The organism is Paenibacillus sp. JJ-100 (genome assembly GCF_948329825.1).
Taxonomy (GTDB): domain Bacteria; phylum Bacillota; class Bacilli; order Paenibacillales; family Paenibacillaceae; genus Paenibacillus.
This window is the reverse complement of the sequence record NZ_CAOJCM010000002.1, coordinates 576,717-634,387: the sequence shown is the minus strand read 5'-3', so window position 1 is coordinate 634,387 and position 57,671 is coordinate 576,717. Positions and strand designations below refer to the sequence as shown.

The window sequence follows — 57,671 nt, the reverse complement described above, 5'->3', positions numbered from 1 at the left end:
GACGTCATTCGGCAAGTGTTGAAAGCTTACCCGAAATCGGATGTCATTGATTATGTCAGTGGCAGTTCGAAGCTGGGGGCCTTAACGCTCCAATATCGGGAGACGGATTGGCAATTCTTGCGCCGACTAGCATCCCGGTTCGGCGCAGCGATCATTCCCGAAATATCGGCTGATTCTCCCAAACTGTACATTGGTGTACCGGAAGGGCGATACATAGAATTGCCGGAACAGGCCTACACCCTAAGACGAGACATGAAAGCATTAAAAGAAGCTTGGTCCGTGGGAGCTACTGGGGTAAGCGAAAAAGACTTCACGAGTTACGTGCTGGATACCCATCGCTGGTTGGCGCTGGGAGATACGGTGCTCTTCCGAGAAGAAGAGCTGAAGGTCGCGGCTTGTATCAGTCAAACAGTGGGGGGCATGCTTCGGCATACCGTTACACTGAGCCCAGAAAGTGGCATTCGGCAAAGTGAAATTCGGAACGATGACATTGCCGGAGCCGCGCTGGAAGGAAAGATCATTGGGGTTACCAAAGATACAGTGAAAGTGCATCTGGATGTGGATGCTAACCAATCCGAATCGGAAGCGAGCTGGATGCCGTATTCTGCCGTATATGCCGGAGATGGTGGTGGATTTTACAGCATGCCTGAGACGGGCTCTGCTGTTCAGGTCTACTTCTCCAGTGGGCAAGAGAGTGATGCGTTTGCGATGGGTTCCGTCCGACGGGGCAGTCAGCCTTCCCCAAAGACTGCTGATCCAGCCACCAAGAGCTGGGGAACCAACTACGGTAAGGAAATGAAAATGACCGACTCGGAGATGTCCCTGATCGCGACGGAAGGTAGTCTATTCATCACACTGGATGGTGGCGGGGTCACGATTCAGAGTAATACCGGAATTGTAGCATCCGGCGGGCAGGAGATTACGCTAGAGAGCGAGAAGAAGATAGGGATCGAGGCGCAGGAGACCATCTTCCTTCAGTGCGGAGACAGCAGTATAATTCTGGACGGCATGACCGACCTAAAGGGTAGCGAAGTGCTGCTCGACGGATTAATCAAATTGCCCGTAACGGTGGAGGATCTGGAGCCGGTCCCCGAAGCCCCATTTGTATCTGAGGTGCAGGTGGAGGAGGAGCCGGAAGAAGAGAAAAAAGGATTCTGGGGTAAATTGCTGGATGTGACTCAGTCCGTACTCGATGTAGCGGGTATGATTCCGGTTATTGGAGAAGTCGCAGACTTGGCGAACGCAGCCATCTATGCTGCACGAGGCGATTATACCAACGCGGCCTTATCTGCCGCCGCTGCGATTCCGTTTGTAGGCTGGGCGGCCACTGGAGCCAAGTTCGTGACGAAGGGCTCGAAGTTGATATCCAAAGCAGGCAAGGTTATTGACAATGTGATGGGTGTAGCCAACAAGGTCATGGACAAGGCCGGGCAGGTAGCCAAGGCCATTGGAGATCTGGCAAAGAAAGCCGGAGATAGCATCTCTGGTGCACTCGGCAAGGTCATGACCAAGGCTAAGGGACTTGCGAGTAACTTCAGTCCAGCCGATCTGGCGAACAAGCTAAAAGGTAAGCTGAATGATCTATTGATGAAGTCGCCTAAGCTGGCGAATGCTCTTAACAAAGCAACTGATTTCACGCATGGCCTGATGGCTGATTTAATGTCCGATGCGATGTTCTCTGCGGCAATTGATATGCTCAGTAATTATGCAGATTCGAATATATTGATGTCTGCGATGATACTTATGGGTAATTCTGGTGGTGGGAAGAAGAAAAAGAAAAAAGAAGATGAAACTAAGAACGAAAAGGGAAAAGTTAATAATAAGAATGATGAGAAAGAAGAATTTCCATTAAAAGATAAGAAGAAATTTGATGATTATATTGAGGATATAGAAAAACAGACAAATAGGAAGATATCTCAAGAACAGAAAGATTTACTGAGAAAGGATCTTGAGAAAAATAATTATAGTAAATTAGAAAAGAAGGAGAAAGAGAAGCACAGACAAGATTTTTCTGACGTAAAGGATGAGTTAATTACAGAATGGGAGAAGAAAACGGATCAAGAATGGCCAAAACATGGGGAGCTAGTAAAAAGTAAACGCGGTAGAGTGCTAAGAAATCCTACAAGCCCTTATGATGCACATGAAATTATTCCAAATATGTCTGGTGGTCCTCTAAAATGGTATAATATACATCCTGCAAGATGGCCGAATGAACACCAAGGTGGAATTCATAGAAAAGGAGGGGTATGGAACACTTTATTTGGTAAAAAAGGTAAAAGCACTACAGGAAAACGAGGAAAAGTTTTGAGAAATCCAAAGAGCCCCAAAGATTCATGATATAACTGTTATAAAATTGAAACAAAATATAACAAAACTTAATGGAGGTTAAAGTAATGTTTGAAATTTTAAAAAAATATGTATTTGACGATCCAGAACAGGATGATGTATGGGAAAACAAACATGCTTTTTTTAGAATAGATGAAGGTGAATTAGAAGAGACTGAAGAGGCTTTAGGAAGAGATCTACCACTTGAACTTAAAACATTCTATGAAGAAGTAGGATATGGTTTTCTTTGTATTGGAGAGGGGAATAATGTTAATCGGATTATTTCAGCCATTGAAATTGCTGATTTCGTAGAAGGCATTAATGATTATGAGAATGACCCTAGAAGAGAATACTATAACGAGTCTGACAAAATGGTGTTTTTCGAAGTTTCTTCTGATGTGTTTATTGTTCTTGATTTAGAGCAGGAGAATTCTCATGGACAATGTCCTTTGTATTACTTTAACAAAAAAATTGCGAACAACATTGAAGAATTTATTATTAAAATGGATCTAGAACCTAATTACTATATCGACAGTTTGTAATACTAAGTGTAACAACATTCACAGGCTTATTCCAACTTGAACAACTAGGAGGAATAAGCCTTTTTTTTTGCATGCCTAAGAATCAAAGAGTCCTGAGAAATCCTAAAATTAGAGAAACGTGAACGGAGTAAGCTGGCCAATAAGCTGGATACACCAGATGATATTAGCCATAAGTATGATGTATCCAATGTAGAAGGGTATGAGCGAAAAATAGATAATTCAAAATATTATCATCATGATAAAGGTGACTTTGGAGAAGAAGTAGCCAAACAAATTGCTAAGGATAACAACTTAGGCAAGGATATTTCAGATTTATTCCAAGTTGGACGAAATGGTGTAGATGGAACATTTTTATCCAAAGGTCCACCACCTAAGTTAACGATGATTGAGGCCAAAACATCAGAATGGGGGAGCTTCTCATACTCTACTAATCAAAAATTAGGGGGAGAAGGCTACTTTGAAAATATGTTAAAAAGTAAAGATTCAAGATATTCTGAATTCAACGAAAAATACGATAAATTATTGAAGGAAAATCCTGGATTGGAATTTGATTATATCAGAGTAGAAACAGATATTTCGAAAACCAAAGTTGGCTTTGGAGTAGATGTTGTTAAAGTTAAAGACTGGAAAAAGCCACTGAAGTAACAATTGAGGAGGAAAAAATGATAAATTTTAAAAAAATGCAAATGGCTTATAAAAGGTATGTCAAAAATTTTGTTGAGGGCATTACAATGGATAAAACTCTGATGAAATATGAAGAGGCTAGAAATGAAAATACTGCTATTGTAGAAGGCAATGAAATTGAAAAGGATCATATATTATTAATAAATATGTATAGAATTTCTTCCTATTGGTTGTCTGTATGGAAAAATGATGTATTAATCAATGGTAAGAACAGCACAACGGGATTAAAACAGATACAGCAAGTTGTATTTTATCAATGTATGTGTAGGCATATTTATAAAGACCGTTATCCGAAAATGAAGTTGATAGATTACTCTTTTGAATCCAATATGATAGGCTTAATTCATTTAAATATGTTTGGGTGGTCGAAGGAGGAGGAAATATTCTTTGACTTTATCTCCAATTTTTTTGGAGAGAACATTATGGAGGCAAATGATTGGAAACAACACATATGGTTTGTACTAGAGTTATATCTGCAATATACAAACAAAACAATTTTAGGAACCAACGATCATGTTCATTTGGCTGCCAGATCCACATTAGAGGATAGGGATAAGCGTTGTGACTTGATTCCAGAGGAACTTGGTATTTATAGAGAGGTGTTGGAGCGTTGGAATACACCTGATCTGGATGAGATCACACAGTTAATCGCTAAGATGTCAGATCATCATTCTACCTTAGCTTCAGAATTGGGAGAGTCACTGGAGTTTGGTGATTTCGATTACGCTTTTTATCCATATGAAATTCTCTTCCTGCTTCATGTACGAAAAAAACAAGGGCTGCCCAATCCGGATCAATTTGATGATTTTCTCATGAACACGCCAGAAGCTAAAATGTCGATTCAAGATCCTGAACCGTATCCAGAATTAGATCCATTGCTGAGAACGATCGATGACTTCTACCGTAAAAACTATCCTGAATATATTCCTAATCGATATGGGAAACTATTCCAATAAGAGAGGAGGGCAACGATATGGAAGAGGAAGATTTGGTGCCTCTGATATTCAAAGATCAGGAGGATGTTGACCGTATCTTGAATGATCCGGACGAGTCACTGACGTATTTCAGTATGCTGAACTACGGTCTGGCGACGAAGAGGTTTTTGTTTCTGGATTATAAAGGAGAAGAGAGTCATGAAATCGTGAACTATATCTTGGACTATGAGTTCAATCATGACATTGAACTGGGAACCCCAGATGAGTTAGAAGAGTTGAGAGAGTTCGACTACAAGTATCTTCCTGAGAAAATCAGGGAGGTGAATAAGCTGATCTCTCCGAAAGGATATGGTCTATTCACCTATCCCACAATGGGTGATTTCTATGCTCTATTCATTGCTGAACTTGAGCACAAGGAAGCTTTAACGCAGGTGGATTTGTTAGGAGATGAGGACATTCCTGAAAAGGAGCGACATATTCAGTATTATATTTAATAGAGATTGAAAAGAGAGTTCAGGCAGGTTCTAGTTAGATTACGGAACCTGCCTATTTTGATTATAAGTAATAAACATACATAAATTAGAGAAAATCCAAGAAGAAAAGTTCTCCAAGAGAAGTAAAAGTGTCGTTGAGGCGGAGCGGGTGTGATCCCGATCATTGGTGAAGTTACGGATTTGACGAATGCGGGCATTTTAGCGGCTCGAGGGGATATATGGACGAGGCATTGTCCGCCGCCGCTGCGATTCCAAATGTAGGTTGGGCCACAATGATCCGAATAATCCTTATCAAGATGATGATAGTTTCGAAATATGGCATGTTGAAAACTGTGCCGAGATTCAGGCGGTCAATCTTTTTTGGTCAGGTACAAAAATGGAAAATAGACTAATAAGAACAGTTAATGGCAGAGGGAATTACAAAAGAACATGTAAAAACTGTGAAAAGACCTTTTTTGATTTTATTAATGATTTCCATGAATAGTATATTAAATATATAGGAGATTTTTTTTGTGAAGAAATTATCAGATGAAACAAGAGAAGTTCTCTTGCAAGCAGGATGGGATCCTGCTGAAAAACTGGAATTAACCGAGACAATAAGTTTTTTGAAAGAAATGGGTTATGAAGTATACGAACCAGTTATTGAGGCATTAAGCCAGTTTGGAGGGGTTGAATACAAGTACAAGAACCCAGATGGGAGTTGGGAAACTTTTCTCATTAGTCCTGAAGAAGCTGTGGGTGATTATTATGAAAAAGAAGATTTTGAGGAATTTGAGATACGGGTGAAAGAGCCGCTTGTAGTTGTTGGAGAGGCATATCGTGGAAATATAATAATGTTTATTTCGAAATCAGGAAAGGTTTTTGGGAAAAATGGTTCTTCATTATTCAAATTCGGAGATGACATTTATGAGGCACTCAACACACTTTGTTTATTTAGGATAGCTGAAGAAATAAACTAAAATTAATTTAACTATTCTGATTGGATGTCATAATTTTGAAAATTACAAAGCAGACGAAGTATCGATTGAACATGGTGTAGGAGAGAAATATTAAAAATAGATAAAAACTTGGAAGAGTTAATTAAACAGAAATAGTCTCTGAATTATTTGATAATTATGGATCTTTAAGAAGGCGATTTTAATCAAAGTGTGATAATTTTCATAGGCTTGTTCCAACTCAATCAACGAGGAGGAATGAGCTTTTTTTGCAAGCTTAAAATCATAGAATAATAAGAAATTCTTGAAAATTTAATGACATGATATTTATAAGTTTCCCCTACTCATTGCTGAAGTAGTTGGCGCCTGGTGCACTGGGCAAGGTCATGACCAAGACGAAGGGACTTGCGAGCAACTTCAGTCCGGCGGATCTGGCGAACAAGCTAAAAGGTAAGTTGAACGATCTGCTGATGAAGTCGCCGAAGCTGGCGAATGGACTCAAGACGGCGGGCGGCATGGCTACCGGATTCATGCAGAGCCTGCTGATTGATGAAGCGATGGATTATGGCTTGGAGCAATTAAGTCAATATGTAGACTCGGATACAATTACCAAAGCTATGATTCTCATGAATATGTTAAGTGGTAATTCCAAGAAGAATAAAAATCAGGGGATCACCGAAAACAATAAAAGCTCTGGGGATAAGGATAAGAGTAAGAAAGACAAGGATTCGGGTAACAAAGACAAGGAAAAACCGAAAGACAAAGATAAGACGAAAGAAAAAGAAAAAACCAAAACCAAGGATGATCCAAACAAACCTAAACCGAAAGATCAGGAAGCGGATAAATCTAAAGGGAAAACTGGGGACGATTCGAAGGATTCGTCAACATCAGACTCCAAGAAGGATAAGGACGGTACTGGGGGGACGGGTAAAACTGAGCAAGATTATAGAAAGCTTATTGACGAGGCCGAGACTCGTGGAGATTCGAAAGCTGCTAATGATTTAAGATACGAGCGGTACTGTGTAAGAAAAGAAGCTAGTGGTGATGTACCGAGAAGTCGCGAAGATTGGGACATTGCAAATGAGAGATTAAAAAATAATTCAAGTCGTGGAAGTGAAGAAGAGAAGCAAGGGAGAGAGTCTTTGGCGAACCATTTGGGACGTGAACTTGAAGATAACAATACAGATAAGATTGTAACATTTACTTCTAGCGAAGGACATGTAACCCGACCTGATAGTATTGGACGAAACGAGAATAAGGAAATAGATATTGTACATGATCATAAGCACCACACAGGTGAGGGAAATCAAGTTATTTACAACGATTCACAGATGCGCGCGGAAAAAGAAATGGCAGAGAGGGTTGAAAATGGACGTCATATAGTGACAATGTCAAGTGATAATCCCGATCTATATGGTGTTCCTCCTAAACCAAGACCAAGCGCACCATTGGCTAGTGGAAGTGAAATATATTATACTGATCCTTCTAGTCGTAAAGTAACTCATAAATGGGTAATCGATAAGGAAACCGGAGAAGGTTTCTGGGAGGATGTTTGAATCTGTTGGAGGTGTTTTTAAACAATGACTGTGCTTCCTAAATTTTTCGGTATTTCCATGTTTCCAAGTGTTGATTTAGTGAATGTAGATGTAATAAACAGTGTATTGAATATTTTTGGATCAAGTGAATATTTCGAGCCAACTTTATGGGGAAACAGTGAAACAGTAAAAGTTGACTATGACCGTGATGAGATTATAGAAAGGATACTTTTACAACAACCAAGGTTTTCAGAGTTATATCTACAAAGAAAAGATTCAATAGAGTATTCGGGGAAATTGGATTTGATTTCAAACTTTAGAACTTACTTTGGTTTTGATTTTAAAAACCCTCCTAAAAAACTGTGGCCTGAAATTTTTAAACTATCAGATGAAATTGCGAACGTTATTAAACCGCGGTATGGTATCACTCATGGCTTTTGGCCAGTTCCTACACCGTGGCAGTCTGAACGTGATCGTTTGCAAAAATGGATGAACTTTTGCTCGCAACCGGCTCCGGTTACCTTTGGACCGTGTGGTCCACTGGGAATGGGAACTCGAACTTACTTTAGTGGAGATATATTGAATTTATTTAATAAAGAGATTTTTGAAAATATCCCTGCCGAGGTGACAGAAATGGACTGGGGGGGGATTCGAATTGATCTTGTGGCAAAGCCTTGGGAGGCAGATGCTAATGAATTACTTGATCGTTGGATTATTGTAATGGACTACATGGAACAATACGATGTTTTTGCTATACCTAGTTTTAGTAAAAGTAAAAGATCAGTTTCGTTTAATCCAAATAAAGCATGGGAAAGATATTTAAAACAATTACAATTATTGAGACAAAGGGGTGAAGGAGTGAATGGATAATCAAAGAGAAGAAATAGATGAAATTATTTCCAAAATTTCATTTTCCATAGAGGAAAAAAATATAGTCGAAGCAATAGATATTTCTGGTTTAGACCTTACATTTTCAGATTTTTCTGCATTAATGGCTAATCGAATGACAGCTATCGGAACTAAATTAAGAGCATCTTCCATTATTAATGCCTCCTTTCGTGATTCTGACTTTAGTTCAGCTGACATCAGGAAGTGTAATTTGGAAAATACCGATTTTGCAGACTGTTTTTTTAAAGATGCAGACTTCAATGAATCAACTATGAAATTTGCTAAAATTAAAATTAGTTTTTGCGAGAAAGCATGTTTTGATCAGGTTGATTTATCCAACGGAGATTTATATGATACCATTTTTAATGGAAGTACATTTAGAAATGCAATTTTAACAGATGTAAAGGCAAAGTACGCTTCTTTTAAGGATGTCGATCTAAGTGGTGCAAATCTTACTAATGGAGATTTTGAGGGAGCGAACTTCATCAGTTCTAAATTGGATGGTGTGATTTGGACAGGTGCAAATATAATGGGGGCAAGGTTTGATGAAGGAGTGCTGGAAAAAATTAGAGGTGAATTGTGATAAATGATTTAAGTGAATATAGTATATATTTCAGTACCAAATCTGGCGCTTAAATTTGAATACGTTCTAAAGCTCATTCCCACAATCAAAAGTGTGTAGGAATGAGTTTTTTCTATTAGAGAGAGCTAGCGGCGGGGGTAAGAAGGACTCTCCGAGCCCAGAGAAGAAAAAGAAAGCTAAAAAGAAAAAGAAACTAAGAGAACAATACTTAGACAGAACATTTTTTGCATGTATCGGATTGTACATATGAAGTAAGATACCAAATTTCAAGGCTTGAACCGTAACTTGGAATGAGTTTTTGGCATGTAAACAATCATTAAAAGCCGAGGATAGCATCTCTGGTGCACTCGGCAAGGTCATGACCAAGGCGAAGGGACTGGCTAGTAACTTCAGTCCAGCGAATCTGGCGAATGCTCTTGACAAAGCCACCGATTTCACTCATGGCCTGATGGCTGATTTAATGTCCGATGCGATGTTCTCTGCGGCAATTGATATGCTCAGTAATTATGCAGATTCGAATATATTGATGTCTGCGATGATACTTATGGGTAATTCTGGTGGCGGGAAGAAAAAGAAACCAAAAGGGAAAACTCAGAAACAAATCAAAAAAGAAGTTGAAGATTTAGATAGAGAAATTAAAAAGAGAAAAAAAGAAGGCGCAAGCAAAGAAGACATAAGAAAATTAGAGCGTGAACGAAACAAGCTGGCGAATAAGTTGGATACACCAGATGATATAAGCCATAAGTATGATATATCAAATGCAGAAAGGTATGAGCGGAAAATCGATAATAAAAAGCATTTCGACCATGATAAAGGTGATTTTGGAGAAGAAGTAGCTAAACAAATAGCTAAGGATAACAAATTAGGAAAGGACATTTCCGATTTGTTCCAAGTTGGAAGGAATGGTATAGATGGTACTTTCTTATCCAAAGGACCACCACCTAAGTTGACCATAATTGAATCTAAGGCATCAATGTGGGGAAGTTTTCCTATTCTAAGGCGCAAAAATCAGGCGGTAAAAATTATTTCGAACAGATGCTTGAGAGTACAGATCCTAGATATGCTAAGTTCAAAGAAGAAATAAAAAAGCTTAAAAAACAAAATCCTGGATTGCAATATGACTATATTAGGGTTGAAACTGACGTAAAGATAACTAAAACTGGTTTTGGTGTAGATGTTTTGAAAGTGAAAGATTGGAACAATGAAATAGATTGATATCAAAGGAGGCCGATTATGATAAATCAAAAAAAGTTGGAAATGGCTTTTAAAAGATATTGCAGAAACTTTATTGATGGAATTAAGCTTGAAGACGTGCAAAAAGAATATAATGAAAACCTTAATGAAAGTATTGATATTGTTGAGTCAAATGAAACTGATATGGATCATGTTTTATTAATAAATTTAGATACAATATCATCTTACTATCTCTCAAGATGGAAAAATGATGTACTAATTAATAAAGGAGATAGTGTCGAAAATCTTAAAACTATACAAAAAGTTGTTTTTTATAAATGTATGGGACAAGATTTGTATAAGGAACGTTATCCTGACATGATACTGGAATATTCATTCAAAAAAGTTGTTATAGCATTGATTCACTTCACTATGTTTGGTTGGGAGAAAGAAGAGAAAATTCTATTCAATTTTCTATTGACGAAACTCGGAACTAAATTTATGGATGCGAACGATTGGAATAAACATTTGTGGTTTTTACTTGAGCTATATTTACAGTTTAGAGATGAGACTATATCAGGAACGAATCAAGAATTATCAAGAAACTTAAAGAAAAATTTGAATGAATTAGGGATGAAGAACGGTTTAATTCCTGAAGATCTTGAAGTGTATGAAGAGGTGTTGGGAAAATGGAGAACAGTAAATGTTCAAGAAGTAATTACAATGATTTCTGAAATGTCTTTACATCACTCGAATTTAGCAGCAGAGGTTGGACAGTTAGGAGAGTTTGGGGACTATAAGTATGCATTTTACCCTTACGAGATATTGTTCTTACTTCATGTGCGAAAAAAACAAGGGCTGCCCAATCCAGACCATTATGATGATTTTCTCATGAACACGCCAGAAGCTAAAATGTCGATTCAAGATCCTGAAACATACCCAGAATGGGACCCTATGCTGAGAATGATCGATGAATTCTACCGTAAAAACTATCCTGAATATATTCCTAATCGATATGGGGAACTATTCCAATAAGAGAGGAGGGCAACGATATGGAAGAGGAAGATTTGGTGCCTCTGATATTCAAAGATCAGGAGGACGTTGACCGTATCTTGAATGATCCAGACGAGTCACTGACGTATTTCAGTATGCTGAACTACGGTCTGGCGACGAAGAGGTTTTTGTTTCTGGATTATAAAGGAGAAGAGAGTCATGAAATCGTGAACTATATCTTGGACTATGAGTTCAATCATGACATTGAACTGGGAACCCCAGATGAGCTAGAAGAGTTGGGAGAGTTCGACTACAAGTATCTTCCTGAGAAAATCAGGGAGGTGAATAAGCTGATCTCTCCGAAAGGATATGGTCTATTCACCTATCCTACAACGGGTGATTTCTATGCTCTATTCATCGCTGAACTTGAGCACAAGGAAGCTTTAACGCAGGTGGATTTGTTAGGAGATGAGGACATTCCTGAAAAGGAGCGACATATTCAGTATTATATTTAATAGGATTTAGAATAGACAGTTCAGGCAGGTTCTAGTTAGATTACGGGAGCCTGCCTATTTTGATTATAAGTAATAAACATACATAAATTAGAGAACAGCCAAGAAGAAGGGTTTTCCAAGAAGTAAAAGTGTCGTTGAGGCGGGAGCGGGTGTGATCCCGATCATTGGGGATTTTCAGATTTGGCGAACGCGGGTATCTAGGGCTCGAGGGGGTATACAGAAGCAGCCTTGTCCACCGCAGCCGCCATTCCAATTGTAGGTCGGGTTGACATGATCCGAATCATCCTTATAAAAATAGTTTCGAAATATGACATGTTGAACACTGTGTCGAGTTCAGGTGGTCAATCTACTTTTGTGGTCAGGTGCAAAAGTGGAAAATAGACTAATAAGAACAATTAATGGGCAGAGGAATTACAAAGTACCATGTAAAAACTGTGAATAGACCTGTTTGATTTAATTAATGAAGTGAGGTTTTTTTGTGAAAAAATTATCAGATGAAACAAGAAAAGTTCTCTTGCAAGCAGGATGGAATCCTGCTGAAAAACTGGAATTAACCGAGACAATAAATTTTTTGAAAGAAATGGGTTATGAAGTATACGAACCAATTATTGAGGCATTGAGCCAGTTTGGAAGGTTTGAATACAAGTACAAGCACCCAGATGGGAGTTGGGAAACTTTTCTCTTTAGTCCTGAAGAAGCTGTGGGTGATTATTATGAAAAAAAAGATTTTGAGGAATTTGAGATACGGGTGAAAGAGCCGCTTGTAGTTGTTGGAGAGGCATATCGTGGAAACATAATATTGTTTATTTCGAAATCAGGAAAGGTTTTTGGGGAAAATGGTTCTTCATTATTCAAATTGGGAGATGACATCTATGAGGCACTCAACACTCTTTGTTTATTTAGAAAACCTGAGAAATTTAACTAATCCACTAATGCAGGACTTGCTTCTTAGTCAAACAACTATTAGAGACAACAAAGATAACAATATATTTGATTTCTTTTGGGAGTATAATTATTACTGATATAGAGAAGTTTGTAATAGTGGTGCTGATTTTATCGGTCACAATCAAATGAAGTTTAAAAGTGTTTTAATTATTAGATTACAAACTAAAAAAAGAGATGAGGAGTTTGGTTTTATGAAAATAGGAAGCAAATATCTTGGGGAGAATAATATAGATTCATTTTTAATATTTTTAAAGGAACACTACGGTAGTCATCTTAAGGCTTGTGATGCAAATGATATGATGCAAATAATAAAAATTGCAGGAGGCAGAAAATTACCTGAAGCGTATTTGAATTTTATGGAGCTTGCAGGTAGGGGCTACATTATGTTCAAAGGGTCAGACTATACTATACAAGATGTAGAAATTTATAAAGCATTAAAGGAGGGGGCAATAGAAGTATTGGAAGAATGTAACTTTAAAAATAGAATAGGTGACGACCAATTTGTTTTTATGGGACATCAAGGATATATGTACTGGTTTTTTGATCTAAACGAGGGTAGTAACCCTCCAGTCTATTTTTTTGAAGAAAGCTATGATGAGTCAGTTACTCAAGGTGAGTTTATAAAATTAAGTGATAGTTTTTCAGAGTTTTTGATAGAAAAATATAATGGTGAGCTTCAACATTATTAGGGGATATTCAGTCCCAAATGACCCTCTTTAAACTAATAAGGTGAAGTATTAATTGAGTATGATGTAAGAGGGACAGATGAAAAAATTGCTGAGAACTTGGCAACATTAAATAAGGAGATATAGTTTGATTTTCTTTGGGATTTTGAATACATAGATTAGATTTTTATAGGAGAAGATTTATAAATATCTTATAGTTCATAACTGAGTAGCATGAGGGCAATATTTGCACAAAAATATAATTGCTTAAGCGATCACTTCATTATGAGGAAAGTCTATTTCTATTAGGAATGGGCCTATTTTATAAAGTTGCCAAACTCATTCTGCTCGTGCTCCAGACGATATCCTACACTAATGCTGCATTTAACCAAGCGTTTCGCGTGCAGCAAGCAGAGAAAGCTGTTCAAGCGAATACCACGTTTTGATTGTAATATCAACGAAAGTTAGCAAAGAGCAAAATAAAGAAACCGGGGCTCATAAGTGTCATGAGGAGATAGAGAGGTAGAAAAATGAGTAATAACTTAATGAACAGCATTTGGTATGGCGAAAGACCGCTTTATAGTATTCCAGGTGTTAAAGAAAAAATTCTAAAAGCAGATAATGAGAAGGACATTTTATTTCATCTTATTGATCTTTTTAAATTAGGAGATTTTACACAAAAACCACTGTTGTTTCAACTAGTGAATCGTACCAAAGATAAATCTGTACTGAATCTTTGTATTAGAATTTTCTGTTCGGTATGTACTCATGATGACCTATTAGATCCAACTAATCTTCGTTTTCTCGAAGGTGCTAATGATGATGTAATACGTACCTTTGGTTCGGCGGCAGTTACTTCACTTTCAGCTGAGATCGTCCCATATTTGCTAGTACTACTCGAAGAGTGGGATGAAATAGATGAAATTTCTATCATTTTAAGAGATGCAATTGATATTTATACGAACTTTGAAGAAGAGTTAGGCGAGGATGCGAGTTTAGAAGATATTGGTCGATATTATTTGGAGTATAGAGATGAGTGCGATACACGAATGTACTATTATCATCGTAATTTAGTTTTTCCTGGTGACTTAGCTAAAGAATTAATTGAAAGAGACTTCATTGCTACTGACACTAATCAGGCACTGGAGTTGGAATTAATCCCATCGTTGTTATCTATCTGGTCTGGTGAGAAAGCACCCGGAGATTACTACACAATACTTAATGAGAATAACTACAAAAGTTTTATAACCTATGTTGAGAATCTATCGAAAAAAGAATGGAAAAGCGGAATGAAATATTTTTATGGTTATGAATGTGAATTGAATTATTAATGATTTTTGGGACTCTGAGCTTATCAAGTTAAGAGTTCTTTTTCGTAGATGAAGTTACAAAAGGTATGATTCTTATCAAAATGTTGAGAGGTAATTACACTTAAAGAAGATGAACGGATGTTGCAACAAATATCACATCTAAGTCATGTAATATCAGTTTGAAGGAGGAAATTTTAATCTCATGGGCACTTCAGCCGTTATTTTAACAAAGAAAGATCGATACTCTCCTGAGAAGCTGTTAGCTGATACAATCGTTGCGGCTTTTCATTCCGACTCTGCTCTTTATTTCTACAACAACAAAATGTACACGAATGAAGGAACATTTCTATATACAACGCTTAACATTAACCGCAAGTCAGATATAGGGAACAATGAATCCTCATTGATCTTCCATATTCATAGTATTAGTAGCCCGAGCACGGACTTTTATTATCACGAAGATTTAGGTTTATACACTAGTGAGACGTTATGCCAGATTGGGCATATAGAAGATATCTATGGTAATCAAGAGTTAATCTTTCATTTTATTTATGAATATCTGAAGCTAAATCCTGATGATTATTTCTGGATAGCAGATAATGATTGGGTATACAGCTGGGAGGACATACAAGAACTGAAATCTTTACCGTATGATCCGGATTGGTGCTATAAGAATCCTAAAGACTGGATCCCGAACGGGAATAGATGACCCTATTATTCGCTAGAAGAGTAAGTATATTGGTGATTAGATAAAATACTTTATCTTAGAGTCTCCAGAGTGCAAAACTATTTTGCTGAAGACGAGAAGAAACTTGATGTAAAAAGGATGATGGCTTTGACCTTACAATGTACCGTAGAAACTCTACATCAGTTAATCGACCGGGATTGGTCTAAATTAGATCAGGCGGAATTGAAGGCAAAGAGAGTGACCGTAGAATCTCTGTCTAATCAATTGTTATCCGAGATAGATCATACAGTCAACTTGAATCATTTAGTAGAAGCGATAAATTATGAAATCACTCATTTTTTTTCTACCGATTCATTGTGTAATAAAGATGTATCAAAGATTGATATGGTTGAATCCGACCAATCCGTCTTATTATGAATGGTTTACAGATTATCTTTTACAGTACGGTCCTGATTGGCAGGACGAGGCGAATGGGTTAACCGAGCTTTATACGAAAGAAGATTTTCAGTCTGTTTGTGATTTTGTACAGAAGATTGAGCGAGTTAAAGAGAGTAAGTGATTGTCATTACACGGGTACGAAGTTAACAGTGGTACAGATATTTGTATTTACGTAAGAAGAATGACTTAGAGATTGAAGCCTACATAGGAAGCTGATGCTATAGAGCTCTGGCGGGTTAAATTAAATATGGGGGAAGACGGCTGAGTAAGTTTAGAGATTTCGTGTATTGCTATGGACCATTAGTTAGGGGATGTAACCAAGTGAGGATTAATGCAACAAAATTAGGAAGTTAGCCGGATGAAATCCCTATTAAACTTCTGCTAACATAGTTTTATTCTAACTTAGACGAGTGGTGAAAATGGATGAGTACAATTAAAGTTACCCCTGAACAGTTACACCACGTATCGAAACAGGTGGATCAGGCGAGACAACAATTGGAGGTTATCCAACAAGATCTCACAAGACATATCATGTTCCTTCAGACCATGTGGCTGGGGGTGACGCAGGAGAACTTTTATAGACAATTTACACAAGCACTTCCAGTATTGCAAAAAGCACTGGAGAGCATGACGTATACTTCTCAGGACTTAAATGATATTGCTACCCGATTTGAGAATGCAGATGCGGAGACAGGTAGTATAGGTGGTGTTCTCGGTGCTGTAGGTGCAGCAACGATGATGAACTCGGGGACTGACGCGGGTTCGGAAGATAAAGGCTATCGGATGGCTCAAGTCAATATCTATGGTAGGTATGTATGGTTACCCGTGAATGAGAATGGTGTTACTGATCAGGCAGCCTTGCAGGCTTACAAGAAAGATCATGGACATGTGGATTTTAATCAGATGCAAGCTGAAGCTGTGAAGCCCGAAGAGCCGGAAGAAGATATATATGCCTTGCAGATTAAAGCTTTTGAAAATCGAGTCCATCCCTTCACTGGAGAGCCTGTATCGGATAAGTATGCTAAGGTGATGATAACTTCCCTGAAGTATAGTCAGCTTCTTATGGCTTTTCAAATGGTTCGCGGAAGTATGCCAGGTCGCAAAGGACCGTTTCGCTTCTCTGCTTCTGATCCGGCTGTGGCGAAGATTAAAAAGAATATAGAAGCGGCTGAAGCGAGGAAAGGAAATGGGCAAAAAAAAGAACCTGAGGGAAAAAGAGAAGTCGCTAAGACTGTAATAAGTGAAGAAGTAAGTGATACTGAGAAATTGCAAAGACCTTACGATCATTTGGTGAACGTAGATGGTTTTAAAAGAGGTAGCAGACCAGGAGTGTCAGGTGGTCATAATTTAGAAAAATTTAATGAGGTTTTACAAGAAGACGCGAATAAATATGGGCTGAGTGTTCAAAAAGATTATTATATCGGTGAGCCTAAGAAGCACAATATTGAGGGGATTTACGAAATAGAGTATCAATTACCATCCTTGAAACGAAGTGAATCAGATAAAAGTGTTTTTGAGCCGATAAGAGAAGAAAATGGAAATGTGATTGGGAAAAGAGTGAATGACCCTAAAACAGTATATGATCCTAATATAATCTCTAATGAAAGGATGTATAATTGGGGAAAAGCAGCATTGGAACCACAGATTCAGGCTGGGAATGTGAAAAATGGGATAGTTAAAGGTGAATTAAATGGACTTAAATTTGTAGGATTTGTAGATGACAAAGGGAACATAAAGAACTTTTATCCAGCATTTTAGTTAATATCGAAGGAGAGATATGATGTACAAAATACTAAAAGCAAAAGCTGAAATAGATCAATTAGTTGAATCTTATTTCTGGATTATTGATTTTCCAAGAGCTTTAACATATTTCGGAGATCATGAGAGACATGGGTATGGTTCAGGTCCATTGGAAGTACAATTCTCATCCTATCATTCTCCAGAAGAAGAAGAATACATTGGTGATCAGAAAGTATGTTTTATCGGAGAGCCTCCAGCATACGATGAAGATGTAATGGCAGTCATGGAGTATGATGAATTTTATAATTATTTGTTGATTTACAGTGAGAAGTACTTGGAGGAGCATCCAGAAGGTAAACAGGAGATATATGATTTATTAGATGTGGTGAAAAAAAGATTGGGTTTAAATTCTTAACTTACTGAATGTAAATCTAAAATCATTTGCAATGCACAGCGAATATTCGTTTTATTCTTATACGTCATAGTAACTGTAGTCTAAGTATCGGTGTGAATTTTGTTAGATGTGAAAGCACTAGAAACTTTACTGTTAGCCCCGATAGGTATTCATAAAAAACTGAGAGCTCTTCCCACTTGAGAGATTGTGAGGAATGAGCTTTATTTGCGTATAGAATGTAAATAAAGAAGGTGAGAGCTAGCAAGTAAGGGGCTATAAATATGCGGGCTATACTGATGTGATTACATCTGTCTATCCGTTGTATTAAGGAAATTGAGGATCTTAACATTAAATACATGTATGCAATTGCATGAATTTATCGTGGATTGGGTATAAATTCATCGTTAAAGAATAGTTGTCTGATTAGTAATTATTTGGCATAAGATGTATTTTTCGTGATTTCACTAAGGGGTAGTTCGATATTCTTATGAAAGGATGATGTTGGTTGTAGTTCTTGATGACTACTTTTTTTCGGATGAGAAAGGAAATGCTTAGAAAATGTAGAATATATTAAATAAAGAAGCGTTTTTTGTTGAAAGGTGATTATATGAAAACTACTCTTAGTGAATTAGAACCATTCAAAATACCTCGAAAGCCGGATAATTACGATATTCTTTTTGGGTTGCCTATCCCCCCCATAGATAGATTGCGGACATTCTCAGCAGATCAATTTGAGGACATGATTTGCGAATGGGTCGATGGATATTTGAAAAAAGAGTATTCAACTGTGTATCGCTCAGGCTCGGCTGGTGATAAGGGAAGAGACATAGTTGCATTTGTAAATGATGATTCTCCGAACCATGTCTGGGATAATTATCAATGTAAACATTATGACCATCCGCTTTATCCAAGTGATGTATGGTTAGAATTGGGGAAACTATGCTACTACACATTTATTAATGAATATACAATTCCAAGAAAATACTATTTGATTTCTTCTTGTGGTTTGGGAACTTCTTTGTCAGAATTAATCGAGTACCCGACTCGTCTAAATGATGGATTAATTTCAGCTTGGGAAGATAAATGCAAGAAAAAGATAACGAATGTAAGTGAAGTTCTTTTAACTAATGAATTGCTGGAATATATCCAAAAGTTTGACTTTTCAATAATAAGTCACTGTCCCCCTCAGAAATTGATAGAACAGTACAGCAGCACTCCTTTTTACAAATATCGTTTTGGTGGTGGACTAAATAAGCCTAGACCTCAGTCGGAGCCCCCGGGAGCCTCAATAAAACCGGAGGAAGTAAGATATGTTTCACAACTATTTGAAGCATATTCAGATCACCTTGGAAAAAAGATTGCTGGTGTTGAGGAGTTAAAGAGCTACAGCTCGCTGCATCGACATTTTAATAGACAGCGTGAAGACTATTATAAAGCGGAATCACTTAGAAGATTTGCTAGGGATGAGTTGCCTTATGACGAGCCCTTTGAAAAGTTGCAGGATGAAATTTTTAGAGGAGTAATTGACACGGCAGAGGATAATCATGCAGACGGCTTTGTATGTGTTAAGGAAACAATAAAAGAAGCAAGAAAATTGGAGATTACGAGCAATGTACTAATTAGCTACATTGATGGAAGTGATAGAAGTGGAATATGCCATCAACTAGCGAACAATGACTCTCTGAACTGGGTGAGAAAATGAACGAGGTAAAATTAAGTAGAGAAACCTACCTATTCAATACTCCACTGGAAACTGGGCTTCGATGCTTAGTGATTTTAGCAGAATTGGAAAATAAAGCTGTAGATATTCAAAGGCTTATTTATTTGGACTATCTATTAACGCATTATGGTGATGTTGAGCCAAAATTTGAGAGTCTGCATCCTTCAACCCCATCTCGATCTGGCGAAATATTGATAAAGCGAGATTTAGTAAGCCAAGGACTTCACTTAATGATTAGCAAAAAGCTTATTAAAATTGAATATGGGAAAAGTGGAATTTTGTATGGAGCAACACCTTACTCGAGAGCGTTTCTTCAACATTTCGAGTCTAACTATATGCTACGGCTTCTTGATGTGAATAAATTATTGATAGACAAATTCTCTAATTATACTGACGTGGAACTCAAAAATTTTGTAATGAAAAATATTGATCGTTGGGGTGGGGAATTTGTAAAAGAAGCTTTTGTAAGGGGGGGCAATTAATGAACGTAGAAGGTTTTTTTATTTCTGAAATTCGGCTAACAGGGGAAAATAAGAGAGATGCTAGTATCGTACTTGAAAAAGGGCTTAATGTTATTTCAGGTGCTTCTGATACTGGGAAGACTTACATATTTCAATTGATAAACTATATGTTTGGTGGTAAAGATGAACCAAAAGAAATAGATGAAAGTATTGGGTATTCAACTATTTTTCTTGAACTTGAAAAATATGATGGAGAAAGCTACACATTAAAGCGTGAAATTGGTGATTCATCAATTTTTGTCTATGAGTCAAAAATTGATGATATTTCAATTCTTCAGAATTGTGTGAAGCTAAAAGCTAAGCATGATAAGGATGACAAGGATAATATATCAACATTTCTTTTATCCTTAACAGGAATCAAAGATATGCTTTTAAGGAAAAATGCAAGAGGAACCAAAATATCTTTTTCTTTCAGAAACCTCATTGCTCTAATGATGCTAAATGAAGAAAAAATTATATCAGAGGAAGTACCTATTTATTCCGGTATACCTACAAATAAAACGACAGAACAGTCTGCATTTAAGACTATTCTAACAGGTGTAGACGATAGTCATGGAGAAGAGATAGATGATCCTAAGGTATACAGAACCCGACTTGAAGGAAAGTTAGAGTTTGTAAACGCTTTGTTGCAGAAATTAAAGTTGGAATTGAAAGAAAAAGATGCTCAAATCCAGGGCTATGATGCCCATGAATTAACTTTAGAGATTGACATATTGATGAGTACATTATCAAGTAACAGCAAAGAAGTCAACATTAGAATGGGACAAAAGAAAAAGATATGGATTCAAGAGCAAGAGATAAAATCAAGAATTCTAATGCTCGAAGAACTATTAGAAAGATTCAGATTGCTTGAAAAAAGCTATCTTTCTGATTTAGATCGACTTCAATTTCTCATTGAAGGGGATCACTATATCTCACAATTGTTTGATTCAAATTGCCCTGTTTGCAATAATCCATTCAACTCAAGAGCTACTGAGCATAATCATGATTTTTATTTAGAAGATTTACAGATTGCATGTTCTGAGGAAAGTAATAAAATTAATGCTCAACTAATTGATCTTAGAGAGACATTAACCAATCTGGAAAATGAGAATAAAGAAAACAATGAAAAAGTAAAGCTTCTAAGTCAACAAATTAAGGAAATTGAATTAACTATTCAGCGTGAGTTAAAGCCAATTGCAGTATTAACGAAAGAAAGAATGGATAGTTTGTTGAACGTGAAAAGGATTTTTCAAGAAATCGAACTTAATGAACGTCGTATTGCTGAGTATCAAACTAGCCAATTAGATATTATGAGGGAATTATCTAAAAAGAATCAAAAAATGAAATTCATTAATGAAATAACAACAGAAATTTATGATGAATTTGCTACAGAAGTGAAAAAGTTACTTGATGGATGGAACTACCCTGAATTAACAAGTGTAAGTATAGATTATGATGACCAAGAGTTAATTGTTTCGGGCAAGAAAAGAAAAAATCATGGTAAAGGTTATCGGGCAATATTAAATGCTGCTTTTGTTATTGCAATTATGAAGTATACAAGAAGTTTTGGACTCAAGCATCCTGGACTGATTATTTTAGATTCTCCATTAACTACTTACAAAGAAAGACTCAATCAAACAACACTAAGCAGTAGTAGTGAAGAGGATATATCATTAGATATGAAGCAAGCCTTTTTTAAAAATTTATCTGAACTTCGAAAAGATGTCCAGGTAATCATTTTTGAGAATATAGATCCCATTAAAGAAGTACAGGATAACATGAACTATATTCACTTTAGCAAAGTGATTGGTGTAGGCAGATATGGTTTTATCCCGGTTGACAATGTTTCTGAATCAGTGAGCAATAAGCCGATTCAATAAAAATTAAAGTTGAGGGAGGTAGTGGTAATAATGGATTTTTCGCAGAAAATACGTAATTTACGAAATAAAGCCCAAGAGACACAAGCTGCAAATAAAATAATCGATATGTTAGATGATTTGAAAATGAAGAATGATGAAACAACCTCGTATAGATGGATTTGGGAACTGATACAAAATGCGAAAGACGTTGTTAACACAAGCGGGATGGTTGACATAACTATAAATTTTGACCAAGGCAATAATAGCGTTGAATTCAAACATAATGGGAAGCTGTTCTCAACTGAAAATATTGTTTTTCTTATAGAACAAGTGTCCACAAAAGATCGAACAATAACTGAAGAAAAAAGCAAGAAGACTACAGGGAAATTTGGTACAGGTTTTTTAACTACTCACTTGCTTTCAGAAAAAGTTAGGGTTTCTGGATATTTGCAGGATGTTGGTGAGTCACCGTATTCTTTTAATGTTGTTTTAGACCGATCAGGTGTGGATCAGCAATCAATAATTAGTGCCATACAAGAAAGTTGTTCGCAGTTAGATAAGAACACTACCATAGCTACTGACAAAATAATAGACGATAAAGAATTCAATACTTGCTTCACCTATGATTTGGATGAGTCTGGAATTTCAACAGCAAAGAAAGGTTTGAGAAATCTACTTATTGCTGCACCTTACGTTTTTGCATTTGTTCCAAAGATAGGCTCCATCAAAGTTACAAGTGGTCAATATATACAAACAATTAGCCGCGGTAAAATGATTGACACTGAGCTTGAAGATGCAAAGGTAACAAATGTTGTGATTACTACAAATGGGGTGGCAAAGGATAAATATATTTTTGTCTTGGGAACGAATGATTTATCTGTTGCAGTAGAAGTTGAACAGTGTGCAGATTATAATTTTACAACAAAGTACGATTCTCAACTACCTAAGATATTTTGTGACTTTCCTCTCTTAGGAACAAATGATTTTTCATTCCCTGTAGTCGTAAATAGTCCATTGTTTAATCCAACAGAACCACGAAATGGTATACATTTAACGGACAAAGAACATAAACAAATAACAGAAAATAAGCAAATATTAAAGGGGGCTTCACAACTTTATATTAAGATGATTGACTACTTTTTAGAAAAAGGATACGAAGGGATTTACAACATTACTAAAATCTCTGAACAGCTTGATAAGGATTGGCTATCAAAAGAGTGGTTCGAGCAAGAGATAATTAATAAACTAAAGTCTCATATTACAGAAATCCCTCTCATTTCTACACATAATGATGGAAAAATGCCTCTTATGGATGAATGGGGTGATACATGTGTATTCATTCCAAAAGATTTAGATGAATCTCTCAGAGCAAAAGTATGGACACTATCAAGCCAACTGATTCCTGATATGATTACAAAGCGTGAAGAATTAGAGTGCTGGTACAACTCTTTATGGGAAGAATGTCGCAATTATGGTTTATTAGATTTAATTAGCCGAGTAGAAGCATTCGAAAATATAAGTGAGTTATCAAACCATCTTAATGGTAATGTAACTAGCTGGCTGAATGAATTATTGGCATTGTTCTACTCGAATGAATATACGTATATTGATAATATTGGCAGAAACCCACGTATTTTGCCAAATCAATATGGTGAATTTCGTGCCATAGATGAGGTATCAACTGATTGCGGTATTGATGAAATTTATAAAGACATATCTACTGCTTTAAATTTAGATTTTAGAATTGAATTGTTGAATAAAGAAATTAATAGTGAATTTCTTACTAACATAAAAAAACTCACTTTAGATGATATTTTCTCAGAGATTCTAAAAAAATTGCATAGAGCACATCCTGCAGCAGAAGACTTTTATAAGAACATTATTTCTCTTCAAGCTAAACAGAATATTGAACAAAATGACTTTTTAGATCTTGTTTGTGAATTGCAAGGTAAAGATGCCTGGATAAGGAATAGTGTTTCGAAACATTCACAAGATCTATTAAAATTGGCCTTGAAATTTTGGAGAGAGAAAATAACCAAGGACATAAGCTCCTGTGGAAGTATACAAACATTTGCCTCTAGTTTTAGTTTTGCTAGTGAGTATGAGGCACTGATGTGGATGTCAAATTTTGTTCGAATTTTGGTGAAATATGAGCAAGAGGGTTTATTGGATCAGATTGCTATATTGCCAGATCAATATGGGGATTTCAAAATGAGAGCGGAGTTATCACTGGACTCAGGTGAAATTGATGAAATACTAAAAGATGCATCTAGATATGCTGGATATGATGTGCGTAAATCATTGTTATCAGAAGATATTATTTTAGAGCTACCTGAAAATAGAACTGTATACCTAGAGAACATTTCCGAGAAAATCACACAGTATGTGAAAGAGAATAAAAATAGTATTGGGCAGAATGATATTGATGTGAAAGAAGTATTTCAAAAAGCATATCTTTGGCTTAGAGAAAATTCAACTAATGAAACGGTCAAAAAGTGCTTCAAAGATTTATTAACTAATTTACATTGGTTTTATAATGATAATGATATTGCTGAAAATATGTCTAAAATTGAAGAATACAACGACATACTAGAGAAATATGGTGTTTCTGGAATGCAAGAATTAGAGCAGATATTATCTCGCTCAGATGTTGAAAGTAGTTCAAGTAAAACGGTGGAAATTTCAATGGAACTTCTTGCACAATGGGGTATTTCAACAGAAGAAGATTTAAACCGTGCTCTGGCAAATAATGTGTTTGGTGCGGAATTTATTCATGATTCTAAACGTAACTTTGAATTTTTTAACTATGTCCAGAAGATTCTTAAGCGCTCCAAGAATAAAATCATTGAATTTTTAGAAAAGAAAGAAGACGAAAATGGTGTTAAAGAATATGACGTTTCAGATCCGATCAGAATTAGTAATACTATCTTCGTAATAAAAAAACACGGTACTGATATTTATTTAATTATTCGACCATCTGATTATGGTCAAATAATATTATATTATGATACTGAGTTGGATATGCTTGACTATGAAAAAGATTGTGAATTATGGGTTGAAGATGATAAGAGCGAACCGCAAAAAATTACATTTGGGAAAATATTAAAGCTGACTGGTGTTAACAAGATTCCACTTAGGAGCATAAGAGAAAAATGATTGATGTTAATGAAGTAAAGCAATTACTACAATCTCCTGATTCGAAAAATCTTATCTGTAGAAACTTAGAATTCAGACCACAAAATTTGGCTATGTTTATTGCTGCCCTGTCAAACATGACAGAGGGGTATGGTTATATTGTAATCGGGGTAAGTAAGAATACAAATAATTACTCTATCAATGGAATAAGTAATGGATTCATATTAGATGAACCTATTAAACGGGCACTCAGTTTGTTATCCGAGCAACCACTAATAGAATTTGGTCCACTTAGTATTGAAGGTAAAAATATTTATGCAATAAAAGTGGTAAATGTTAAAAATGAGATTTTCTTCAGTATTCCACAAAATATAGAATCACTAACTGATTTATTTATTCGTGATCTTTACTTGGCTTGCATCAAACTTCAAGCACGTAAGCTTTATGTTAGCAGAACAGAAGATGAGCGTAATGACTTTATTACAGACCTACTGGAAACAAACGGATATCATATAAAAGACCAAACTCGACGCGGAAGTTCTGCTACGGGTAAATCATCTGGCGAAATTGATATTTTTGTGGAAAATAATAGAATGCCTTTTACTATTATTGAAGCCCTTAATTTAGATAGCTTAAATACTAATTATCTTGATGTTCATCTTGACAAGATATACTCTTACGATACAACAGGAAATGCATTCAATGTATGTTTATCATATGTCAAAGTTAAGGACTTTGGGTCTTTTTGGGATAGGTATTGCAACTACGTTAAAACACGTGAATATCCAGTAATGCTTGTCTCTTCTGATACAAATGCTGATAAAGATTATTCATACTCTGATATAAGGTTTATGACAACGACTCATAATCGTTCAGGAAAAAAAACACTTCTTTATCATATGTGCGTAAAAATACAATAAGTATAGATGGGTAAAAATACATTAAAAACTCGTTTTAAGAGAATTGGTATTTATTATGGAGTTTTTCTTTAAGTTATTCTTTCGGAAAACCAAACCCTCAGAAATTAGTAAACTATGAATAGTAGAAAATATGGAGTATTCTTATAGTGGCATTGTAGCTGGGTTAAAAACATTTTATGCTTCTATGCGTCAACTCAATGTAGAGAAAGGAACTTTCGAACATAAATACAATAATGTTATATCTGATACGATATTTGACACTAGGGATTCAGGTGGGTGGAAATTAGCATTCATTAAAAGGGCAAGTGGCAGTGTTCTGTGCGTACCAATTCAAAAAGGATACCGGCTTTCAATTAACGGAAATACAGAATACAATGATTTTATTAATTATTTTGGAATTGGTAATGGTAAAGGGCAATTCACTATTAAAGAATTTGTTTATAATTTGGATGGACAAGTTCCTAATGAATATATACTATCAGATGAAAAATGAAGAGCAATAATAAATTACAATAAGTTAGATAATGAGAGTGATGGAATCTATTCAATAGGTATAAAAAAACTGGGAAGTTATTCATGCTAAGAACCGTAATTACCCAAAGATAAATTTCATAGAAGTCCTAAAAACTTATTAAAGACTAAAGAATAATTCAACTAAAGATATGGATATAACAAGTATGTATGGGACAGATTCTGAAGAAAATATTGAAAAAATAAAGACTGGTAAGCTTGATTATAAGAGTTAATGTTATTGTCCCACACCTACATCTCCCATCGATGAGATATTTGAATTGCTTCTGTATTATCATTAATTCAACTGAGGTTTAAGCATTTTAACTGTTTGCTTAGCCTCAGTTCATAATAAAAAAAATTAATTAAATCGAAGGATAGGGCCTTCTTACGTCCGTCCGATTCAAAAGATAATCAGTGCTGGTTTGATGATAATCTGCCAGTTTTATCAATATAGCCGTAGGAATATCTAATTCACCACGTTCATAGTTACTATAAACACGTTGACTACAGCCGAGATAGGCGGCCATTTGTGTTTGGGATAAGTCTTTGTCTTCACGCAAATTGCGTATACGAGCATACATGATCATCACCTCACTAATATCATATCTTAGCGCGCTATCCGCTATTGATTTTTAGCGGAAAATCCGCTAAAGTGTAATTAGAATAGTTGGTAAAAAGACTAGGTGGGGATAATATGTCAAACCTGATCGAAGATTTGTTTCACGGGAACCTACGGTTGGACGAGTCGATACATCCTGAGCAGGCCGAGTACCACGAAATTAACAGCCAAATATCGGACATGATGCAAAACTACAAAACAAAGCTTCCAGACACAGAATATGATGCCTTGGAGCAACTGATCGACTTGATCGGACAGTCCACATCTATATACGTGGAAGCGGCGTTTGAGCAAGGTTTTCGCACAGGTGGCAGACTGATGATTGAGGTCTTAGCCAAGACGTGAGTATTTATCTACCTCATAAGCCAGCCGACATACACAACAATTTAAAAATCCCCCTCTCCATCACCAGCAATCGGCTGGCATGGAGAAGGGGATTTTGCTTTTCATTACTTACTTATTCACACACCTACCGCGCTCCAATATTCTTCCCAGCTGGCGTTCCCGACTCAATCAGATCACTGCCACCCGCAAGCTTCAGGAAATTGCCCAAGAGAGGTGTTCCATCCGCGCTACGCGTTACCGAAGGTACGAGGGAGACAAAGTCGGCTGCGCTGGCGAGCAGGCCTTTGTTGTTGACGCTTTTTTTGTTTTTCCACCATACGTTGGTGCTGCTGACATCGGTTCCGCTGGTTTTGTCGCTGGCGCCGCCCTGGAAGGACAGGTTGTTGGTGAAGATGTGGGTGCCTACATCAAAAGCAAAGTTGCTCTGCCCATTGTTCCAAGAGGTGTTGTTGGTCATCTGAATCGAACCCGGATTGCTGTTATAGGTGAAGCCATGCTTTTTATTATTAAACGCAATGCTGTTCTCGACAATGTGATTCACGGCGATTTTCTCACCGCCTAGCTTAAATCCGTTGCCATCGCTGTTGGAGGTGGATGTTCCATCTGCGGTTGCACCGTTGGCGTAAGCGATACTGTTACGGATGGTGACAGCACCGATGGCGCCGGTATCTGTTTTACTGTAAAGATCCCAGCCATCGTCTACGTTATAAGCGGCGATACAGCCGTCGAAGACGTTCCCTGGACCGACTGTCAGCTTGGCGGCAAAACCATCCGCATCCTCGCCGTCATCCGGGTCATAGTTGTTGTGGGAGTATGAACGAATGACTTCGTTATAGGAAGGCCATTCACTTTTGGCAGCAGTCGAGGCGTAACGGCCAATCTGAATACCGGTGTCCCGGTTATGATGGGCTTCAATCTGCTCCAGGCGGTTATAGCTTCCTCCGATGAAAATGCCATTATCGCCCGCACCTTTGACTTCAAGTCCTTTTACGAACCAGTAGTCTCCGAACATTTGTAATCCCCGGTTCGTAGAAGCGAAGGCTTGAGCCGAGAAGTCGAAGACCGGTTTTTCCGATCCGTAGGCGACCAGATTTTTACGTTGTGAGGCTGTCCCGCTGTTGCCGCGTTCAATTGTCACCGTTTGCGCAAAACTATAGGTTCCGCCGCGCAGATAGATAGTTTTACCCGGAGCGATCTGGGTCAGAGCATTAGCCAGGGACGTTGGACTGTTGATGGTTCCCGGATTGCTTGCAGAGCCGTTAGGGGACACGTACAAATCACCCGCGGCCAACGTAATATTGGCACTGTTCGCCACTGACTCAGACTCTGAGGCATTCAGTAATCCGCTTTCCAGCAGTTCTGTAGCACCGACCGAACCACCGCTTAACAATAATAGTGGAAACGCAGCACTGAGACAGATGTTGGTCATTCTGGATTTCAGGGAACGCTGGGATCGTGCAGATGCATGAGTAGATGTGGAAGGGAATAATTTCATGATGCAAGCCTCCTTGGTTATTGGGATTAAATATAGAGCTGGCGGCAACCGAGTATGCATGGAGCAGAATACGTTGTGTGTAGCTTCAATGAGAGTAGAAAAGATTACGTCACATGTTGCGTAATACCGGCCGCCTAGCTACAGGGTATCCACCCGGACACAGCTTCATGGTAAATGTTGTAAACGTTATCATCAATAATCATTTGATCAGATCGCGTTCAAGGCTGACAGGGCAGGCAAGACCACTCCCAATCCCAACTCATTCATAGGAAAAATGTAATCCGATCATTGGCTGATCGCCTTTTTTTAACGAACCATCGTCCGAAATGAACGTGAATATGCCCTTTTTTCCGGAGGTGTCCACATAAGACTTATCCCTAATCCGCCGCTTTGAACTTCATCTTTCTCCAAATCAACAGCTGCCACCACACAAAAAGCCCCATAAGCGGCTGCCAACACTGGCACCCAGACTCATGGGGCGACACTTTCATCTAACTTTTTATGCGACAATACTCATCTAGTTATGGACAACTCATCCGACTCGTCTAACGCGAATTAATATCCATCCGTCTCCCGACTACGCTTTGCGGCTTGTTCTACGCCTGGATCATGCTTGGGCTGTACTGTTTCACTATCGTCTGTGGATACAGACGCCAAGCCCTCTGCCACACGGCGCCCGTAATCTGCATCTGCTTGGGTAAAATGAGAGATCATGCGCTCCCGGATATCCGGTTTACATTGAGCCAGTGCGTCGACCATGTTGCTGATTAGCTCATCCCGCTCCCAGTCCTCGAAAGCCCGGTACGTATCGCCGGTTTGTCCAAAATCATTGGTACGTTCAATTCTCTCACGCACCAGTCGCCCTTCAATAAGAGGTTCATGTTCCGACCCTCGCGGTGAGGCTTCCTGTAACCCACCAAGAGAAGAGGGTTCGTAGTTGACATGCGGATTTTGACCTGGTGCCCGATCGACTTTGTACTGCATTTGTCCGCCGCTCTGGTTCGTTGCTACCCGGTTCTTCGGTGCATTCACAGGCAATTGCAGATAGTTCGCACCTACCCGGTGACGCTGGGTGTCCGAATATGAGAAGGTGCGCCCTTGCAGTAGCTTGTCATCCGAGAAATCAAGACCATCCACCAGAACGCCTGTCCCGAATGCGGCTTGCTCCACTTCATTGAAATAATCTTCGGGATTGCGATTCAGCGTCATTTTACCTACAGGCAGAAACGGAAACTGATCCTGCGGCCACAGCTTGGTCGGGTCCAGCGGGTCAAAATCCAGCTCTGGATGCTCACCATCCTCCATCACCTGAACGCATAACTCCCATTCGGGATAGTCACCCTGTTCAATGGCATGGTATAGATCGAGCGTCGCATGATTGAAGTTCTGCCCCTGAATTTCATTGGCGTCCTTCTGGAGCAGATTCCGAATACCCTGTTTCAACGGTTCCCAGTGGTATTTGATAAGCACACCTTTGCCATCTTGATTCACCCATTTGTATGTATTTACGCCTGAGCCTTGCATCTGCCGATAATTGGCCGGAATGCCCCATGGAGAGAAGAGAAAGGTCACCATATGAGTGGATTCAGGACTGAGGGAGACAAAGTCGAAAAACCGTTCCATATCCTGTGCGTTGGTCAGCGGATCGGGCTTGAAGGCGTGCACCATATCCGGGAATTTGAGCGGGTCACGGATGAAAAAGATTTTCAGATTGTTGCCGACCAGATCCCAGTTGCCGTCTTCTGTATAAAATTTAACCGCGAATCCGCGCGGGTCCCGCAGGGTCTCCGGGGAATGTCCGCCGTGAATGACGGTCGAGAAACGGACGAACACGGGCGTTTGTTTCCCTTTTTCCTGAAACAGACGTGCTCGTGTATACTTGGATACTGGTTCATTTCCGGCCGTTCCATATGCTTCAAATACGCCATGAGCACCAGCCCCGCGGGCATGTACAACCCGTTCTGGAATACGTTCACGGTCGAAGTGAGTGATTTTTTCGAGAAAATGATAGTTCTCCAGGGTAGTCGGTCCACGGCTACCCACTGTTCGTACGTTCTGATTATCGGTAATCGGATGGCCTTGCCGATCCGTCAATGTCTCGCTGGATGAGTCTGAGGAATGCCCGGATGGTGTAGAATGTTTATCCATGGAGGAAGTACCCCTTTCCTGAAGTTAGATTCCTGTATATATTTTCCCAGCATTCAGGTTCTATACATGACGGCCCTTAAGGAAACTTCCCAACGGAAAACACGCCATGCGAGATATCTATTCGAAATCTAACTCCTATCTAACTCAAAACCGATTCCAACGTAGCGGCTAAATATATATCCAGAGAACATAGATTTTAACAATATAGATTCAATAATATATATCCAAACAACATACATTCAACAACGAGGAATATGACCTCTCCGTTATCCAGATGAAAAAACACTTGTCTCCAAGCCCATCACATGAGATAATTAACTTTTGCCCAGCGGCCTTTTTTGAAACGGAACAATTGAATTGGACCGCTTTGTCTAAGAATGGAGGATGACCCAGGATTGTCTACACAACGTTACCCTTTTGCATATGATCCGGCTGAACCTTTTGTATCCCGTCTGGGAGAGTGGGTGGCCGATGTGTTTTATGATATTTTGCCAGAGTCCGGCTTTGAGGTACGGGACGAACAGATTTTTATGGCGTACCAGCTCGAACGGGCCTATGGAGATAAAAAGACGATTATGGCCGAGGCCGGCGTAGGAACAGGGAAGACACTCGTTTATCTGCTCTACGCGGTCTGTTATGCACGTTATACAGGCAAACCGGCAGTGATCGCCTGCGCCGATGAATCCTTGATTGAACAGCTCGTCAAGCCGGGCGGAGATATAGCGAAGCTTGCTGAACATCTGGATCTGCAAGTGGACGCACGACTCGGCAAGTCGCCGGATCAGTACGTCTGTCTGAACAAACTGAGTGCAGTCCGATTCGCCGATGAGGATGCGCCAGTGATTGAAGAGGTCTATGAGAGTTTGCCGGATTTCGTGAACACGCCGGGAACACTTCAAGCTTTCCATCCGTATGGTGACCGCAAACAGTATCCGCATCTGAACGACCGCCAGTGGAACAAGATTAACTGGGACCCGTTTCAGGATTGTTTCGTGTGTCCAAAAAGACAGCGCTGCGGCCTGACGCTGTCGCGTGATCATTACCGTCGTTCCAAAGATATCATCATCTGTTCTCATGATTACTACATGGAGCATGTATGGACCTATGAAGCACGCAAACGCGAAGGACAGTTGCCTTTATTGCCCGATCACAGCTCGGTTGTATTTGATGAAGGCCATTTGTTGGAAGAAGCGGCACTAAACGCCCTGAGCTACAAGTTGAAGCATCGTATCTTTGAAGAATTGGTTACACGTCTGCTCGAAGGCGAGATTCGTGAATCCCTTGCGGAGCGAGTGGATGAAGCGATTGAAAGCAGTGAGCGATTGTTCCGTCTGCTGGATATGTACACGGTGGCCATTCCGGGCTCTGAACGGAAGGAAGTCCGGGTGGAAGCACCGCTGCTGCGTGAGATCGAACGATTGACGAATATTCTGGATGCAATTGGCGAAGAGCTGGTATTTGAGAGCGGACTATTCTCGCTGGACGGCTATCAGATGCGTGTCGTGGAAGAACATCTTGATATGATCCAGACGGCATTGTCCCTCTTCCGCAAGGAAGATGGTTATATCTGCTGGGCGGAAGAGAGCGAGGATGAGACCACGTTGTCGATCATGCCGCGTACCGTAAAAGAAATCTTGAATGAGCGTGTGTTCAACACCGGCATTCCGATCGTATTTTCATCGGCTACGCTGTCTGTGGACAATTCTTTCCGTTATGTGGCGGACAGCCTTGGTATTGACGATTTTGTATCGTTCTCGGTGGCTTCTCCTTATGACTATGCGGATAAAATGCAGATGAAAATTGCTGAACAGGCTGTACCCGGTCAGGCAGAGAATGAAAACCGACTTCATGACGCCGCAGCTCTGCTTCAGGAGAGCGGGGGTCGCGCGCTAATTCTGTTCCGTACGATGGAGGAATTGCTTACATTCAAACAGGATATCGTGCAAGTACCGGAAGCACAGGGACTGCGCTTTATGTACGAAGGAGATCGGGAGATCAGTGATCTGATCGCGGCATTCCAGCAGGATGAGGAGAGTGTGCTGTGCTCCGTCAATCTGTGGGAGGGACTTGATGTTCCGGGGCCTTCGTTGTCTAACGTTATCATCTGGTCGCTTCCGTATCCGCCGCAGGACCCGGTATTCAATGCCAAGCGGAATGCATCCGCTTCGCCATATGAAGAGATCGATCTGCCATATATGTTGCTGCGAGTGAAGCAAGGGCTTGGACGTTTGATTCGGACAAGCAGTGATTCCGGCTCGGCCGCGATTCTGGATGAGTCGATCTATACCCAAAAAGAAGCCAAAGACCGCATTGCAGCTCTGCTTCCGGAAGGTGTGGAATGGACTACCTTGTCCCACTAATGGATTAACAAACATGTCTCATGCCTCTCAACCTAACTTAACTCATTAATATTTATGAACGAGAACAGAAATAAGCTCCTGTACACTTGGGATCATTCATCCGCAGGTGAGCAGGGGCTTATTTGCTTTTGGATCGACTTGGATATAAGATCGAAGATTTGCTTGTTATGAAGCTAGGCTTTGCTATTGATACTGGGAGGGAGCATGAGCACCGTTGTTTTCGTAGATTTGGCCTTGTTAAAAAATACCCATGCTCAAATACCGTTCCCCGGTATCCGGCGCAATACAGAGCACCCGGTGTCCAGGCCCCAGTTCCTTCGCGATGCGAAGGGCGGCCCACACCGAAGCGCCAGAGGAAGGGCCGAGCAACAGCCCTTCCCGGGCAGCAAGCTGCCGCATCGTATCCAGTGCGTCCTCATCGGACACCTGGATAATGGCATCCCATACGTCGGTATTCAAGATGTCCGGGATGAAGCCCGGACTTGTACCGACGAGCTTGTGCGGTCCTGGCTCGCCGCCGGACAGCACCGGGGAACCTTGCGGCTCCACCGCATAGATGCGGAGGGCGGGAAGCTGCTTGCGCAGCTCTTCGCCCGTTCCGGTGATCGTGCCGCCGGTTCCAGCCGTAGCGATGAAGGCGTCTAGCCTGCCATCCATCTGCTGCATAATCTCGGGTGCCGTAGTGATTCGGTGAATATCCGGATTCGACCGATTCTCAAACTGCTGGGGAATGAAGCTGCCTGGCAGTTCGGCGTGAAGTTCCTTGGCTTTGCGGATCGCCCCGGGCATTCGCTCGGCAGCGGGGGTGAGCACAACTTCAGCGCCGTAAGCCTTTAGAATGTTAATGCGCTCCTTGGACATATTGTCCGGCATGATCAGAATGGCTTTGTATCCTTTAGCAGCCGCATTCATTGCGAGGCCGATACCTGTATTGCCGCTGGTTGGTTCGATAATCGTCGCTCCGGGCTGTAGCAATCCGTCTCGTTCAGCTTGTGCAATTAAATTGTAAGCCGCACGGTCCTTGACACTGCCGCTCGGGTTGAAGTATTCAAGTTTAACGAATACGTCAGCAGAGTTGTTCCCCGTAAGTCGGCTGAGCCGGACGGCAGGCGTATTGCCGATCAATTCGGTCACATTGGCGGCAACGAGCGGATGGCGGTAACTATCTTTTTGAGAATGTGAAGATGAATGTGAATTTGGACTTATATTCATACAGTACAGCTCCTTGCTTGAACAGACATTGAGCGCACATCCTTTTTCCCGGTTGGAATGGTTGGATATGACTACTTCATCTTAATGAACGTATCGGGGGTGGTCAACCCATTCAAGCTGAAGGTTCGCCTATGTAAGCATAAGCTACGCTATGTCTGAGATTGGGTCAGATCGATCCGTAGATGGTAACTCAGCTCTTTTTTGACCTCATTACGCGCAAAAGTCCAGAGCATATAGAACCGTTGTCCGTATCCCCTGCACAAATAAATCGTTTCGATTCCATCCTTTCCCCGTATTTCCTGCACAATCTTCACTCCACGCGTCCTCATCTGTTTGCGTAGCTCCTGCATTTCCTTGAGCACCTGATTTTGAATGCGAGTGAGTGACAGAATGTAGACTTCGGGCATTTTTAGGAGCAAGCCATCCAGCGTTTGAATATCTCGTTCCAGTACATCCAGCAAAAGAGTGCGGACAACCATACCTTTGATTAGATGATGATCTTCATCTGCAGGGGATGGGGCGGAAGTAGAAGGGAATGTCATAAGCTCACTTCCTTAGCAACTAAGATATACATGTTACAGGAACAAGTGTTCCTGTTTATATTATAGTCAGCATAATCGTGACTCATGCAATATTCAAGCTGAAATTTTTTACATTCATTAAAGAAAATGCTATAGAACAGTGAAAGTGAACTGGTCGTCTTTCTTTAGATTATTTACATGAGATTAACCGATATGGGGTAAATTATAAATTACATTATTTTATTACCATTTGTATATGTAGAGGCATGGAACTATGATAATAATACAAAGAAGTGACGGTAGTACCGGATCTTAGCGCAATAGACCGCGTACCTAAACAGAGGGGGTCTATTTTTTTCGTTAGAAAACCAAATTTACATTATGGAATGAAGGATGATTAATTATTATGCAAAAAGCCTATATTTGGCTCATTTTTTGTGTCGTAGTATGGGGAAGCAACTTTGTATTTGGCAAAATTTTAGTTCAGGACTTCTCACCAGCTCTGTTAACCTCATTAAGACTTCTATTTATTGCATTATTATTAGTAGCCATATCGGCTTATACTAAACGTTTCAAGTTAGTAAAAAAAGCAGATTTATTTTCAATTATAGTTTTAGGTGTTATTGGTGTATTTATAAATCAATGGTCTTTCTTTGTCGGCTTGCAAACTGCTGATCCAACGACATCTGCATTAATTCTAGCAACAACACCTATATTAACTAGCGTTTTAGCAGCTATATTTTTAAAAGAACAATTAACGATCCGTATGCTATTCGGCTCCATTATTGCAATTGTAGGTATTTATTTTGTTGTAGCTAAAGGGAGTTTATCATCATTGCAGCTTGATATAGGTCTCGCATGGATTGTTGTGACCATGGTAACCTTTGCAATCATGATTATTATGACTAGAGTACTCTCTCAAAGAATGGATCCGCTTACGATTACTTTATATTCGAATGTTGTGGGCTTTATTGTATCGATTCCGTTTGCCTTTTCACTGGACGTTCCCTTAAGAATAAGCGTTGATTTCTCAGATTGGGCCTTGCTAATCGGAACGGCTATTGTTGTACATGGCATAGCAACACTTATATGGAATAACAATATTCGTCATGTAAATGCCTCAAAGGCATCGATATTGTCTAATTTAGAGCCTTTTGTAGCCATGATTTTTGGATTAATATTACTGCACAAACCAATTACAGGTATAGAAGTGCTAGGATCTTTATTTATTGTAGGCGGAGTTGTATTATCTACTTATCAGTGGAAAAAGGGATAAGCTCGAGTCTCCAAACTAGCTGGGGCTGCGGATTTTGCGATTCATCCCACTTCAATCATACGTTTCGCAATACTTTCAAAACATCTCCAAACGATTATCGTAAAAGTATCAAAAATACAAAAAAAAGGAGTCATCCCTACATTGTTAGATCATTAATAATTAAATACGATTGTAAATATCATAATATTAATGTAACCTGCCGGGATCTGATTGTGACCTAAAAATAGACCGTGGCAGGATTCTTTGGGAGGTTGCTTGCGATGAAATTAAAATTATTTGGCTTGAATGAAAAGTTGATATCGGGTGTCATAGAATTACTACCATTACTAGATGTAGAGCTATCAGACGAAGGGATTCCCGTTAATTTTACGAAGACAGAAGCGCTGGGTATCCATATTCAATTTGATGGTAGTTCTGGTACTGTTCAATATCAGAACGATTATGAATGTTTCCGTGCACTTGGTTTAATCATTGAGGGGATAAAGAAAAAGAGTGGCCCTTTTGAAATTAAGGAAAGTCCTGCTTATGAGCAGCTTGGTGTCATGTTCGATTGCTCGAGAAATGCGGTACTAAAGGTAGACACGTTTAAAAAATTGATTAAGCGTCTCGCATTAATGGGCTATAGCACGGTACAACTATATACAGAGGATACTTATGAGATCAAAGAGTACCCTTACTTTGGGTATATGCGTGGCAGATATAGTGGGGAACAAATGAAAATGATGGATCAGTATGCGAATCAGTTTGGCATCGAACTTGTTCCTTGCATTCAGACATTGGCTCATTTGGGAACAGCGCTGAAGTGGAGTGCTTTCTCAGATATCGTGGATTGTAATGATATTTTATTGATTGATGAAGAGAAGACCTACCAACTGATCGATAGCATGTTTCGAACAATGTCAGAAAATGTATCAAGTCGAAGAATCAATATCGGCATGGATGAAGCACATATGATGGGGCTTGGCAAATATCTCGACAAGCATGGTTATCAAGAAAGATCGGCGTTGATGTTAAAGCATTTTGGCAAAGTGATGGAAATTGCGAGAGGGTATGGTTACCGGCCGATGATGTGGAGCGATATGTTCTTCCGACTGGCCAGTGGAGGAGAATATTATGATACGAATAGTCCGATCAGACAAGAGGTAATCGAGATGATTCCGGATGATATTTCTTTAGTCTACTGGGATTACTATTCTGTTGAACCGGAGAAATATGATGGGATGTTGAGAAAGCACAAACAGCTGAGTGATCAGATCATTTTTGCTGGTGGAGCTTGGAAATGGATGGGCTTCTCACCGAATAACCAATTTAGTAAATACATTGGGGAGATGGCACATGAAAGCTGCATGAATCAAGGGATTAAAGAAGTATTGATTACCGCCTGGGGAGACAATGGAGCTGAAGCTTCGATCTATTCGATCCTTCCAACGTTGCAGTTGTGGGCAGAGCTTAGTTATGCAAACTGTGCTCAATCGGAGTACTTGCAAGAACGCTTCGCAACTTGTGTAGGCGGCAGTTACGATGATTTCATGCAGCTGGATGCGACGATGCTGGTACCTGACAATGCTGCGGATAACGTTCATTCCATCAACCCACCTAAGTATTTGTTGTACCAGGATATTATGAGTGGTTTGTTTGACAAACATATTATACCGAAAGCTTACGCCGAGCATTATCGGAATTGTGCGGAACAATTCGAACAATGTGCTGCTCGTAATCCAGAGTGGAAACAGCTATTTCAGACTCAATATGCCTTAAGTAGATTGCTTGAACTTAAATGCGATGCAGGAATTGACATTCGGAATGCTTATTTGCGTGAAGATCTGGATGTATTAGCGGAGTATTGCCATACCAAATTACCTGAATTAAAACAAAGAGCTGAGCAATTCATAACAGCGTACCATGCACAATGGTTAGAAGAGAACAAAATATTTGGGTTGGATGTCTTTGATCTACGAATGGGTGGACTTGTACAGCGCATTCAAACAGCAATGAGTCGGATTCATGCTTATTTAGAAGGAACTGTTACGGAACTGGAAGAACTGGAGCAGGAAATTCTCTATTTCGATGGCAATGATCATGATGGGGGAACGAGAGCGATTAGCGCCAATTTATGGCACACGATTGCAACGCCTTCTGTCATCGCTGGTGTATAAAATCAAGAAAATACCCGTTAAACGTTTAAAAAAGGGGCAGTACTATAAGTCATAAAATGGCTTATAGTACTGCCCCTTTTTCTTGGTGCGCCCGACGTGGTTAATAACTTGGCGATGAAAGGTCGGCTACATAACTAATAATTAGCCTCCTACTCGATTCAGAAGAGGCACTCCATATGGTGTGATACGAATGGTATGCTACATTAGTGATTTTGAGATAAATGGATTTTATTTGTTATTTACAGAACATTTGTTCTTGTTGTATGATTGAAATATGAAATTGTTCATCTCAGAGCTTCGAGCAGGGTAAACTTCTCTTCCGACCTGACAAATTGGACAACCCTGCTCCAAAATAAGGTATAATATTTGGGTTTTGCAGGAAACCTAAGGTCATATACAAATGGATGTTGGATAAGGGAAAGGCTATTATCCTGAAAAAAACATTTAAGCCCAGCCATGGGCGGCTGGGCCTGAATATATACTGCCGATACAGCGGCAGTCAGAATTAGTTCAAGTAAGGGACTTAGAAGTAGCTTAAGCTCTAAATATAAATAAGCAAAGGTTTAAACGCTAGTACCCAAGATTAAGCCAGATATTGAGGCTTTTCGTAATAGGCCTCTTTTTCTAGAATGACCTTGTAAGGACGCTCCTTGCCTTTGAGTGATGGGCCGATCGTAATAAGCGGCACCGCCGGTTTGTGGAAACGATCGTCTTCCTTGGGTTCCGGAACCGGTCGTGATGAATCAGGCGCAGAACTAAGGCGAACTTTTTTTTCGCTGCCCCAGCGCTTGCTTATTTTTTTCATTTCCGGTTTCATTCCGGTTCGCCTCCTAACAGGTCGTTGATGGCGTTAAACAGTTGACGATTTTGCAAGTCAATGTGCTGAAATACCGCCTCATCTGCTTCAATATGACCAACTATGTGAACAGTAATTACATACCTCTTGGCTACAGGATAGCATAGCAGATACTCTTTCTCAAGGTAATCGTCATACAGATTTACTTTGATTTTGTTCTCACGGTATGAATCGACAACGAGAATACGTTTAGGGTCATCCGGCGGTTTATCATCATTTGCGGATAAATCATATTTTCTACCAGGCTCTCCAACGTTACCACATAACTGTTCGATGTAACCATTACCATCAGTGCGATAGATGGCCGTACCGCGGACAGTAAAGGGTGGATGCGAGACAAATGCGCTTCGTAGTGCATCACTCATGCGTTCCAGCATCTGGTCGTCTGCTTTGCGTGTACGTAGTAATTCCCTAAAGAAACGCAGCAGTTTGATTAATTGCAATCGTGCTTGATCCTCGGAATGTCTGTGCATCTCGATGATACGCTCGGCCTCAGGATCACTCCACCGACCTTGTGCTTCAATACTGTCTGCAATCTTCGAACAGGCCACCGATACGGCTGGAGCCCACTTTCCGTCAGAACGAATCTCATATACGAGCGGATTCAATCCCAATAGATCGGTGGGCATCCGCAGACCTTCGACTTTGGTAGCATCCTTAATGTCTGTAATGCCCTCAGGAAGTATGAAAAAAATACGCTTTCGTCCCAGACGCCCCATGAATAGGCCCATTTCAAGCATTGTATTATCCCGAACCGATGCGTAGTACTTCCCACGAATCTTGGATATGTCATCCGGATGAAAGATAAAAATAGCAAAATCCGTTGTGCGTACCTCGGCTTCCAGATCATCCATAGTATAGCTGCTTGGATTAAATACCCCCGAATACCACGGGGTAACTTCAGCTGAAAAACGCAGATTTTCGTGTACAGCGGCTGCAATCGGCTTCGCTTCCAGCGAACAGCCAATAAAGACTCTTGGCTTTAACGTTTTCATCACTCCGCCTCGCTTAAACGGTAATGGGATTCAATTGTTATATTATACCATAAAAAGCAGAGTAAGTCTGGAAACGTTTAGATTCGATGAACGATACGATATGCTATAGTGTATGTGCGTAAGGAAAAGGATTCCTTTGCTCATGACCAAAAAATAAAAAAAGGCCTGTAATTGTCACAGTTGGGTGACTGCACTGTTATATTTAAAACCTTCGGTCATAGAATAAAGGAGCAGATAGCACTATTCGTAAGCTTTGCTTATTCCGGTGTGCCTGTATGACGTCTGGAGCGGTTCAATAGCTGCTTTATGCGTGATTTTGCTGGGTTGCTTGTTTAGACCCGGTCAGATTGGTGTTATATAATAGAAGTATAAGCAAGTTAGCTCTGGTGCTTAAATCAAAATGGAACGATGTACATTTTGAGTCACGTTTGAACTTATATTCACACAGGAACGAAGAGTGCAGAACCCATCTGGAGAAGCGAAGCGTTCGCGTGTATCACAGGATTTTTCCTTTTGAAAAAAGGAATCAAAAAAATCCGGGGATAACAGCGATCGTAAGAGGCTACTGCAATCGAAGTGGTTAAGTGTGAAACAAGGTGTTCAAAATTTCGTGCCTCGCTGTAATATCCATTTGTTTTAACCAAGCACAGCTAACCAAAAAACACAGAAAGGATCAGGATACCATGAGTCCCCGAAGGACAATCTCCCTAAGGACAATCTGGAAACGTTACGATCTCTCATACACATAGCGCCCCTTGTAGAGTACACCAACCGTATTATCGAAAACGGCTGACTCTGCGAAAGAGGGGATTGGAATGAATATTCGAAGGACGAACACGATGATTTCTTCCAGGCTTGCCTTTTGCAGGGTACGGTCGGTCTAAAAAACCAATCTACAATTGCGAGGGAACCTGTATGAAGAGAACATCGTCAACCTTACAAAACGTCAAAACAGAAGCGATCAAGTTCGCGATTATGCTACTTGGTACATTTATTCTGGCATTTACTTATTATCACATTAACTTTCAGAATCATTTATCGGAGGGCGGATTTGTCGGTCTGGCCCTGCTCGGAAAATATGCAACGGGTCTATCGCCGGCAATCGGCATGTTGCTACTCGACATTCCTGTTATGATTCTGGCCTGGTTCATTAAAGGCTGGAAATTCATGATCCAAGCTTTGCTTGGTGTGGGTGCATTTTCCCTATTCTACGACGGCTTTGAGCGATACTCCACACTGGTGATGAACTTTAACGGAAATCTGTGGATTCCTGCGGTATTGTCCGGCATACTAACCGGTATCGGAGCAGGAATTGTGCTTCGCTTTGGTGGAGCGACAGGCGGAGATGATATTCTCGCTGTGCTCGTTAGTCGTTGGAAAGGATGGAAGCTGGGAACGGTTTTCTTTGTCAGTGATGCGTTCGTTCTAGGACTGTCACTACTCTTTCTTCCGGTAAAAGAAACTTTATATACAATTCTGGCTGTATGGATTGCGAGCAAAATGATTACGTATGTGGTCAGTGTGCCGACTCGCGGTTCGGTGGTTACCACATCCGCTGTCAAATTACCGATTCCTTCGGTTGCTACCAAAGCGGTTAATGCAGCTACACCACGGACTTCTGTAGCTCGAGGCGTAACGCATTGAGCTTAGATCCAGCACAACATATGACGTATAGTATTCAATATATCTAGGCTGGCTCAAGCCTTAACTGGTTTGAGTTCAGGTTGGAATTGGATAGGAAATCCCTTTTGTCTGCTAACTCCGCAGCAAGAGGGATTTTTTTGGTATACATACGGAAAGCTTATTAATATGCTCATTAATAAAAGAGATAAATGAACGGTAGGAGACGCAAATTACGGTCTAAGAGAACGAGCAATTTGTCCATCCTGATTATGAATGATCGCTTGAATATGCTCTTTACGACTCCATTCTTTGGCCGCATCGATCGCTTCTGCTTTGGTGTCATAGGTGGAGTGATAGTCTGATGAGCCTTCTTGTTTAATGGCCCAACCTGATTCGGCAGGTACGACATGGATTTTGTTGTCCTGATCGTCAGGATGATTCTCATCCCATTCCTCTGCCTTGGCCGTTGCAATGGCAATGGCGCGTCCTTCCTCGTACCCGTCTTCAAGCAGGGCGTTAGCGATTTCAATCGCTTTGTGCCGAACACGGGGCTCCAGATTTTTCATCGATACGGGGTAATCTTGTTTATTCCATGGCATAGGTGTTCCCTCCAATATTGTATAGGTTATAGTTTATTACCCTCCAAAACCTGAGATAAACGTGAGTAAGAATTCCAAGTCCCCTTAAGCCAGAACCTGTTTCCTATACTTTCGAGATTGATGGGCGTATAATACGTGGATGAGCAATTTGGATAAATTTACATAGTGAAATGAATAAAAAGGAGTTTGTACATATGTTCAGTTTAAGTCTTGCTCTACCGATGGTATTCACCATGCTGATTCATGCAACAGATAGTTTGTCGTATGCCCTACGCCTTGGTGGTTTGCGTACTCGTCGAATTGCACTGGCCATATCACTGGCAGGTATTTTGCTCTTGGTCTCCCGCACCTCCAACATGGCACAGGGGCCCATGATCGGCAGTCTGGTAGATGCTGCGACTCGTGGGTCCAACCCGTATTTTGCGGCACAGCTTCACTGGTTGATGGGTGCAGCAACGCTGGGAACGGCCTTAGCCATACTCTGCTTCCCGACGATGGTCAAGCTCTCATCCAGAATGGTTGTGCATTTTGAAGCGGCTGGCTCCATCCCCGTTATGTTCAGGCAATTGCTGAAACGAAGTAAACTCCGTAATGCAACATATTACATCACTCCGCCGTCGTGGGAGATGGCCAAACGTTTGGTACAGCACGGCATGCCAAGGCGGTTAATGCTGCTCAACGTAGCCGTGACTGCCATTTACACCACAGGTGTATTATCCAGTTTATATGCGGCATATCTGTATCCGGGCCAAGCTGTTGCTGCATCGCAATCGACAGGACTCATTAATGGCATGGCAACGATTTTACTTACCATTCTCGTTGACCCACGTATTTCACTACTTAGTGACCGTTCCCTGCGTGGTGAGATTCGGCTTAATCGCATGAACCAGATTTATGGTTGTATGCTGATTTCCAGGCTATTTGGTACAGTTGTGGCTCAGCTTCTGTTGATTCCTTTGGCATATTGGATTGGCTGGGTTGTGAGCATGATGTACTGATCGTTTCAATTCAAGTTTTCGTACAACCAAGTCGAGTCATTGTTAGGCATTCCATTCGATCCAGAAGTGAGAAGGGATGCCTAAACCCTTTATCATTGATTGACAGGAAAAATACACCATGCTACTATTAGACCGGATAGTCGGTTTAATTTAAAGGAGAGAATTATCATCGAAGTCAAACGGAGAAAAGACGTGGCTCAGATCAAGAAAGACATTGCACGTAATACCAAAGAGCTATTTGCCCAGAAGGGATATGGAGCCACTTCGATGGAAGACATATGTACCATTAACAATCGGAGTAAAGGCAGCATTTATTATCATTTCAAAAGCAAAGAAGAGCTGTTTATGTATCTCATCAAGCTGAATAACGAGGACTGGATGAATGAATGGCTTGAGAAGGAGTCGCGGTACAAGACAACTGTAGAGAAACTGTACGGACTAGCTGACCACTACGTGGATGACTTGGCGAATCCGCTGAATCATGCCATTAACGAATTTGTCTCGGGTCAGGTCGTAAGTAAGGAAATGATGGACGATATGCTCTCCCTGATTCGAATACCCTATGCAACCTATGAGCGGATTGTATCTGAAGGTATACGTGATGGTGAATTGAAACAAGAAAGCCCGCATGACATGATGCATATTATTAACGGTTTGTTTAACGGACTAAGCACCCTCTATTATGAAAAAGATCTGGATGAAATTCGGCGTTTGTATCACATCGGAATAACGAGTCTGCTCGCAGGCATCCAGCAACGTTAACGAAAGAAAGCTGATATTCTATCAGTTTTTCTTTTTGAATATTAACAAACCGGACAGTCGGTTTAAAAAAAGGAGATGAAGTATGAATAGCTTATTAAAAAACAGAGCTTTTCTTATCATTACCGGGTCAGATCTGCTGCAAAACCTGGCGATATGGATACGGAATATGGCCATCCTCTATTACATTATGGATCAGACACAAGGGGACCCGGTTGCCATCTCCCTGATTACCGTACTGGAGTATGCTCCGATCTTTGTATTTTCTATCATAGGCGGTGCGCTGGCTGATCGCTGGAATCCCAAACGAACTATGATTATAGGGGATATTCTCAGTGCTTTATCCATTGTAATGATTATTACCATTTTAAGCTCGGGATACTGGGAGGTGCTGTACGCTGCAACGCTGGTTTCCTCCATCGTCAGTCAGTTTTCTCAACCCTCATCGGTCAAAATTGTCAGAAGGAATGTCAGATGCGAAAATGTACAGTCGGCGATTGCTATAACGCAAAGCTCAAACTCGCTTTTCCTTATTTTAGGGCCAGTTGTAGGTACGTTTATCTACACCTCCATGGGCATACAGACATCTATGGTGGTGCTGCTGATCTTATTTCTTGCATCTGCCGTTCTGCTGACGTTTCTCCCCAAGGATACTGCCCAGCGGGAGACAGATAATTCTCTATTAGCAGATATTAAAGAAGGATGGCATTACGTCACTCAATCCCGTTCACTTAAAATGCTCGGCTTGGTGTTTGCCTGTGTGGGCCTTTCTGCAGGTTTGATTAATCCGCTGACGATTTTTCTGGTGACGGAACGATTGGGTCTGGAGCAGACCGCATTGCAGTTTCTGTCGGGTGCATCTGGATTTGGTTTGCTCATCGGCGGGGTAATCGCTGCGGCTGTTAGCAGCAAGCTGAATCAAACGAAGACGTTAATCGTTGGATTGTTGTGTCTTGCTTTTACGATGCTCGGCGAGGTGTTGTCCAGTTGGCTCTGGTTAACAATGGGTCTTACCTTCTTAAGCTCCATTAGTCTGGCGTTTATCAATATCATTATTTCTTCCTACATGGTCAGCCGGATTGATGAACACCTGATTGGCAGAGTGAATGGAACGATTACTCCGTTATTTATGGGAATGATGCTGATGGGGTCTTCAATGGCTGGAGTGATCATGAATCAGACTTCGCTGATTTTTGTATATGTACTCTCGGTAGCCATCATGCTCGTGAGTATGATTCCGGGTCTAAGAGTCCAGTTTAACGATGGTGAGAGCACGGTTGAAGGTAGCAAGCAGGCAGAAACGGAGGCAGCTCTATCCAACTAAATCCGTCATCCCCTTTATAAGTGTAACAGAGTGATATGAAATTTAGGTGCAAAATGAGAAGGAAAGCGAAGTAAAGTACGGGGAGGAACGGAGGATTGGATTTATCGAATGTATCGAAGCGTATCTGTTATTTCTAAAGCAAAGGAGCAACGGGATCAACCCGCTGCTCCTTTGCTGTTTATCCTGTGCAGATTATTCTGGACAGATTATCCTACATCGTTGTTTCTAACCTGATTTATTCAAACAGAAAGCGATATTCGCCGTAACCTTCTTTTTGAAGATCCTCTTTCGGTATAAAACGAAGTGCGGCGGAGTTAATGCAATAACGCAAACCGCCTGCTTCCGCAGGACCATCCGGGAATACGTGTCCCAAGTGGGAGTCACCTTCACGGCTGCGAACTTCGGTACGAATCATGAAATGGCTAAGATCCGTTTTTTCCTTCACGTTATAGTCTCGAAGTGGACGAGTGAAACTTGGCCAGCCGCAACCCGAATCATATTTATCGGTAGAACTAAACAGCGGCTCACCAGATACGATATCCACATAGATGCCATCTCCGTGATGATCCCAGAATTCGTTATGGAACGCTGGTTCCGTAGCATTGTTCTGTGTTACCTCATACTGTATCGGAGTCAGGCGCTCTTTTAGCTCACTTTTATCCACCTTGCCCGACCAGTTACGTTCAATAAAGTCCTGACGGCCTGAACCTTTGCTATACCGTTTGTAGTGAGCAGGGTTCTTCCGATGATAGTTCTGGTGATGCTCTTCTGCCTCATAGAACGGTTTCGCGGGTAGAATAGGTGTGAAGATAGGTTTGTCAAAACGTCCGCTCTGTTCCAGAGCCGCCTTGGAAGCTTCAGCGATCTTGCGCTGTTCCTCACTGTGATAGAAGATTGCCGTCTGATAAGATGAACCGCGATCGTGGAACTGACCGCCTGCATCTGTCGGATCAATCTGCTGCCAGAAGAGCTCGACCAGTTTCTCATATGGGAAAATGGACGGATCAAACGTGATCTGTACCGCCTCCACATGACCTGTTGTCTCCGAGCATACTTCCTCATACGTAGGATTCTCGGTATGTCCACCTGTATAGCCCGAAACGATTTTATGAATACCGGGCAGTTCCTCAAAAGGGGATACCATACACCAGAAGCATCCGCCTGCAAATGTTGCTAACTCCAATGACTGTTGTTCCATGCTATATTCACTCCATTTCTGATGAAGATATCCGGCGATCTGCCGTTTGAATCATTTAGTCAGACCAAAAATTGGACTTACACTTCTATTATATCCCGAATGGTCAAGTCAACCAAACCAACCACGTAAGCAAGCATGAATTAGAACGGAGAACGTCAATAGATCTTCAAGCTTTTTTGCGTGACCGATAACGGAACAATAAGAAGATCATAGCCATAACGATCATGTATCCAGCCAATATCCCCAAACTCAGCCAGATGGATGATCCAGCCTGTGCCCCTGCATAAGCAAACACAAAGATAGCAGGCATCTTACCAATGGCCGTTGCGACCATGAACACCCAGAATGGTGTAAATGTAATACCTGCATAGATGTTGACTGCCATCTGGGGGACGACGGGGAGTAAACGCATGGTCATCACCCCCATGAACGGGTGTGCCTCCATCCAGGCCGTGAAGCGATTCAACCCGCGTATGCGTTCGAGATAGACCCGAGCCTGCTGGCGGAAAATCGTTCTTGCTCCAACATATACGAGTATTGCCGCAAGCGTTGTCCCAAGCCAGCAAATCCATGCGGCCATGGTCATGCCGTAGCTATACCCAAAAGCAATAATAACAACTTTATACGGGATAACAGGAACGAGGGCAAACAACGTCGCCATAGAAAGTAAAAGCGGAATGGACTGATGGTCATCGGCCCAGGCCAGCAGTTCATATCTGTAAATAAACGTGACTCCGGCTAGTAAAACATAAACGAGGAGCCATAACCATTTTTGCAAAAGTCAAACGCTCCTTTCAGTTCAGACCCTTATATAACGGCCAGATTCATCCGGGTCTGCAGCCCATTTTCAGTTTACCACGGTAGACTGTCTGTGAACATGTAGACACCTGTTATAATAGGGATCACTGGCAAGTTGAAAGCGGAGAGGTTACACTATAGGACGTAGAAAGTGATAAGCCAGAATTAGGATAAGACTGACGAATGAATATAGTTGAAGGTGGAATGTTCTTCATGGAAACGATCAAGCGTACCCGAATTGCTATTATTGGACTTGGAGGGATCGCACGTAAAGTATATCTGCCACTACTCTCTGCCCATCCACGTGTAGAAGTTGTTGGCATTATGAACCGCTCACCTGAACCGGTAAAAGAGATTCAGCAGGTGTATCGGATTGAACGAGGCACAAGCGATCTGAAAGAGCTTCTGTCCTGGGAGCTGGATGCAGTATTTGTACATACAGCAACGGAATCCCATTTTGAGATTGTGATGGCGTGTCTGGAGAAGGGACTGGCGGTTTATGTGGACAAACCGTTATCTTACACACTTCGGGAGTCCGAAGAGATGACTGCCTTCGCTGAGGCACAGGGGTTGCTACTCGCTGTAGGGTTCAACCGCAGATTCGCTCCCATGTATCGGAAAGCAAAAGAATGGATGCAGGGCGGAAAAGGGTATGAAACACTTACCTTGACCAAACACCGTACCGGTGTGCAGAATCGTCCAGCCGCAGAAACCATCTATGATGATCTCATTCATATGTTAGATCTGATGTTATGGTACGCAGATCACGATGTACAACTGGTTCACCAGTGGCTTCGCCAAGATGAGGAAGGCCGGTTGTTGCACGCAAGTGGAACAGCCAAACAAAGCAAAACGGCAATCGCCCGGTTCGATATGATTCGTTCCGCAGGTGCTGACTTGGAAAAGGTAGAGCTGCACGGCGGAGGAAGATCGGTCGAAGTGGTCAATATGGATACGGCTCTGTATGCAGAACAGGGAAAGCATGAGATGAAAGAGACGTTTGGAAGCTGGGACACCGTTCTGGAACGTAGAGGTTTTGTCGGAGCTGTAGATCATTTTCTTGATTGCCTGGATACACCGGATGACTGCTTGATTAGCGCCAGTTATGTAATGGATAGCCATGAGCTTGCGGAGCAGTTGATTCGAGGTTAGGTTGAATAACATTCTTTCCCTAAGAAGAGCTGTTTTTTTGGGGGATTATTTTGATCAGATATCAGATAAAGGAGCGCAAACTAAGCATGGATGAGTACCAAAAAGAACGTAACAAGCAAATTGAAGAAGCTGTCATTGAGTCTTACAAGCAGGAAGAGGAGATGATGATCCTGGTCTTTGCTCAGTGGTGTGTGAATAACGGACTTGACCCAGCAGAGTTGTACATGCAAGCATATCCGGATCAGCAGAGCAATGAGCGGTTGCAGCAGGTGCAGAAGCTCATTGTATCCAAGGAGGAAGCCGGAGATATTCCAGACGATACCGTGCTTGGTGTACTGTCTATGTTTGGCAACGACGACCTCGCTATGGTGGTGTCCGAGGCCATCGCCGCGCGCAAATAAGCTGTATGACATGTAGATTAATCTCTTACATGCCAAATTGGTTTAGTAATCGAACGGATTCGTAATGAACCGGATTCGTAATGGATTAGAGGTTACATCACTCACATCAATGACATCGTTACATCTGTTCCCGGTGAATGAGACGAAATTCCTTTGGCGACATGCCGAACCGGGAACGGAACACACGATGGAAATATGTATAATTGTTAAAGCCGGAAGATTCGGAAACTTGCTCTAAAGTCATGGGACTGAAAATAATCCGTTCTCTCGCCATGTTAAGCCGTACATCCAGCGTGTATTGCATAATGCTTTTGCCGAATGTTTCTTTAAAAAGATGCACACCCCGCGAGACGCTGATACCCAGATGTGTTGCCACATCTTCCAGTTTGAACAAGGAAGAAGCATTTTCTTCAATATAATTTTTAATTTCGTAAGCGACATAATTCGTTTTTGCATTCGTCGGATGCTCGGATAATAATCGATCCACTTCCAGACACAGAATACGCATGTAATAACTCGAAATCTCAGGATATGGATTGGATAGGCGGCGCTGCTCCAGAATCAGCTGTCGAAACAGAGTTAACAGACTCTCGGACAATTCAACCTTGATTCGAGTCGGTCGTTTATGGCGTTTCCACCATTCATCCACCCAGGAACCATTGAAGAAAATATGATAGTCTCCACTCTCCACAAGCCGCTCCCCCATAGGATTGTACTCATTGTCTATTCTCAGTTCATAAGGCTCATCCGGTTCAAAAAGAAGCAGATCTCCTGCGTCCACCATGGACATGGAGCCATCAATGCGAGCACGGCAGCGTCCATCGGTTTGCAGTCGCATCAGGTAGTTTTTCACCCCGTCCAGTTGGACCATGCTGTAGGGTTTACGATGGAATGAAAATCCAGCTGTAAGAACTTGGCAGGAAAAGTCAGTTGGCATAAGTATACTCCTTGTGTGAATTTAAAAATTATGACCAAATAGTTCATGTTTCAATCATATTATTCATTTTAATTGAAGCGCAAACAGAATACCATAGACTTAGAGTTGAGCGCTATTAACAGATTAGCGTTCCAACAAGCATTTTGAACAGCTGAACATTAGCTCTTACTTGCGTAAGGAGATGAACATCATCGTGGAGAAAATGAAAGCAGGTATTATCGGTTGCGGCAATATCAGTGCGATTTACTTAGAAAATCTTAAAACGAATCCTCATATCGAAGTTGTGGCGGTCGCTGACCTGATCCGCGAGCGTGCTCAGGAGCGGGCAGATGAATTTAATATCGCAAACGTTTACAATGTAGATGAGTTGTTACAAAACGATGAGATTGAGCTTGTGCTGAACCTGACGGTTCCCGGCAGTCACGCCATAACTGATCTCGCTGCTCTGGAAGCAGGCAAGCATGTGTATGCAGAGAAGCCGCTGGCCATCTCACTGGAAGATGGCCGCAAAGTCGTTGAGCTTGCTGAGGAAAAAGGATTGTACGTTGGCTCTGCGCCGGACACGTTCCTTGGCTCAGGCATCCAGACTGCTCGTAAAGCGATTGAAGACGGTTTGATTGGCAAGCCAATTGCAGCAACGTCCTTCTTCATGGGTGGAGGGCCTGAAGCCTGGCACCCTGATCCTGAGTTTTTCTATATGGCAGGGGGAGGGCCGATGTTTGATATGGGGCCATATTATTTGACGGCTCTCATTACACTGCTTGGCCCGATCCGCCGGATCAGCGCGTCTGCAGGAATTCAGATCCAGGACCGCAAGGTTGGCTCAGGCCCCAAAGAAGGCACTATGCTTCGTGTAGAAACACCGACCCATTTGGCTGGAACGATTGATTTTGCTGATGGGGCCATCGTGACGATGATCACGAGCTTCGACATCCGCGGTGCTTCGGATCTACCGTTTATCGAAATCTACGGTACAGAGGGCACACTTAGTGTTCCTGATCCCAACTTCTTTAATGGTGAAGTCAAAATTCGCCGCTATGGTAAAGAGACATGGGAGACGGTCAAACCGGAATTCGAGAGCGGTCATAATGAGAGAGGCATCGGTGTGACCGAGATGGTGGAGTCGATTCGCGCTGGACGCGAACACAAAGCAAGCGGCAAGTTAGCATACCATGTGCTTGAGGCCATGCATGCTTTTCAGCGTTCTTCTCTGGAAGGCAAGCACATTCACCTGGAGAGCACCTATGATCGCGTTGTAACAACCCATATCAGTCATTCCGAGAATGAGGCACCTGCTTCTCCATAATGGGGCTTTGTTTAGAAAATTCATTATGAGATATGTTTAATTTTCGGGATAGAATGATGTTTGTTTTTCCACAATAACTAAACAAGCTAGAGAACGGAACAGCACGAACAGACATAGCCAAACCAAGCAATTATACATTATCTAAATCAGGGAGGAATTGCACTTGAAACTCGGCGTATTTTTGGTACTATTCGGTGGACGTAAATTAGAGGATGCTCTTGACTATGTAGCTTCCAAGGGACTCAAAGCAGTCGAAATCGGAACAGGTGGACATCCAGGAAATGCTCATTGTAAGCCAGACGAATTGTTAAGTAACCCTACAGCGCTCAAAAACTTCAAGAACGCGGTGGAATCACGTGGTTTGACAATCAGTGCCCTTAGCTGCCACGGTAACCCGTTGCATCCGCAAAAAGACATCGCCAAAGGCTTCCACGATGATTTCGTGAAAACAGTAGAGCTGGCTGAGAAGTTGGAAGTACCTGTTGTGAATACATTCTCTGGCTGTCCAGGTGACCATGAAGATGCGAAATATCCGAACTGGCCTGTTGCGCCTTGGCCGAATGATTTTCAAGAAATTTTGAAATGGCAATGGGAAAACAAAGTCATTCCTTACTGGACTGAATGGGGTAAATTTGCTGCTGATCGTAATGTAAAAGTGGGTCTGGAACTGCATGGTGGCTTCTCGGTACACACACCAGCAACCTTGCTAAGACTGCGCGAAGCAGCAGGCGAAGTGATTGGGGCTAACCTTGATCCAAGTCACATGTGGTGGCAAGGAATTGATCCGGTGCAGGCGATTCACATTTTGGGTCGTGAAAATGCTATCCATCATTTCCATGCTAAAGACACTACAATCGATCCAGTGAACGTGAACAAACACGGGGTAACAGATATGCAGGATTATACCAACATGTTGGATCGTGCTTGGCAGTTCCGTTCTGTTGGCTACGGACATGATAACAAAACGTGGGCAGACATTATGAGTGCCCTGCGTCTGGTTGGATATGATTATGTCGTAAGTATTGAACATGAAGATGGTCTGATGTCGGTAGAAGAAGGATTTTCAAAAGCCGTACAAAATCTCCAGCAAGTATTAATCGAAGAACCGCTGGGAGATATGTGGTGGGTTTAGAGCTATACTAGGGGGAATTGAATATGATTAACGTCACCATTTGGAATGAGTTTGTCCATGAGAAAATACATGATGAAGTAAAGGAAGTTTATCCGAACGGTCTACACTGTGCACTTGCGGATGGACTTGGCGGCGAAGGATTTGCGATTCGAACAGCTACACTAGATCAGCCTGAACACGGTTTGAGTGATGAAGTGCTGAATTCCACAGATGTGCTTATATGGTGGGGACATATGGCGCATGATCGTGTCAGCGATGAGATTGTACAGAAGGTTACCCAGCGCGTGTTGAATGGTATGGGCATGATTGTGCTTCATTCTGGTCATTTCTCAAAGCCATTCAAGGCGTTAATGGGCACAAGCTGTGATCTCAAGTGGCGAGTAGCAGATGAACAGGAGATCGTCTGGTGTGTCAATCCATCACATCCTATTGCTGAAGGCATCGATGCTAAAATTGTGTTGGAAAAAGAAGAAATGTATGGTGAATTCTTCGATATTCCAGTGCCGGATGAGCTGGTGTTTGTGAGCAATTTCCAGGGTGGCGAGGTATTCCGGAGCGGATGCACATTCCGCCGTGGAGAAGGTAAAATCTTCTACTTCCGACCTGGACACGAGACGTACCCAACATATTACAATCGGGAAATTTTGAAAGTGATCAGCAACGCTGTAAAATGGGCCTACCCTACCCGTAACTCGAAGCCGCAATATGGTAAGAGTGAACCTGTAAGACCAATTGGTGGCGTGCTGGTCTAAGGCACAGCTTTATTCAATGGACATTCGTCATAAAGTAGCACGAATAACAGGAACCCTTTTCCCAAAGTCGCTTGACTGTGGTAGAAGGGTTCTTTTTGGGTAATATAAGAGTAGTCGTTGTTAAATAACAATTAGATGGTTAGCTGTAAAAACATGTTGTATACTGAACATATAGAGTTAGCTTTGAATTTCGCTTCTTTAAATTTGAATTTTTTTGAGACAGGCGTTTTCTTTATAACTCAAATGTGTTATTATGAAATATACTAACAAAACGTAAGCTGAGTGATCTCTAAAGAGGTGATTAAAGTGGAAGACCAAGATCTGCGGATGTGTCCGCGCTTTGAGACGGCGTTTTCCTTTTTGGGCAAGCGCTGGAACGGTTTGATTATTCAAACGTTGATGAGTGGTTCAAAGCGATTCAAAGACATCTCCAATCTGATCCCATCTATGAGTGACAAAATGTTATCAGAACGGATGAAAGATCTGGAGAGTGAAGGTATTCTGGTGCGTCATGTATACCCGGAAACGCCGGTTCGAATCGAATATGAGCTGACCGAAAAAGGCAAGGCATTGCAACCTGTTATGAATCAGATTCAAGACTGGGCAGAGCAATGGGTGGAATAAAGATTGGCGGATTTTGCTTGTAGTAAGACAAAAGCTCTTGATTTCCAGTGAAATCAGGAGTTTTTTGTTTTCTAACACAGCTTAGATGCTACTTTTTCTTGAGTCTGTGCACATGTTGTCATGAGATGTAGTATAATCTATAGAAAATGGCCGCAGACGGCCGGAGCGAAGGAGGCCACTTGTCATGAGAGAAGAAAGCTTATCCAGTGAAATACGCTACGGCAAACAAGATATCGCAGAACTTGAGAGCGCATCCATTCAGGTTCATCTGATTTATCAGAAAACAGCCGAACTGTTCAAACCTTCGACAGACTCACATTGGGGTGCTGACAACCTTGTTCATGTAGAAGATGAGTTATTGAACACCGCTGGCCCTGGGTCGTCTCCGGCAGTGCTGCAAAAATGGATCCAGGCCCCTGACGGTTGGAAATGCATTGGCTATGAGCTGCGGATGCCGCACCGGGCAGATCATCTAAGGAAGCCCCAGAGCGATCGTCTTTGTCTAAAGGCAGGCAACGGTAAATATGTCCAGATTGAAATGATGATTCAGGCACTCGTTTGGTCACAATATGAAAAAATTCGCATGTTAGCACCTTGGCTTGGAGATGAGCTGTTTTATACAGTGGATGAACTGGAAGTGATCGCACGATATATTGTGCCCACGTATTTCTCGGATCGTCCATTCCATGAGCAGGGCAAGTTGTTTAAAGTTCATCAGCCCTGTGGGCATGTTCCGCTGTACCAAGAATACGTAGCTGCTCCATCCTGTTGTGTACAGGTAGATGGTGCACTTCGTAAAGGACGTTTGCTTACAGGTGTTTTTGTGTCAGGCGCACAAACGTTTGAAATCAACCCGTATGTGAAAGATGTAGACGGAGGCCGTACCTATATGCAAGCTTATATTCAATAAGTTGTTAGCAGTAGAATAAGATGAATGCTTGGCTAACGAGAGGGCCTTCATGCAGGCTCTCTTTTTTTCTATAGATGATGTACATATTAGGCGAATCACAAAAGTAACGGCTTTGACACTTTTTTTTATCGAAAAATATGACATAATAGTGGGTATGGACAACAGGGTGAATGATTTTACGCAGGGTGGTGTTACCTACATGATGAAGAAAATTCCCGGTTATATAAGTCTATGTGTGCTTGTTCTCTTATTCCTTACGGGGTGCACCAGAGAACCACAGCCTTCCGAGCAGCCGGTTGTCTCCGAGAAAGATTCAGCGAATACCATTACGGTTGCCATTGATGGTAGTACCTTTTTACCTGATGCTACGAAATCCATTAAACGGGATTTTAGTGAAGGAATGACGCTCAAAAAGGCGTTGTATAACAGCGGGCTGGTGGATTTTACGGCAGACGGCAAACGGATTCAATCGGTTGGAGAGGTATCACTTGATTCATCTTTAATCTGGGCGGTAAAATTGAACGGCAAGGATATTGAACCTGAAAACTGGAATACGGAGCTTCATGCCAAAGATGAAGTGGTCATATACGTCAAAGCTGCTGACAGCGGAGGAGAAGGTGTTGTATATCAGACAACCCTTCTGAAGGTTAGCGGTGGTAGTGTTAAACCGAATTTGAATCGGCAATATGCTGGTATTTATGTACAAGAATGCACTGTTCGTGACGTATTAAAGTCCAGTGGGGTTGTGCGGCTGTCGGAGAATAACAAATTCGTTGTTGCGGTCGAAAATATTATGCCCCGTATGAATGAGCGCTGGGTGATTAAAGTCAATGACAAAGAATTAATAGAGAATGGATTAGATATGAAATTAGGTCCACGTGATGCGGTGAAACTGGAGTTAATCAGCGTATCTTAGCATATAGAAGAGAGCACAAAAAGCCCACGGTTTTGAATTGGGCTTTTTTTACGTTCTGCGTTAAGTTGCTTCTAACTTGTTCCAAACCGTGATTAAACACGAAGACAGGTCTGGATAATGTTCATCATCAGATGCGGCAGATTTCATTCGGGCACAGTTCGCAGTGACAGATACCTTGCAGCATCTTTAGGTCTTTGATCACGATCATGCCGTTGTCATACTCGATGGCATCTTTTTTGCGAAGGTCACTGAGCATGCGGTTCACACTTTCACGGGTAGCTCCAATCATATTGGATAGATCCGTGTGGGTAATTTTTTTATGAATAATCACATGATCACCATGCGGTTCCCCATAGGAATTCGACAGTCGGATCAAGGTAGAACAGAGCGCTCCGGGTTTGCCGTATAACATTAAATCTCGGAACTTCGTCTGTGTCAGACGGTGGTGAATGCCCATCCACTTCATGAAATCAATCGCAAAGTCACAGTGCTGACAGATTAACATTTCCAGATCTTTGTGTTCTAGCACTCCAATCTCGCTGTCTTCCAGGACTTCCGCCGAGAAGCTGTGTCTGGAGCCGAAAAAAGGATCAGCCTGCCCGATCATATCACCTGTCTGATACATGTACATGATCAATTCCTTGCCTTCGTCCGTAGATTTGGTAATCTGGGCACGTCCCCGTTTCATATAATAAAGCTTGTCAGAGACGTCACCTTCCCAGTATAAATGGGTTCCTTCCGGGTAAGTGCGGTCTTTCATCGTAACGAGCAGATGATTAAAGTTCACTTCCGAGAAACAGCTGGTGTTGCCGCGTTTTTCCAGTACGTTTGTTTGTTCTCTCATACGTTGATCTCCCCTTCATCTCCCCGGTCTGGCGAGTGATAGCTACATATAGCCCCCGAGGTTCGCCGCAAATTGTGCCATCCTGATCAGGGCATTCCTGTCTGTTTGGAGGTACGGTACAAATTGCGGTGGTTCAATTTTTAAGTTCAGTATATACCTAATCTCACCGTTTGAGGGGCATGGGAAGCCTGCAAAAATGACGAAATTCCAAACATTGTGATTAAATTCACTTTCGGAAGGGGAGAATAAGGCAAATGATGTACTATTTATAATAGAACGTGAAATGTCACGCCAAAAGAGCTCTTAAAAACTTATTTAAAATTCGTCTTATTTTGTGAAAAAAATCACATACTGTACCTTTTCCCCGTGATACGATGTGAATGTAAAGAAGAGAGACAAACCAATACGAACCTTTAGGAGGATGAGGGAGATGGCTGTAAAGAATGAAGTCGCCCCAGCAAAAGAACCGACAGCAGGTCAGTATATTCAAACGTTAATCGACAAAGCGAACAAAGCACATGCAGCATTCATGTCCATGGACCAGAAGCAGATTGACAAGATTGTGCAAGCGATGGCACTTGCGGGACTGGATAAACATATGATGCTTGCTAAAATGGCTGTGGAAGAAACAGGACGCGGTGTATATGAAGATAAAATCATTAAAAATATATTCGCAACAGAATACGTTTATAACAGCATTAAGTACGAAAAAACAGTAGGCGTGATTGAAGACAATGAGTACGACAGCTTCCAAAAAATCGCTGAGCCGGTTGGTATTATCATGGGGATCACACCGGTAACCAACCCGACATCAACAACGATGTTTAAAGCATTGATTGCGATTAAAACGCGTAACCCAATCATCTTTGGTTTCCACCCATCTGCACAGAACTGCAGCCGTGAGGCAGCCAAAATTCTACTTGAAGCTGCTGTGAAAAACGGTGCTCCAGCCGATTGTATTCAATGGATTGATGATCCGTCCA

55 protein-coding genes (2 of these 55 cut by a window edge) are annotated in these 57,671 nt (G+C 41.1%); 42 read left to right on the top strand and 13 right to left on the bottom strand.

The annotated features are described in order from the left end of the window. The 25 genes from PQG66_RS09575 to PQG66_RS09455 form a co-directional block, all read left to right on the top strand. A protein-coding gene (locus tag PQG66_RS09575; protein WP_272037461.1) for a contractile injection system protein, VgrG/Pvc8 family crosses the window boundary here: on the top strand, positions 1-2,337 show its 3' portion. 378 nt of this gene lie to the left of the window's left edge; 2,337 of the gene's 2,715 nt are visible here — the last part of the coding sequence; the start codon falls outside the window, past its left edge; its stop codon occupies positions 2,335-2,337. A 56-nt stretch (positions 2,338-2,393) separates the two neighbouring features. Continuing rightward, entirely contained in the window at positions 2,394-2,867 is a 474-nt protein-coding gene (locus PQG66_RS09570) for an SMI1/KNR4 family protein (RefSeq protein WP_272037460.1), read from the top strand. 381 nt (positions 2,868-3,248) lie between these two features. Continuing rightward, positions 3,249-3,512 carry a hypothetical protein gene (locus tag PQG66_RS09565; RefSeq protein WP_272037459.1) on the top strand — a complete coding sequence of 88 codons (264 nt, stop codon included), beginning with the start codon at positions 3,249-3,251 and terminating at the stop codon, positions 3,510-3,512. 17 nt (positions 3,513-3,529) lie between these two features. Continuing rightward, a complete protein-coding gene (locus PQG66_RS09560; protein ID WP_272037458.1) occupies positions 3,530-4,507 on the top strand; it encodes a hypothetical protein in 978 nt (325 codons plus the stop codon). 17 nt (positions 4,508-4,524) lie between these two features. Next, entirely contained in the window at positions 4,525-4,980 is a 456-nt protein-coding gene (locus PQG66_RS09555) for a DUF6630 family protein (protein ID WP_272037457.1), read from the top strand. Between the two features lie 512 nt (positions 4,981-5,492). Continuing rightward, positions 5,493-5,939 (top strand): SUKH-3 domain-containing protein, encoded by a 447-nt coding sequence (locus PQG66_RS09550; protein WP_272037456.1) that lies wholly within the window; start codon positions 5,493-5,495, stop codon positions 5,937-5,939. Between the two features lie 362 nt (positions 5,940-6,301). Next, entirely contained in the window at positions 6,302-7,471 is a 1,170-nt protein-coding gene (locus PQG66_RS09545) for a hypothetical protein (protein WP_272037455.1), read from the top strand. 24 nt (positions 7,472-7,495) lie between these two features. Further along, positions 7,496-8,320 (top strand): hypothetical protein, encoded by an 825-nt coding sequence (locus PQG66_RS09540; RefSeq protein WP_272037454.1) that lies wholly within the window; start codon positions 7,496-7,498, stop codon positions 8,318-8,320. Continuing rightward, positions 8,313-8,921, top strand: a complete 609-nt coding sequence (locus PQG66_RS09535; protein WP_272037453.1) for a pentapeptide repeat-containing protein — start codon at positions 8,313-8,315, stop codon at positions 8,919-8,921. Before PQG66_RS09540 ends, PQG66_RS09535 begins: the two co-directional genes overlap by 8 nt. A 298-nt stretch (positions 8,922-9,219) precedes the next feature. Continuing rightward, complete coding sequence (locus PQG66_RS09530; RefSeq protein WP_272037452.1) at positions 9,220-10,005, top strand: hypothetical protein; 786 nt, start codon at positions 9,220-9,222, stop codon at positions 10,003-10,005. Between the two features lie 149 nt (positions 10,006-10,154). Beyond that, positions 10,155-11,129: a hypothetical protein gene (locus PQG66_RS09525; protein ID WP_272037451.1), complete on the top strand. Its 975-nt coding sequence runs from the start codon at positions 10,155-10,157 to the stop codon at positions 11,127-11,129. 17 nt (positions 11,130-11,146) lie between these two features. Beyond that, entirely contained in the window at positions 11,147-11,602 is a 456-nt protein-coding gene (locus PQG66_RS09520) for a DUF6630 family protein (protein WP_272037450.1), read from the top strand. Between the two features lie 478 nt (positions 11,603-12,080). Then, the gene (locus PQG66_RS09515; RefSeq protein WP_272037449.1) at positions 12,081-12,527 is read left to right on the top strand and encodes an SUKH-3 domain-containing protein; all 447 of its coding nucleotides are present in this window, start codon (positions 12,081-12,083) and stop codon (positions 12,525-12,527) included. A 211-nt stretch (positions 12,528-12,738) separates the two neighbouring features. Next, positions 12,739-13,236 carry an SMI1/KNR4 family protein gene (locus PQG66_RS09510; protein ID WP_272037448.1) on the top strand — a complete coding sequence of 166 codons (498 nt, stop codon included), beginning with the start codon at positions 12,739-12,741 and terminating at the stop codon, positions 13,234-13,236. Positions 13,237-13,742: 506 nt separating this feature from the next. Continuing rightward, a complete protein-coding gene (gene imm47 / locus PQG66_RS09505) occupies positions 13,743-14,543 on the top strand; it encodes an Imm47 family immunity protein (protein ID WP_272037447.1) in 801 nt (266 codons plus the stop codon). 181 nt (positions 14,544-14,724) lie between these two features. Next, positions 14,725-15,231: a hypothetical protein gene (locus tag PQG66_RS09500; RefSeq protein WP_272037446.1), complete on the top strand. Its 507-nt coding sequence runs from the start codon at positions 14,725-14,727 to the stop codon at positions 15,229-15,231. A 301-nt stretch (positions 15,232-15,532) separates the two neighbouring features. Continuing rightward, positions 15,533-15,769, top strand: coding sequence for a hypothetical protein (locus tag PQG66_RS09495; RefSeq protein WP_272037445.1), 237 nt, complete (start codon positions 15,533-15,535; stop codon positions 15,767-15,769). Between the two features lie 302 nt (positions 15,770-16,071). After that, entirely contained in the window at positions 16,072-17,406 is a 1,335-nt protein-coding gene (locus PQG66_RS09490; RefSeq protein ID WP_272037444.1) for a WXG100 family type VII secretion target, read from the top strand. A gap of 19 nt (positions 17,407-17,425) precedes the next feature. Beyond that, a complete protein-coding gene (cdiI, locus tag PQG66_RS09485) occupies positions 17,426-17,803 on the top strand; it encodes a ribonuclease toxin immunity protein CdiI (RefSeq protein ID WP_272037443.1) in 378 nt (125 codons plus the stop codon). Between the two features lie 586 nt (positions 17,804-18,389). Continuing rightward, the gene (locus tag PQG66_RS09480; protein ID WP_272037442.1) at positions 18,390-19,484 is read left to right on the top strand and encodes an ABC-three component system protein; all 1,095 of its coding nucleotides are present in this window, start codon (positions 18,390-18,392) and stop codon (positions 19,482-19,484) included. Next, on the top strand, positions 19,481-19,984 hold the full coding sequence (locus PQG66_RS09475) for an ABC-three component system middle component 2 (RefSeq protein ID WP_272037441.1): 504 nt from the start codon (positions 19,481-19,483) through the stop codon (positions 19,982-19,984). Before PQG66_RS09480 ends, PQG66_RS09475 begins: the two co-directional genes overlap by 4 nt. Next, positions 19,984-21,885 carry a hypothetical protein gene (locus PQG66_RS09470; RefSeq protein ID WP_272037440.1) on the top strand — a complete coding sequence of 634 codons (1,902 nt, stop codon included), beginning with the start codon at positions 19,984-19,986 and terminating at the stop codon, positions 21,883-21,885. Before PQG66_RS09475 ends, PQG66_RS09470 begins: the two co-directional genes overlap by 1 nt. Before the next feature lie 30 nt (positions 21,886-21,915). Next, a complete protein-coding gene (locus tag PQG66_RS09465) occupies positions 21,916-25,020 on the top strand; it encodes a sacsin N-terminal ATP-binding-like domain-containing protein (RefSeq protein WP_272037439.1) in 3,105 nt (1,034 codons plus the stop codon). Continuing rightward, positions 25,017-25,919 (top strand): AlbA family DNA-binding domain-containing protein, encoded by a 903-nt coding sequence (locus tag PQG66_RS09460; protein ID WP_272037438.1) that lies wholly within the window; start codon positions 25,017-25,019, stop codon positions 25,917-25,919. The genes PQG66_RS09465 and PQG66_RS09460 overlap by 4 nt, the downstream gene beginning before the upstream one ends. 130 nt (positions 25,920-26,049) lie before the next feature. Further along, positions 26,050-26,412 (top strand): DUF6037 family protein, encoded by a 363-nt coding sequence (locus tag PQG66_RS09455; RefSeq protein ID WP_272037437.1) that lies wholly within the window; start codon positions 26,050-26,052, stop codon positions 26,410-26,412. A gap of 382 nt (positions 26,413-26,794) precedes the next feature. Here PQG66_RS09455 and PQG66_RS09450 read toward each other — a convergent pair whose 3' ends face one another. Beyond that, positions 26,795-27,013 (bottom strand): helix-turn-helix domain-containing protein, encoded by a 219-nt coding sequence (locus tag PQG66_RS09450; protein WP_272037436.1) that lies wholly within the window; start codon positions 27,011-27,013, stop codon positions 26,795-26,797. Between the two features lie 113 nt (positions 27,014-27,126). On the opposite strand from PQG66_RS09450, the gene PQG66_RS09445 reads away from it, so the two are divergent. Then, on the top strand, positions 27,127-27,396 hold the full coding sequence (locus tag PQG66_RS09445; protein WP_272037435.1) for a DUF6809 family protein: 270 nt from the start codon (positions 27,127-27,129) through the stop codon (positions 27,394-27,396). Between the two features lie 124 nt (positions 27,397-27,520). Here the strand turns inward: PQG66_RS09445 and PQG66_RS09440 are convergent, their stop codons facing one another. The 3 genes from PQG66_RS09440 to PQG66_RS09430 form a co-directional block, all read right to left on the bottom strand. Continuing rightward, positions 27,521-28,891 (bottom strand): right-handed parallel beta-helix repeat-containing protein, encoded by a 1,371-nt coding sequence (locus PQG66_RS09440; RefSeq protein ID WP_272037434.1) that lies wholly within the window; start codon positions 28,889-28,891, stop codon positions 27,521-27,523. A gap of 306 nt (positions 28,892-29,197) precedes the next feature. Then, positions 29,198-29,356: a hypothetical protein gene (locus PQG66_RS09435; protein ID WP_272037433.1), complete on the bottom strand. Its 159-nt coding sequence runs from the start codon at positions 29,354-29,356 to the stop codon at positions 29,198-29,200. Between the two features lie 90 nt (positions 29,357-29,446). Next, positions 29,447-31,039, bottom strand: a complete 1,593-nt coding sequence (locus PQG66_RS09430; RefSeq protein WP_272037432.1) for a catalase — start codon at positions 31,037-31,039, stop codon at positions 29,447-29,449. A 395-nt stretch (positions 31,040-31,434) separates the two neighbouring features. On the opposite strand from PQG66_RS09430, the gene PQG66_RS09425 reads away from it, so the two are divergent. Beyond that, positions 31,435-33,399: an ATP-dependent DNA helicase gene (locus PQG66_RS09425; RefSeq protein ID WP_272037431.1), complete on the top strand. Its 1,965-nt coding sequence runs from the start codon at positions 31,435-31,437 to the stop codon at positions 33,397-33,399. A gap of 237 nt (positions 33,400-33,636) precedes the next feature. Here PQG66_RS09425 and cysK read toward each other — a convergent pair whose 3' ends face one another. Further along, entirely contained in the window at positions 33,637-34,611 is a 975-nt protein-coding gene (gene cysK, locus PQG66_RS09420) for a cysteine synthase A (RefSeq protein ID WP_272037430.1), read from the bottom strand. Between the two features lie 149 nt (positions 34,612-34,760). Further along, positions 34,761-35,153: a hypothetical protein gene (locus tag PQG66_RS09415; RefSeq protein WP_272037429.1), complete on the bottom strand. Its 393-nt coding sequence runs from the start codon at positions 35,151-35,153 to the stop codon at positions 34,761-34,763. A gap of 385 nt (positions 35,154-35,538) precedes the next feature. Between PQG66_RS09415 and PQG66_RS09410 the strand changes: the two genes are divergently transcribed. Together PQG66_RS09410 and PQG66_RS09405 are read left to right on the top strand one after the other, a co-directional pair. Then, positions 35,539-36,408: a DMT family transporter gene (locus PQG66_RS09410; RefSeq protein WP_272037428.1), complete on the top strand. Its 870-nt coding sequence runs from the start codon at positions 35,539-35,541 to the stop codon at positions 36,406-36,408. A 260-nt stretch (positions 36,409-36,668) separates the two neighbouring features. Then, positions 36,669-38,564, top strand: coding sequence for a beta-N-acetylhexosaminidase (locus PQG66_RS09405; RefSeq protein WP_272037427.1), 1,896 nt, complete (start codon positions 36,669-36,671; stop codon positions 38,562-38,564). Between the two features lie 583 nt (positions 38,565-39,147). Here the strand turns inward: PQG66_RS09405 and PQG66_RS09400 are convergent. Continuing rightward, positions 39,148-39,381: a hypothetical protein gene (locus PQG66_RS09400; protein WP_272037426.1), complete on the bottom strand. Its 234-nt coding sequence runs from the start codon at positions 39,379-39,381 to the stop codon at positions 39,148-39,150. Then, complete coding sequence (locus tag PQG66_RS09395; protein ID WP_272037425.1) at positions 39,378-40,415, bottom strand: nucleotide-binding protein; 1,038 nt, start codon at positions 40,413-40,415, stop codon at positions 39,378-39,380. The genes PQG66_RS09400 and PQG66_RS09395 overlap by 4 nt, the downstream gene beginning before the upstream one ends. Before the next feature lie 915 nt (positions 40,416-41,330). Between PQG66_RS09395 and PQG66_RS09390 the strand changes: the two genes are divergently transcribed. Then, entirely contained in the window at positions 41,331-42,059 is a 729-nt protein-coding gene (locus PQG66_RS09390) for a YitT family protein (RefSeq protein WP_272037424.1), read from the top strand. A 209-nt stretch (positions 42,060-42,268) separates the two neighbouring features. On the opposite strand, the gene PQG66_RS09385 is transcribed toward PQG66_RS09390, so the two are convergent. Next, on the bottom strand, positions 42,269-42,637 hold the full coding sequence (locus tag PQG66_RS09385) for a DUF2188 domain-containing protein (protein WP_272037423.1): 369 nt from the start codon (positions 42,635-42,637) through the stop codon (positions 42,269-42,271). 194 nt (positions 42,638-42,831) lie between these two features. On the opposite strand from PQG66_RS09385, the gene PQG66_RS09380 reads away from it, so the two are divergent. From PQG66_RS09380 to PQG66_RS09370, 3 genes are all read left to right on the top strand, one after another. Then, positions 42,832-43,635, top strand: coding sequence for a lipid II flippase Amj family protein (locus tag PQG66_RS09380; RefSeq protein ID WP_272037422.1), 804 nt, complete (start codon positions 42,832-42,834; stop codon positions 43,633-43,635). 168 nt (positions 43,636-43,803) lie between these two features. Then, entirely contained in the window at positions 43,804-44,397 is a 594-nt protein-coding gene (locus PQG66_RS09375; RefSeq protein WP_442955090.1) for a TetR family transcriptional regulator C-terminal domain-containing protein, read from the top strand. A gap of 82 nt (positions 44,398-44,479) precedes the next feature. Then, a complete protein-coding gene (locus PQG66_RS09370; protein ID WP_272037421.1) occupies positions 44,480-45,718 on the top strand; it encodes an MFS transporter in 1,239 nt (412 codons plus the stop codon). A gap of 235 nt (positions 45,719-45,953) precedes the next feature. On the opposite strand, the gene msrA is transcribed toward PQG66_RS09370, so the two are convergent. Together msrA and PQG66_RS09360 are read right to left on the bottom strand one after the other, a co-directional pair. After that, positions 45,954-46,916: a peptide-methionine (S)-S-oxide reductase MsrA gene (msrA, locus tag PQG66_RS09365; RefSeq protein ID WP_272037420.1), complete on the bottom strand. Its 963-nt coding sequence runs from the start codon at positions 46,914-46,916 to the stop codon at positions 45,954-45,956. A 166-nt stretch (positions 46,917-47,082) separates the two neighbouring features. Next, entirely contained in the window at positions 47,083-47,694 is a 612-nt protein-coding gene (locus PQG66_RS09360) for a TVP38/TMEM64 family protein (RefSeq protein ID WP_272037419.1), read from the bottom strand. 233 nt (positions 47,695-47,927) lie between these two features. Between PQG66_RS09360 and PQG66_RS09355 the strand changes: the two genes are divergently transcribed. Together PQG66_RS09355 and PQG66_RS09350 are read left to right on the top strand one after the other, a co-directional pair. Beyond that, a complete protein-coding gene (locus PQG66_RS09355; RefSeq protein WP_272037418.1) occupies positions 47,928-48,866 on the top strand; it encodes a Gfo/Idh/MocA family protein in 939 nt (312 codons plus the stop codon). A gap of 86 nt (positions 48,867-48,952) precedes the next feature. Further along, the gene (locus tag PQG66_RS09350; RefSeq protein WP_272037417.1) at positions 48,953-49,267 is read left to right on the top strand and encodes a hypothetical protein; all 315 of its coding nucleotides are present in this window, start codon (positions 48,953-48,955) and stop codon (positions 49,265-49,267) included. A 118-nt stretch (positions 49,268-49,385) separates the two neighbouring features. Here the strand turns inward: PQG66_RS09350 and PQG66_RS09345 are convergent, their stop codons facing one another. After that, the gene (locus tag PQG66_RS09345) at positions 49,386-50,204 is read right to left on the bottom strand and encodes an AraC family transcriptional regulator (protein ID WP_272037416.1); all 819 of its coding nucleotides are present in this window, start codon (positions 50,202-50,204) and stop codon (positions 49,386-49,388) included. Positions 50,205-50,397: 193 nt separating this feature from the next. Here PQG66_RS09345 and PQG66_RS09340 point away from each other — a divergent pair, with 193 nt between their 5' ends. The 6 genes from PQG66_RS09340 to PQG66_RS09315 all read left to right on the top strand — a co-directional run bounded on the left by PQG66_RS09340 (position 50,398) and on the right by PQG66_RS09315 (position 55,844). Continuing rightward, positions 50,398-51,510 (top strand): Gfo/Idh/MocA family protein, encoded by a 1,113-nt coding sequence (locus PQG66_RS09340; protein ID WP_272037415.1) that lies wholly within the window; start codon positions 50,398-50,400, stop codon positions 51,508-51,510. A 163-nt stretch (positions 51,511-51,673) separates the two neighbouring features. Continuing rightward, positions 51,674-52,642 carry a sugar phosphate isomerase/epimerase family protein gene (locus tag PQG66_RS09335; RefSeq protein ID WP_272037414.1) on the top strand — a complete coding sequence of 323 codons (969 nt, stop codon included), beginning with the start codon at positions 51,674-51,676 and terminating at the stop codon, positions 52,640-52,642. A 23-nt stretch (positions 52,643-52,665) separates the two neighbouring features. Continuing rightward, entirely contained in the window at positions 52,666-53,394 is a 729-nt protein-coding gene (locus PQG66_RS09330) for a ThuA domain-containing protein (RefSeq protein ID WP_272037413.1), read from the top strand. Between the two features lie 327 nt (positions 53,395-53,721). Then, positions 53,722-54,018 (top strand): winged helix-turn-helix transcriptional regulator, encoded by a 297-nt coding sequence (locus tag PQG66_RS09325; protein ID WP_442955089.1) that lies wholly within the window; start codon positions 53,722-53,724, stop codon positions 54,016-54,018. Positions 54,019-54,202: 184 nt separating this feature from the next. After that, positions 54,203-54,928 (top strand): hypothetical protein, encoded by a 726-nt coding sequence (locus tag PQG66_RS09320; RefSeq protein ID WP_272037411.1) that lies wholly within the window; start codon positions 54,203-54,205, stop codon positions 54,926-54,928. Positions 54,929-55,127: 199 nt separating this feature from the next. After that, positions 55,128-55,844 carry a hypothetical protein gene (locus tag PQG66_RS09315; protein WP_272037410.1) on the top strand — a complete coding sequence of 239 codons (717 nt, stop codon included), beginning with the start codon at positions 55,128-55,130 and terminating at the stop codon, positions 55,842-55,844. Positions 55,845-55,971: 127 nt separating this feature from the next. Here the strand turns inward: PQG66_RS09315 and PQG66_RS09310 are convergent, their stop codons facing one another. After that, positions 55,972-56,688 (bottom strand): Crp/Fnr family transcriptional regulator, encoded by a 717-nt coding sequence (locus PQG66_RS09310; protein ID WP_272037409.1) that lies wholly within the window; start codon positions 56,686-56,688, stop codon positions 55,972-55,974. Between the two features lie 430 nt (positions 56,689-57,118). Between PQG66_RS09310 and adhE the strand changes: the two genes are divergently transcribed. Next, a protein-coding gene (gene adhE / locus PQG66_RS09305) for a bifunctional acetaldehyde-CoA/alcohol dehydrogenase (RefSeq protein ID WP_272037408.1) crosses the window boundary here: on the top strand, positions 57,119-57,671 show its 5' end (the start). Its footprint extends 2,060 nt past the window's final position; only the first 553 of its 2,613 coding nucleotides appear in the window; it begins with the start codon at positions 57,119-57,121; its stop codon lies beyond the right edge, outside the window.

Excerpts from the sequence above, each read along its gene's own strand:
- PQG66_RS09570 (WP_272037460.1), top strand. The coding sequence starts at position 2,394 with ATGTTTGAAATTTTAAAAAAATATGTATTTGACGATCCAGAACAGGAT.
- PQG66_RS09565 (WP_272037459.1), top strand. The coding sequence starts at position 3,249 with ATGATTGAGGCCAAAACATCAGAATGGGGGAGCTTCTCATACTCTACT.
- PQG66_RS09560 (WP_272037458.1), top strand. The coding sequence starts at position 3,530 with ATGATAAATTTTAAAAAAATGCAAATGGCTTATAAAAGGTATGTCAAA.
- PQG66_RS09555 (WP_272037457.1), top strand. The coding sequence starts at position 4,525 with ATGGAAGAGGAAGATTTGGTGCCTCTGATATTCAAAGATCAGGAGGAT.
- PQG66_RS09545 (WP_272037455.1), top strand. The coding sequence starts at position 6,302 with ATGACCAAGACGAAGGGACTTGCGAGCAACTTCAGTCCGGCGGATCTG.
- PQG66_RS09540 (WP_272037454.1), top strand. The coding sequence starts at position 7,496 with ATGACTGTGCTTCCTAAATTTTTCGGTATTTCCATGTTTCCAAGTGTT.
- PQG66_RS09535 (WP_272037453.1), top strand. The coding sequence starts at position 8,313 with ATGGATAATCAAAGAGAAGAAATAGATGAAATTATTTCCAAAATTTCA.
- PQG66_RS09525 (WP_272037451.1), top strand. The coding sequence starts at position 10,155 with ATGATAAATCAAAAAAAGTTGGAAATGGCTTTTAAAAGATATTGCAGA.
- PQG66_RS09520 (WP_272037450.1), top strand. The coding sequence starts at position 11,147 with ATGGAAGAGGAAGATTTGGTGCCTCTGATATTCAAAGATCAGGAGGAC.
- PQG66_RS09510 (WP_272037448.1), top strand. The coding sequence starts at position 12,739 with ATGAAAATAGGAAGCAAATATCTTGGGGAGAATAATATAGATTCATTT.
- imm47 (WP_272037447.1), top strand. The coding sequence starts at position 13,743 with ATGAGTAATAACTTAATGAACAGCATTTGGTATGGCGAAAGACCGCTT.
- PQG66_RS09500 (WP_272037446.1), top strand. The coding sequence starts at position 14,725 with ATGGGCACTTCAGCCGTTATTTTAACAAAGAAAGATCGATACTCTCCT.
- PQG66_RS09495 (WP_272037445.1), top strand. The coding sequence starts at position 15,533 with ATGAAATCACTCATTTTTTTTCTACCGATTCATTGTGTAATAAAGATG.
- PQG66_RS09490 (WP_272037444.1), top strand. The coding sequence starts at position 16,072 with ATGAGTACAATTAAAGTTACCCCTGAACAGTTACACCACGTATCGAAA.
- cdiI (WP_272037443.1), top strand. The coding sequence starts at position 17,426 with ATGATGTACAAAATACTAAAAGCAAAAGCTGAAATAGATCAATTAGTT.
- PQG66_RS09480 (WP_272037442.1), top strand. The coding sequence starts at position 18,390 with ATGAAAACTACTCTTAGTGAATTAGAACCATTCAAAATACCTCGAAAG.
- PQG66_RS09475 (WP_272037441.1), top strand. The coding sequence starts at position 19,481 with ATGAACGAGGTAAAATTAAGTAGAGAAACCTACCTATTCAATACTCCA.
- PQG66_RS09470 (WP_272037440.1), top strand. The coding sequence starts at position 19,984 with ATGAACGTAGAAGGTTTTTTTATTTCTGAAATTCGGCTAACAGGGGAA.
- PQG66_RS09465 (WP_272037439.1), top strand. The coding sequence starts at position 21,916 with ATGGATTTTTCGCAGAAAATACGTAATTTACGAAATAAAGCCCAAGAG.
- PQG66_RS09460 (WP_272037438.1), top strand. The coding sequence starts at position 25,017 with ATGATTGATGTTAATGAAGTAAAGCAATTACTACAATCTCCTGATTCG.
- PQG66_RS09455 (WP_272037437.1), top strand. The coding sequence starts at position 26,050 with ATGGAGTATTCTTATAGTGGCATTGTAGCTGGGTTAAAAACATTTTAT.
- PQG66_RS09450 (WP_272037436.1), bottom strand. The coding sequence starts at position 27,013 with ATGTATGCTCGTATACGCAATTTGCGTGAAGACAAAGACTTATCCCAA.
- PQG66_RS09445 (WP_272037435.1), top strand. The coding sequence starts at position 27,127 with ATGTCAAACCTGATCGAAGATTTGTTTCACGGGAACCTACGGTTGGAC.
- PQG66_RS09440 (WP_272037434.1), bottom strand. The coding sequence starts at position 28,891 with ATGAAATTATTCCCTTCCACATCTACTCATGCATCTGCACGATCCCAG.
- PQG66_RS09430 (WP_272037432.1), bottom strand. The coding sequence starts at position 31,039 with ATGGATAAACATTCTACACCATCCGGGCATTCCTCAGACTCATCCAGC.
- cysK (WP_272037430.1), bottom strand. The coding sequence starts at position 34,611 with ATGAATATAAGTCCAAATTCACATTCATCTTCACATTCTCAAAAAGAT.
- PQG66_RS09415 (WP_272037429.1), bottom strand. The coding sequence starts at position 35,153 with ATGACATTCCCTTCTACTTCCGCCCCATCCCCTGCAGATGAAGATCAT.
- PQG66_RS09410 (WP_272037428.1), top strand. The coding sequence starts at position 35,539 with ATGCAAAAAGCCTATATTTGGCTCATTTTTTGTGTCGTAGTATGGGGA.
- PQG66_RS09405 (WP_272037427.1), top strand. The coding sequence starts at position 36,669 with ATGAAATTAAAATTATTTGGCTTGAATGAAAAGTTGATATCGGGTGTC.
- PQG66_RS09400 (WP_272037426.1), bottom strand. The coding sequence starts at position 39,381 with ATGAAACCGGAAATGAAAAAAATAAGCAAGCGCTGGGGCAGCGAAAAA.
- PQG66_RS09395 (WP_272037425.1), bottom strand. The coding sequence starts at position 40,415 with ATGAAAACGTTAAAGCCAAGAGTCTTTATTGGCTGTTCGCTGGAAGCG.
- PQG66_RS09390 (WP_272037424.1), top strand. The coding sequence starts at position 41,331 with ATGAAGAGAACATCGTCAACCTTACAAAACGTCAAAACAGAAGCGATC.
- PQG66_RS09385 (WP_272037423.1), bottom strand. The coding sequence starts at position 42,637 with ATGCCATGGAATAAACAAGATTACCCCGTATCGATGAAAAATCTGGAG.
- PQG66_RS09380 (WP_272037422.1), top strand. The coding sequence starts at position 42,832 with ATGTTCAGTTTAAGTCTTGCTCTACCGATGGTATTCACCATGCTGATT.
- PQG66_RS09370 (WP_272037421.1), top strand. The coding sequence starts at position 44,480 with ATGAATAGCTTATTAAAAAACAGAGCTTTTCTTATCATTACCGGGTCA.
- msrA (WP_272037420.1), bottom strand. The coding sequence starts at position 46,916 with ATGGAACAACAGTCATTGGAGTTAGCAACATTTGCAGGCGGATGCTTC.
- PQG66_RS09355 (WP_272037418.1), top strand. The coding sequence starts at position 47,928 with ATGGAAACGATCAAGCGTACCCGAATTGCTATTATTGGACTTGGAGGG.
- PQG66_RS09350 (WP_272037417.1), top strand. The coding sequence starts at position 48,953 with ATGGATGAGTACCAAAAAGAACGTAACAAGCAAATTGAAGAAGCTGTC.
- PQG66_RS09345 (WP_272037416.1), bottom strand. The coding sequence starts at position 50,204 with ATGCCAACTGACTTTTCCTGCCAAGTTCTTACAGCTGGATTTTCATTC.
- PQG66_RS09330 (WP_272037413.1), top strand. The coding sequence starts at position 52,666 with ATGATTAACGTCACCATTTGGAATGAGTTTGTCCATGAGAAAATACAT.
- PQG66_RS09325 (WP_442955089.1), top strand. The coding sequence starts at position 53,722 with ATGTGTCCGCGCTTTGAGACGGCGTTTTCCTTTTTGGGCAAGCGCTGG.
- PQG66_RS09320 (WP_272037411.1), top strand. The coding sequence starts at position 54,203 with ATGAGAGAAGAAAGCTTATCCAGTGAAATACGCTACGGCAAACAAGAT.
- PQG66_RS09315 (WP_272037410.1), top strand. The coding sequence starts at position 55,128 with ATGATGAAGAAAATTCCCGGTTATATAAGTCTATGTGTGCTTGTTCTC.
- PQG66_RS09310 (WP_272037409.1), bottom strand. The coding sequence starts at position 56,688 with ATGAGAGAACAAACAAACGTACTGGAAAAACGCGGCAACACCAGCTGT.